The 57,134-nt window shown below is 67.7% G+C and carries 50 protein-coding genes and 1 pseudogene (2 of these 51 only partly in view); 35 read left to right on the forward strand and 16 right to left on the reverse strand.

Annotated features, from left to right (window positions below; translation table 11 throughout):
* The 7 genes and pseudogenes from HWX22_RS00760 to HWX22_RS00790 all read left to right on the forward strand — a co-directional run.
* Positions 1-248 carry the 3' portion of a fumarylacetoacetate hydrolase family protein gene (locus tag HWX22_RS00760; protein WP_175914834.1) on the forward strand. It extends 451 nt beyond the left edge of the window, so the window shows 248 of its 699 coding nt (coding positions 452-699); its start codon lies beyond the left edge, outside the window; its stop codon occupies positions 246-248.
* Positions 249-282: 34 nt separating this feature from the next.
* The gene (gene maiA / locus HWX22_RS00765) at positions 283-924 is read left to right on the forward strand and encodes a maleylacetoacetate isomerase (protein ID WP_175914835.1); all 642 of its coding nucleotides are present in this window, start codon (positions 283-285) and stop codon (positions 922-924) included.
* Positions 925-943: 19 nt separating this feature from the next.
* The gene (locus tag HWX22_RS00770) at positions 944-2,152 is read left to right on the forward strand and encodes a 3-hydroxybenzoate 6-monooxygenase (RefSeq protein WP_175914836.1); all 1,209 of its coding nucleotides are present in this window, start codon (positions 944-946) and stop codon (positions 2,150-2,152) included.
* A 76-nt stretch (positions 2,153-2,228) separates the two neighbouring features.
* Positions 2,229-3,591, forward strand: a pseudogene (locus HWX22_RS00775) (aromatic acid/H+ symport family MFS transporter).
* A 120-nt stretch (positions 3,592-3,711) separates the two neighbouring features.
* Entirely contained in the window at positions 3,712-4,062 is a 351-nt protein-coding gene (locus tag HWX22_RS00780) for a metalloregulator ArsR/SmtB family transcription factor (protein ID WP_175914837.1), read from the forward strand.
* Positions 4,052-4,486, forward strand: a complete 435-nt coding sequence (locus HWX22_RS00785; RefSeq protein ID WP_175914838.1) for a YeeE/YedE family protein — start codon at positions 4,052-4,054, stop codon at positions 4,484-4,486. The genes HWX22_RS00780 and HWX22_RS00785 overlap by 11 nt, the downstream gene beginning before the upstream one ends.
* Position 4,487: 1 nt before the next feature.
* Positions 4,488-4,910 (forward strand): DUF6691 family protein, encoded by a 423-nt coding sequence (locus HWX22_RS00790; protein WP_059818919.1) that lies wholly within the window; start codon positions 4,488-4,490, stop codon positions 4,908-4,910.
* Positions 4,911-5,105: 195 nt separating this feature from the next.
* Here HWX22_RS00790 and HWX22_RS00795 read toward each other — a convergent pair whose 3' ends face one another.
* The 3 genes from HWX22_RS00795 to HWX22_RS00805 all read right to left on the reverse strand — a co-directional run bounded on the left by HWX22_RS00795 (position 5,106) and on the right by HWX22_RS00805 (position 8,442).
* Complete coding sequence (locus HWX22_RS00795) at positions 5,106-5,381, reverse strand: hypothetical protein (RefSeq protein ID WP_057928306.1); 276 nt, start codon at positions 5,379-5,381, stop codon at positions 5,106-5,108.
* A 98-nt stretch (positions 5,382-5,479) separates the two neighbouring features.
* The gene (locus tag HWX22_RS00800; protein ID WP_175914947.1) at positions 5,480-6,808 is read right to left on the reverse strand and encodes a cytochrome c peroxidase; all 1,329 of its coding nucleotides are present in this window, start codon (positions 6,806-6,808) and stop codon (positions 5,480-5,482) included.
* Positions 6,809-6,978: 170 nt separating this feature from the next.
* Positions 6,979-8,442, reverse strand: a complete 1,464-nt coding sequence (locus tag HWX22_RS00805) for a metallophosphoesterase (RefSeq protein ID WP_175914839.1) — start codon at positions 8,440-8,442, stop codon at positions 6,979-6,981.
* Positions 8,443-8,623: 181 nt separating this feature from the next.
* On the opposite strand from HWX22_RS00805, the gene HWX22_RS00810 reads away from it, so the two are divergent.
* Positions 8,624-9,472 carry a class I SAM-dependent methyltransferase gene (locus tag HWX22_RS00810; RefSeq protein WP_175914840.1) on the forward strand — a complete coding sequence of 283 codons (849 nt, stop codon included), beginning with the start codon at positions 8,624-8,626 and terminating at the stop codon, positions 9,470-9,472.
* Between the two features lie 90 nt (positions 9,473-9,562).
* Here the strand turns inward: HWX22_RS00810 and HWX22_RS00815 are convergent, their stop codons facing one another.
* The 5 genes from HWX22_RS00815 to HWX22_RS00835 form a co-directional block, all read right to left on the reverse strand.
* Entirely contained in the window at positions 9,563-9,874 is a 312-nt protein-coding gene (locus HWX22_RS00815; RefSeq protein ID WP_059700134.1) for a hypothetical protein, read from the reverse strand.
* Positions 9,875-9,932: 58 nt separating this feature from the next.
* Positions 9,933-11,954 carry a BCCT family transporter gene (locus HWX22_RS00820; protein WP_175907252.1) on the reverse strand — a complete coding sequence of 674 codons (2,022 nt, stop codon included), beginning with the start codon at positions 11,952-11,954 and terminating at the stop codon, positions 9,933-9,935.
* Between the two features lie 283 nt (positions 11,955-12,237).
* Positions 12,238-13,425, reverse strand: a complete 1,188-nt coding sequence (locus HWX22_RS00825; RefSeq protein ID WP_175914841.1) for a porin — start codon at positions 13,423-13,425, stop codon at positions 12,238-12,240.
* Positions 13,426-13,546: 121 nt separating this feature from the next.
* Positions 13,547-15,967, reverse strand: a complete 2,421-nt coding sequence (locus HWX22_RS00830) for a glycoside hydrolase family 31 protein (protein ID WP_175914842.1) — start codon at positions 15,965-15,967, stop codon at positions 13,547-13,549.
* Between the two features lie 27 nt (positions 15,968-15,994).
* On the reverse strand, positions 15,995-17,266 hold the full coding sequence (locus HWX22_RS00835; protein WP_059525059.1) for an MFS transporter: 1,272 nt from the start codon (positions 17,264-17,266) through the stop codon (positions 15,995-15,997).
* 451 nt (positions 17,267-17,717) lie between these two features.
* On the opposite strand from HWX22_RS00835, the gene HWX22_RS00840 reads away from it, so the two are divergent.
* The 9 genes from HWX22_RS00840 (at position 17,718) to HWX22_RS00880 (ending at position 28,107) form a co-directional block, all read left to right on the forward strand.
* On the forward strand, positions 17,718-18,674 hold the full coding sequence (locus HWX22_RS00840; RefSeq protein WP_059818926.1) for a MurR/RpiR family transcriptional regulator: 957 nt from the start codon (positions 17,718-17,720) through the stop codon (positions 18,672-18,674).
* Positions 18,671-19,657, forward strand: coding sequence for an isoaspartyl peptidase/L-asparaginase (locus HWX22_RS00845; protein ID WP_175914843.1), 987 nt, complete (start codon positions 18,671-18,673; stop codon positions 19,655-19,657). Before HWX22_RS00840 ends, HWX22_RS00845 begins: the two co-directional genes overlap by 4 nt.
* Before the next feature lie 27 nt (positions 19,658-19,684).
* On the forward strand, positions 19,685-21,607 hold the full coding sequence (locus HWX22_RS00850; RefSeq protein WP_175914844.1) for a dipeptide ABC transporter ATP-binding protein: 1,923 nt from the start codon (positions 19,685-19,687) through the stop codon (positions 21,605-21,607).
* 129 nt (positions 21,608-21,736) lie between these two features.
* A complete protein-coding gene (gsiB, locus tag HWX22_RS00855) occupies positions 21,737-23,299 on the forward strand; it encodes a glutathione ABC transporter substrate-binding protein GsiB (protein WP_175907242.1) in 1,563 nt (520 codons plus the stop codon).
* 67 nt (positions 23,300-23,366) lie between these two features.
* Entirely contained in the window at positions 23,367-24,287 is a 921-nt protein-coding gene (gsiC, locus tag HWX22_RS00860) for a glutathione ABC transporter permease GsiC (protein ID WP_059818929.1), read from the forward strand.
* A 13-nt stretch (positions 24,288-24,300) separates the two neighbouring features.
* A complete protein-coding gene (gene gsiD / locus HWX22_RS00865) occupies positions 24,301-25,194 on the forward strand; it encodes a glutathione ABC transporter permease GsiD (protein WP_175914845.1) in 894 nt (297 codons plus the stop codon).
* Positions 25,194-26,276, forward strand: a complete 1,083-nt coding sequence (locus tag HWX22_RS00870; protein ID WP_175914846.1) for a P1 family peptidase — start codon at positions 25,194-25,196, stop codon at positions 26,274-26,276. Before gsiD ends, HWX22_RS00870 begins: the two co-directional genes overlap by 1 nt.
* Complete coding sequence (locus tag HWX22_RS00875; protein ID WP_175914847.1) at positions 26,273-27,100, forward strand: M55 family metallopeptidase; 828 nt, start codon at positions 26,273-26,275, stop codon at positions 27,098-27,100. The genes HWX22_RS00870 and HWX22_RS00875 overlap by 4 nt, the downstream gene beginning before the upstream one ends.
* Positions 27,101-27,327: 227 nt before the next feature.
* On the forward strand, positions 27,328-28,107 hold the full coding sequence (locus tag HWX22_RS00880) for a helix-turn-helix transcriptional regulator (RefSeq protein WP_208456466.1): 780 nt from the start codon (positions 27,328-27,330) through the stop codon (positions 28,105-28,107).
* Between the two features lie 459 nt (positions 28,108-28,566).
* Here the strand turns inward: HWX22_RS00880 and pcaG are convergent, their stop codons facing one another.
* From pcaG to HWX22_RS00895, 3 genes are all read right to left on the reverse strand, one after another.
* Complete coding sequence (gene pcaG, locus HWX22_RS00885; protein ID WP_175907235.1) at positions 28,567-29,160, reverse strand: protocatechuate 3,4-dioxygenase subunit alpha; 594 nt, start codon at positions 29,158-29,160, stop codon at positions 28,567-28,569.
* Between the two features lie 3 nt (positions 29,161-29,163).
* Positions 29,164-29,871 (reverse strand): protocatechuate 3,4-dioxygenase subunit beta, encoded by a 708-nt coding sequence (gene pcaH / locus HWX22_RS00890; RefSeq protein WP_059525082.1) that lies wholly within the window; start codon positions 29,869-29,871, stop codon positions 29,164-29,166.
* Between the two features lie 291 nt (positions 29,872-30,162).
* On the reverse strand, positions 30,163-30,726 hold the full coding sequence (locus HWX22_RS00895; protein WP_175914849.1) for a YiiX/YebB-like N1pC/P60 family cysteine hydrolase: 564 nt from the start codon (positions 30,724-30,726) through the stop codon (positions 30,163-30,165).
* 120 nt (positions 30,727-30,846) lie between these two features.
* On the opposite strand from HWX22_RS00895, the gene HWX22_RS00900 reads away from it, so the two are divergent.
* The 4 genes from HWX22_RS00900 to HWX22_RS00915 all read left to right on the forward strand — a co-directional run bounded on the left by HWX22_RS00900 (position 30,847) and on the right by HWX22_RS00915 (position 33,488).
* Positions 30,847-31,584 (forward strand): helix-turn-helix transcriptional regulator, encoded by a 738-nt coding sequence (locus HWX22_RS00900; protein ID WP_059525085.1) that lies wholly within the window; start codon positions 30,847-30,849, stop codon positions 31,582-31,584.
* Between the two features lie 77 nt (positions 31,585-31,661).
* Complete coding sequence (gene pcaQ / locus HWX22_RS00905; protein WP_175914850.1) at positions 31,662-32,627, forward strand: pca operon transcription factor PcaQ; 966 nt, start codon at positions 31,662-31,664, stop codon at positions 32,625-32,627.
* Positions 32,628-32,761: 134 nt separating this feature from the next.
* A complete protein-coding gene (locus HWX22_RS00910; protein WP_059819640.1) occupies positions 32,762-33,121 on the forward strand; it encodes a type II toxin-antitoxin system RelE/ParE family toxin in 360 nt (119 codons plus the stop codon).
* 70 nt (positions 33,122-33,191) lie between these two features.
* A complete protein-coding gene (locus tag HWX22_RS00915; RefSeq protein WP_059466239.1) occupies positions 33,192-33,488 on the forward strand; it encodes an XRE family transcriptional regulator in 297 nt (98 codons plus the stop codon).
* Positions 33,489-33,569: 81 nt separating this feature from the next.
* On the opposite strand, the gene HWX22_RS00920 is transcribed toward HWX22_RS00915, so the two are convergent.
* The 3 genes from HWX22_RS00920 to HWX22_RS00930 all read right to left on the reverse strand — a co-directional run bounded on the left by HWX22_RS00920 (position 33,570) and on the right by HWX22_RS00930 (position 40,274).
* Positions 33,570-34,844 (reverse strand): amino acid permease, encoded by a 1,275-nt coding sequence (locus HWX22_RS00920; RefSeq protein ID WP_175914851.1) that lies wholly within the window; start codon positions 34,842-34,844, stop codon positions 33,570-33,572.
* A gap of 131 nt (positions 34,845-34,975) precedes the next feature.
* Positions 34,976-39,472 carry a DEAD/DEAH box helicase gene (locus tag HWX22_RS00925; RefSeq protein ID WP_175914852.1) on the reverse strand — a complete coding sequence of 1,499 codons (4,497 nt, stop codon included), beginning with the start codon at positions 39,470-39,472 and terminating at the stop codon, positions 34,976-34,978.
* A 277-nt stretch (positions 39,473-39,749) separates the two neighbouring features.
* Positions 39,750-40,274: a metal-dependent hydrolase gene (locus HWX22_RS00930; RefSeq protein WP_059466236.1), complete on the reverse strand. Its 525-nt coding sequence runs from the start codon at positions 40,272-40,274 to the stop codon at positions 39,750-39,752.
* Between the two features lie 400 nt (positions 40,275-40,674).
* Here HWX22_RS00930 and ggt point away from each other — a divergent pair, with 400 nt between their 5' ends.
* Positions 40,675-42,396 carry a gamma-glutamyltransferase gene (ggt, locus tag HWX22_RS00935; RefSeq protein WP_175914853.1) on the forward strand — a complete coding sequence of 574 codons (1,722 nt, stop codon included), beginning with the start codon at positions 40,675-40,677 and terminating at the stop codon, positions 42,394-42,396.
* A gap of 243 nt (positions 42,397-42,639) precedes the next feature.
* Positions 42,640-43,590, forward strand: coding sequence for a polyphosphate kinase 2 (gene ppk2, locus HWX22_RS00940; protein ID WP_059818940.1), 951 nt, complete (start codon positions 42,640-42,642; stop codon positions 43,588-43,590).
* A 55-nt stretch (positions 43,591-43,645) separates the two neighbouring features.
* On the opposite strand, the gene HWX22_RS00945 is transcribed toward ppk2, so the two are convergent.
* Positions 43,646-43,933 (reverse strand): H-NS histone family protein, encoded by a 288-nt coding sequence (locus HWX22_RS00945; RefSeq protein ID WP_175914854.1) that lies wholly within the window; start codon positions 43,931-43,933, stop codon positions 43,646-43,648.
* A gap of 209 nt (positions 43,934-44,142) precedes the next feature.
* Positions 44,143-44,730 carry a YigZ family protein gene (locus HWX22_RS00950; RefSeq protein WP_059525103.1) on the reverse strand — a complete coding sequence of 196 codons (588 nt, stop codon included), beginning with the start codon at positions 44,728-44,730 and terminating at the stop codon, positions 44,143-44,145.
* Between the two features lie 435 nt (positions 44,731-45,165).
* On the opposite strand from HWX22_RS00950, the gene HWX22_RS00955 reads away from it, so the two are divergent.
* The 12 genes in view from HWX22_RS00955 to HWX22_RS01010 are tightly spaced (at most 2 nt apart) and all read left to right on the forward strand, a layout consistent with a single transcriptional unit that may run on beyond the window.
* Complete coding sequence (locus tag HWX22_RS00955; protein ID WP_175914855.1) at positions 45,166-45,879, forward strand: beta-ketoacyl synthase chain length factor; 714 nt, start codon at positions 45,166-45,168, stop codon at positions 45,877-45,879.
* Positions 45,863-46,657, forward strand: a complete 795-nt coding sequence (locus HWX22_RS00960; RefSeq protein ID WP_059525107.1) for a 1-acyl-sn-glycerol-3-phosphate acyltransferase — start codon at positions 45,863-45,865, stop codon at positions 46,655-46,657. The genes HWX22_RS00955 and HWX22_RS00960 overlap by 17 nt, the downstream gene beginning before the upstream one ends.
* Entirely contained in the window at positions 46,632-46,937 is a 306-nt protein-coding gene (locus HWX22_RS00965; RefSeq protein ID WP_059525678.1) for a phosphopantetheine-binding protein, read from the forward strand. Before HWX22_RS00960 ends, HWX22_RS00965 begins: the two co-directional genes overlap by 26 nt.
* Entirely contained in the window at positions 46,934-47,182 is a 249-nt protein-coding gene (locus HWX22_RS00970; protein WP_059689931.1) for an acyl carrier protein, read from the forward strand. The genes HWX22_RS00965 and HWX22_RS00970 overlap by 4 nt, the downstream gene beginning before the upstream one ends.
* Positions 47,183-47,184: 2 nt before the next feature.
* On the forward strand, positions 47,185-47,820 hold the full coding sequence (locus HWX22_RS00975) for a hypothetical protein (protein ID WP_175914948.1): 636 nt from the start codon (positions 47,185-47,187) through the stop codon (positions 47,818-47,820).
* Positions 47,817-49,508, forward strand: a complete 1,692-nt coding sequence (locus tag HWX22_RS00980; protein WP_175914949.1) for an AMP-binding protein — start codon at positions 47,817-47,819, stop codon at positions 49,506-49,508. Before HWX22_RS00975 ends, HWX22_RS00980 begins: the two co-directional genes overlap by 4 nt.
* Positions 49,505-51,211, forward strand: a complete 1,707-nt coding sequence (locus HWX22_RS00985; protein ID WP_175914856.1) for a glycosyltransferase family 2 protein — start codon at positions 49,505-49,507, stop codon at positions 51,209-51,211. The genes HWX22_RS00980 and HWX22_RS00985 overlap by 4 nt, the downstream gene beginning before the upstream one ends.
* A complete protein-coding gene (locus HWX22_RS00990; RefSeq protein ID WP_175914950.1) occupies positions 51,198-52,808 on the forward strand; it encodes an aromatic amino acid ammonia-lyase in 1,611 nt (536 codons plus the stop codon). The genes HWX22_RS00985 and HWX22_RS00990 overlap by 14 nt, the downstream gene beginning before the upstream one ends.
* Positions 52,805-53,233 carry a thioesterase family protein gene (locus HWX22_RS00995; RefSeq protein WP_059818946.1) on the forward strand — a complete coding sequence of 143 codons (429 nt, stop codon included), beginning with the start codon at positions 52,805-52,807 and terminating at the stop codon, positions 53,231-53,233. The genes HWX22_RS00990 and HWX22_RS00995 overlap by 4 nt, the downstream gene beginning before the upstream one ends.
* Complete coding sequence (locus HWX22_RS01000; RefSeq protein ID WP_175914857.1) at positions 53,224-53,889, forward strand: outer membrane lipoprotein carrier protein LolA; 666 nt, start codon at positions 53,224-53,226, stop codon at positions 53,887-53,889. Before HWX22_RS00995 ends, HWX22_RS01000 begins: the two co-directional genes overlap by 10 nt.
* Positions 53,889-56,300 carry an MMPL family transporter gene (locus HWX22_RS01005; RefSeq protein ID WP_175914858.1) on the forward strand — a complete coding sequence of 804 codons (2,412 nt, stop codon included), beginning with the start codon at positions 53,889-53,891 and terminating at the stop codon, positions 56,298-56,300. Before HWX22_RS01000 ends, HWX22_RS01005 begins: the two co-directional genes overlap by 1 nt.
* Positions 56,297-57,134, forward strand: the 5' portion of a protein-coding gene (locus HWX22_RS01010; RefSeq protein ID WP_175914859.1) for a beta-ketoacyl-[acyl-carrier-protein] synthase family protein. The gene runs 350 nt beyond the window's last position; only the first 838 of its 1,188 coding nucleotides appear in the window; its start codon is at positions 56,297-56,299; its stop codon lies beyond the right edge, outside the window. Before HWX22_RS01005 ends, HWX22_RS01010 begins: the two co-directional genes overlap by 4 nt.

The following is a 57,134-nucleotide window of genomic DNA, read 5'->3' on the forward strand; positions in this document are numbered from 1 at the left end:
AGGTCGGTCATGTCGAGCAGGCCGGCCTGTGGCTGACCGTCAACGGCGCGACGAAGCAGAAGAGCGACGTGTCGCACCTGATCTGGTCGGTCGCGGAAACGGTGGCCGACCTGTCGAAGTTCTTTCGCCTCGAACCGGGCGACGTGATCTTCACCGGCACGCCGGAAGGTGTCGGCGCGGTGGTCAAGGGCGACGTGATGAAGGTCGGCGTCGAGCGTCTCGGCGAACTGGCCGTGCGCGTGGTCTGACGCGCGTTCTTCGATTTCCTCGAAAGGTCACATCGTGCAACTGCATAGCTTCTTCAACAGTTCGACATCCTATCGGGTGCGCATCGCGCTCGCGCTGAAAGGGCTGCCGTACGACACGCTGCCCGTGAACATCCGCACGGGCGAGCACCGCGAGGCCGGCTACGTCGCGCGGGTGAATCCGTCGGCGTCGGTGCCGGCGCTGGTCGATGGCGATTTCCGTCTCGGCCAGTCGCTCGCGATCATCGATTACCTCGACCAGATTCATCCGGCGCCGCGGCTGATTCCGCTGGAACCGCGGCAGCGCGCACGCGTGCTGGAACTCGCGACGCTGATCGCGTGCGATATCCATCCGGTCAACAACCTGCGCGTGCTGCGCTACCTCGACAGCGAACTGCAGGTCACGCCGCAGCAGAAGAGTGCGTGGTACCGGCACTGGATCGCGGAAGGCATGGCCGGCGTCGAGCGCCTGCTCGCGCGCGCGGATACGGGCCCGTGGTGTTTCGGCGAGGCGCCGACGCTCGCCGACGTGTGCCTCGTGCCGCAGGTCGCGAACGCGCTGCGGATGGATTGCGACGTGAGCGCATATCCGCGCAGCCTCGCGGTGCATGAACACGCGCGACGCGAGCCGGCGTTCGAAGCGGCGCAGCCGCAGCGGCAACCGGACTACGTCGCGTAACACGAAGGAGGAGACGGACATGGACGAGACAAACAATACAGGCCGACGCGTACTCGTGATCGGCGGCGGCATCGGCGGGCTCGCGACGGCGCTGGCGCTCGCGCGCCAGGGCATTCGCGTGAAGCTGCTCGAACAGGCCGCGCAAATCGGCGAGATCGGCGCGGGTATCCAGCTCGCCGCGAACGCGTTCAATGCGCTCGACGCGCTGGGCGTCGGCGAGGCCGCGCGCGGCCGCGCGGTGTTCACCGACCGGCTGCAACTGATGGATGCGGTCGATGCGCGGGAAGTCGCGTGCATCGATACGGGCGCCGCGTATCGCGAACGCTTCGGCAACCCGTATGCGGTGATCCATCGCGCGGACATCCATCTGTCGATCTACGAGGCGGTCAAGGATCATCCGCTGATCGAATTCCGGACCAGCACGCAAGTGTGCGGGTTCGAGCAGGACGGCAACGGCGTGACCGTGATCGATCAGCATGGCGAACGTTATCGCGCCGACGCGGTAATCGGCTGCGACGGCGTGAAGTCCGCGATCCGGCAGGCGCTGATCGGCGATGCGCATCGCGTGACGGGGCACGTCGTGTACCGCGCGGTCGTCGACGTCGACAACATGCCGAAGAACCTGCAGATCAATGCGCCGGTCGTGTGGGCCGGCCCGCATTGCCATCTCGTCCACTATCCGCTGCGCGGCGGACGGCAATACAACCTCGTCGTCACGTTTCACAGCCGCGAGCGGGAAACCTGGGGCGTGCGCGACGGCAGCAAGGAGGAAGTGCTGTCGTACTTCGACGGCATCCATCCGCTGCCGAAACAGATGCTCGACCGGCCGACGTCGTGGAAGCGCTGGGCGACCGCCGATCGCGACCCGGTCGAGCGCTGGAGCGCGGGCCGCGCGACGGTGCTCGGCGACGCCGCCCATCCGATGACGCAATACATCGCGCAGGGCGCGTGCCAGGCGCTCGAGGATGCGGTGACGCTCGGCGCGGCCGTCGCGCGGACCGACGGCGACTTCGAAGCCGCGTTCGCGCTGTACGAACGCGTGCGGATTCCGCGCACCGCGCGCGTGCTGTATTCGGCGCGCGAGATGGGACGGATCTATCACGCGAAGGGCGTCGAACGGCAGGTGCGCAACGCGCTGTGGGTCGGACGCACGCAGGCGCAGTTCTACGACGCGCTCGACTGGCTGCACGGCTGGCGCGCGGAGCATTGCCTGAAGACCGTCGACTGACGCGCTTCAACCCGGATCCGGCGGCGCGCGTTCCAACGACATCGCGCGCGACCGCCTTCATGGAGGAGACATCATCATGGCCGATACGCTGTCCATCGACGTCAGCGCATGGATCGACCGGCATCGCGTTGCGCCGTTTCAAGTCGCGATCGTCGTGCTGTGCTTCCTGATCGTCGCGATCGACGGTTTCGACACGGCATCGATCGGATTCATCGCTCCCGTCATTCGCGCGGAATGGGGGGCTGTCGCCCGCGCAGCTCGCGCCGGTCTTCGGCGCGGGGCTCGCCGGGCTGATGGCCGGCGCGCTCGTGTTCGGGCCGTTCGGCGACCGGTTCGGCCGCAAGCGCCTGCTGCTCGCCTGTGTCGCGTGCTTCGGCATCGCGAGTGCGGCGTCGGCGACTGCGGGCGGCTTGACCGAACTGATCGCGTGGCGCTTCGTGACGGGCCTCGGGCTCGGCGGCGCGATGCCGAACGCGATCACGCTGACGTCCGAGTATTGCCCCGCGCGGCGGCGCTCGCTGCTCGTCACGACGATGTTCTGCGGCTTCACGATCGGCTCGGCGCTCGGCGGGCTCGCGGCCGCGTCGCTGATCGAACGCGACGGCTGGCGCGCGGTGCTCGTCGTCGGCGGGGCCGCGCCGCTGCTGCTCCTGCCGGTGCTGGCGTGGCGACTGCCGGAATCGGTGCGCTACCTCGTCAACACCGGCGCGTCGCGCGAGCGGATCGCGGCGATGCTCACGCGCATTGCACCGGACCCGGATCTCGCGCACGCGTCGTTCGTCGCGCCGCGCGGCAAGCCGGCCGGGTCGCCGCTCGGCCGCCTGTTCGCTGCCGACCTGCTGAGCGGCACGCTGCTGCTGTGGCTGACGTTCTTCATGAGCCTGCTCGTCATCTACCTGCTGTCGAGCTGGCTGCCGACGTTGTTGCGCACGACCGGCGCGACGCTGCAGACGGCCGCGCGCGTGACCGCGATGTTCCAGGTCGGCGGCACGCTCGGCGCGATCGTGCTCGGCTGGCTGATGGATCGCTTCGATCCGCATCGCGTGCTCGCGTGCAGCTATGCGGCGGCGGGCGTGTTCGTCGCGGCGATCGGGGTGCTGGCCGCGTCGCCGGCAGGCGCGGCACTGGCCGTGTTCGCGGCCGGCTTCTGCGTGTCCGGCTCGCAGGTCGGCGCGAACGCGCTGTCGGCCGCGTTCTATCCGACCGAATGCCGAACCACGGGTGTGAGCTGGGCGAACGGGATCGGCCGCGGCGGGTCCGTCGTCGGCTCGATGGCGGGCGGCGCGATGCTCGCGATGGGGTTGCCGTTGTCGACCGCGTTCGCATTCGTCGCGGTGCCGTGCGTAATTGCCGGGGGCGCGGTGCTGGTGCTTGGCGCGGTGCGGGCCGGCGCGAAGCGCGCGGTGGCGGCCGAGGCGATTGCCGGCGAGCAGGCGTAGCGGAGGCAGGAGGCGACCATTGCCGATGGCACCGTCTTCCGACGGCACCGAACGAAAGCAGGAATCTACATTATATGAATGTATATAATGTAGATTCCTTAATCGTTTGCGGTCCCCCTCATGAACGCCGACCCTTCCAGCGGGCTGCCCGAGCCCGACCAGATGCGCGCCGCCGCCGAATCGGCATGCGCGCTGCTCAAGGTGCTGTCCAATCCCGACCGGTTGCTGCTGCTGTGCGAGCTGTCGCAGGGCGAACGCTGCGTGAGCGATCTCGAGGCGCGGCTGGATATCCGCCAGCCGACGCTGTCGCAGCAGCTCGGCGTGTTGCGGGACAACGCATTGGTCCGCACGCGCCGTGAAGGCAAGAACATCCACTATTCGCTCGACAGCCCGGCCGTGATCGCGGTGATGGGCGTGCTGTACGAACAGTTCTGCGGCACGGCCGCAAAGGGGACCCGCCATGCAGCTTGATGTGCTTCATTTCACGCCGTGGCTGTCGCTTGCAGGCGGTGTGCTGATCGGGCTGGCGGCTGCGTGGCTCGTTGCGTTCAACGGGCGGATCGCCGGGATCAGCGGCATCGTCGGCGGCTTGTTCACGGCCGGTGCCGCCGAGCGCGACTGGCGTGCCGCATTCGTCGCCGGGCTGATTGCCGCGCCGCTGATGATGCGCATCGCCGGTGTCGCCGCGGCGCCGCAGGTCGATGCGGGCTGGGGCGAGTTGCTGGCGGCCGGCCTGCTGGTCGGGATCGGTACGCGCTATGCGGGCGGATGCACGAGCGGTCACGGCGTCTGCGGGCTGTCGCGTGGCGCGGCGCGATCGATCGTCGCGACGACGGTGTTCATGGTCGCGGGTTTTGCGACCGTATTCGTGCGACGGCACGTGATCGGAGGCTGACATGCAGGCAGGATTCGCGTTTCTTGCGGGGCTGCTGTTCGGCGCCGGCCTCATCGTGTCGGGGATGGCCAACCCGCAGAAGGTGCTCGGCTTTCTCGACCTGGCAGGCCGCTGGGACCCGTCGCTTGCGTTCGTGATGGCCGGCGCGATCGGCGTTGCCGTGTTCGCGTTCGCCTGGGCGAAGCGTCGGACGCGGTCGTTGCTCGGCTTGCCGATCCAGTGGCCGGCCGTGCGGACGATTACCGTGCGCCTCGTCGCAGGGAGCGCCGTATTCGGCATCGGCTGGGGGCTTGCCGGGTTCTGCCCGGGGCCGGCGATCGTGTCGATCGGACTCGGGTCGGCCAAGGGCATCGCGTTCGTCGTCGCGATGCTGATCGGGATGGCGTTGTTCGAGTGGATCGAGCACGCGCGGAAGGGGCGGTAGCTGGGTGACGTTGCTGCGGCCGAAGTTGTCGGCTCGGGCGCGTTCGATCGCCACCTGCACCGGTTTCGCGAGCAACTGCGCGTGCAGCGCGATGTGACGATCGATGCGATCGCGCGCCATTTTCCGGCCGGCACGCCGCGTTCACCCCGGACGGCCGCCGCGCGGCGATGCGCCGACGATACGATTTCGGCGATTTCATCGGCTGACCGCATGCGCGGCGAGATGCTGACGGATCAGCGACAGGTAGCGATCGCCGACCGAGAAGTCGCGTGCGGCACGCGGCCGTTCCGCCTGGCGCAGCGTTGCCGGCGCGCTCATGCCCAGATACCGGCATACCGCCGACGGGAAGGGCTTGCGTGTATGCCCGAGCTGGCGCGCCGCGCGCTCGACGCGGGCGTCGCCGACCTGCGCACGCAGCCATGCCAGCACTTGGCGATCGGTGTCGTTGACGATACGGACCAGATGTTCCATCGCGCACCTCACTGTTCATAAATACAGTACTGTAAATATAACCAGTATATGAGGCGGCCGCAAGCGGGCGCGCATGCGCCTGGCCGTTCGGCCAAGGTTCAGCGCACCGGCGGAGGTGGGCGGGCGGCTGGCGATCCGGTAATCCGGGCGGCAGGCGCGGCGGGCGGGACGATGTTCCCGTAGCGCGCGTCGGTCAGCGTGCCGAGAAACGCGACGATGTCGTCGATTTCCGCGTCGGTCAGTGCGGGCGGCGTGCCCGGCCGGCGGTTCATCGGCGTCGAATTGACGTTGATGTTGCCGCGATAGGCGGCCGGCACGTCGTCGAAGGTCCTGGCGCCGTGATACCAGCGGGCCGGGTCGGTCGAGCGCGTGTTGTAGAACGCGACCGCGTCGCGCAGCGTCGTGAACACGCCGTTGTGCATGAACGTCTGCTTGACCGCGACGTTGCGCAGTCCCGGCGTGCGCAGGTAGCCGCACCATTGCGTCGGCTCGGGCCAGCGCAGCCGTGTGGCCGTGTCGCACAGGCCGTTGTCGAAATGGCGCGGATCGCGGTTCGCGGGCAGCGCGCGGTTGCGCGGCACCGCGATCGCGTCGTAGCCGAAATCGGTGAAGAGCGAGCGCTCCGGCCGGCTCGACGTCTCCGACAGCGTATGGCAACTCATGCAGTTGCCCTTGTCGGGATTGCGGAACAGCGTCAGGCCGCGCATCTCGGCCGCCGCGAGCGGCTTGCGCGTGCGCAGGTACGCGTCGAAGCGCGACGTGAACGGCGCCATGTCGTCGCTCTGCAGATAGGCCTCGACGGCCGAGCCCAGCGCGCGCACCAGTTGCTCGGGGTCGCGCCGCACCGATGCGCCGAAGCGTGCGGCGAGATCGTCCGCCAGTTCGGTGCGGTCGACCTTGCGCAGCAGCGCGGCCGGCGATCGGTTGTTCATCTCGTTCGGATCGAACAACGGCCCGCAGATCTGTTCGGCGAGCGTGTCCGCGCGGCCGTCGCTGAAGAGGCCGCCGAACGGCGACGGCGCGGGGGCGTCGTCGTCCTGATAGAAGTGGCGGCGCGGCACGTAGCGCACGTAGAGCAGCGACGGCGCGTTGCGCAGGCTGAAGCGTCCGTGGCGGCTGCCTTCCGGCACGCCCGGCCCCGCGAGCGAAGCGGCCGACAATGTCGGCGCGAACGCGCGCCCCGGATCGTGGCAGCCCGCGCACGACATGCCGCGCGGCTCGGATAGCCGCGGATCGAAGAAGATCCGGCGGCCCAGCGCGACGAGCGTCGGGTCCGGAGCGAAACGGCTGGCCGCTGCGTCGACCTTGTCGGTCACCTGCGGCGTGCCGTTGCCGATCGTGCCGACGACGCGCGACGGCGGCGCGCCGGGGAGCAGCATCGTCTCGGGCGGCGCGGCATGGGCCGCGAACGCCGTGCCGGCGAGCAGGGCGGCGGCAAGTACGCGTACCGTCCATCCGCTGCCGAGGACCGGAACCGAACCGGACACCCAATGCTCGGCAGCGGTCACCGACGAAACCGTCCGCCTCCGCGAGCCGGCCATCCGTCGCCGGCGGCCGGTCGAATCCATCAAATCGTCACTCAATCGAACTGCGTCACTCACGGCGCGATGAACCCCGTCTTGTCGCATGCGAGCGTATTGCCCGACTGGTCGCACGACGCGAGCAGCTTGCCTGCCGCCGAATATGCACGGAACACCCAGCCCGTCGCCGGCGCCGCGCGTCGCTCCATGATCAGGAAGCCGAAGCTGTTGTTGTGCGACAGCCGCTCGATCACGGCGCCCGGCGCGGGCGTCAGGCCGGCCGGGAATGGATCGGGCAGCGCGACGTCGAGGTTGTCGCCGCCGTTGCCGGACACGATCGTCGCCGGGTGCCCGGACGAGAAGTTGATCGCCTGGAAGTCGTGCACGTGCCCGTGCAGCGCGACGTGGATGCCGGGCGGGTAGTACGCCTGCGCGTTCAGGCTCGCCATCACCGACTGCAGCGCGAGGTTGCCCGGCGCGGGCGTGCTGCCGGCGATCGGCGCGAACGCGAGGATCGGATGGTGGTTCGTGAAGATCGTCGTCGACATGCCGGCTTTCGACGCGAGCGCCGCGACCGTCTGGAACTGCTTCTGATAGATGCGGAACTGCGCGTCGGTCGTCTTCAGCGGATTGCGGCCGACCTTCGCGGTGTCGAACACGATCACTTGCGTGCCGCCGCCGAGCGACACCGCATAGGGATCCGAGTAGTTCGCGTCGTCATCGTTGGCCGGATCGTCGCACGAACGGGCCGCCGAATACGGGTGCGGATCGAGGAAGCGGTACCAGCCCTGGCCGGCCCGCGCGCATTCCTCGTGGTTGCCGCGCACGACGACCCACGGCGCCTTCGCGAACAGCGGCGCGGCCGGGCGGAACAGGTCGGCCTGCCACGCATCCCAGCCGTAGCCCCACGGGCTGTCCTTGCAGCCGGCGATGTCGGGCGGGCACGCGTTTTCGCGGTAGTGATAGTCGCCGACGTGCAGCACGAGGTCTGGCGACAGCTTCGCGACGCTCGCCGCGATCGTGTCGAACGGCCAGACCGTCGCGTCGTTGCACGCTTGCCATGCGTTGTCGGCCTTCTTCATTCGGCAGCCGGTGTCGGCGATGATCGCGATGCGCTGCGGCTGCGCCTTCGGCAGCGGCAGCGCGCGGCCCGCGACGCTCGCCGTCTGGGCATCGGCCGGCAGTGTCGCTTCGCAGACCGACACCGGGAAGCTCGACGGTTTCGAGTCGGCCGGCGCGCTCGCCGTCGGCCGTTGCGCGACGGTCGCGGCGCCGGCGCGCAGCGTCATGCGCGACAGCTTGCCGTCGACGGACAGCTGCGGACACAGTGGATCGCTCGCGGACGCAGGGTCGTAGTTCGTGACCACGCGTGCGATCGCCTGGTTCGCATCGCCGATCTCGACCCACGCGGCCTGAACGTTGATCGCGGCACTGGCCGGGTCGGCGGGCGTATCGATGTGATTCGAACACGCGGACAGCGCCGCGAGGGCAACAAGCGGAGCGCAGCGCACGAACAGCGCGCGGGAGAGGAGTCGTCGCATGGGAGGCACCGTAGGAAAGCCGTCAACGATACGGAACGCGAATGTAAGAAATGTGAAGGCACGGAGGCGACGGCCGAAGCGGCGCGCGAGTCGTGCCGCGTTCGCGGCCTTGACCTCAAGCCGGCTTGAAGCAGCATAGTCCGGATCACGGTCAACGATGCGGACAAAAGGAGAATCGACGATGGAAGGAAACCGGACAAACGAAGCGCAGTCTGCGCTGTGGAACGGCCCGTCGGGGCTGGCATGGGTCGATACGCAGCGCTCGCTCGACCGGATGTTCGAGCCGTTCGAGGCATTGCTCGCGGATGGGGCGGTGGCGGCGTCCGCGAGCAGCGTGCTCGACGTCGGCTGCGGCACCGGCGCGGTGACGCTCGCGATCGCACGGCGCCTTGGCGCGCACGCGCACTGTACGGGCCTGGATATTTCGGCGCAGATGCTTGCCGCCGCACGGGCTCGTGCCGAACGCGAGGGCGTTGACGCCGACTTCGTGCATGCCGATGCGCAGACGCACGCGTTCGCGCCGGGGAGGTTCGACCTGATCGTGTCGCGCTTCGGCGTGATGTTCTTCGACGATCCGGTGCAGGCCTTCGCGAACCTGCGGCACGCGGCGCGCCCGAACGCGCGTTTGCGATTCGTTGCATGGCGCGGCGCCGCCGACAATCCGTTCATGACGACGGCCGAGCGTGTTGCGGCGCCATTGCTGCCGGCCCTGCCGGCGCGGCAGCCGGGGGCGCCGGGACAATTTGCGTTCGGCGACCGGCAACGGATCGCGTCGGTATTGTCGGACAGCGGCTGGGCCGACATCGCGATTGAGCGCATCGATATCGCGTGCGCGTTGCCGGCGTCCGCGCTGGACGACTACATCGCGCGACTCGGACCGGTCGGGCTCGCGCTTCGTCAGGTGGACGACGCGACGCGCCGGCGCGTGATCGATACGGTTCGCGCTGCGTTCGAGCGCTACGTGGAGGGCGCGGACGTGCGCTTCGACGCGGCGTGCTGGCTCGTCACCGCGCGGGCGCCGTCTGCATGATGCATCAGGAAAATGGCGGCAGCCCGTTGTTCGGCATGTGTGCTGCCGTCCATGCGTGACAGGGCTGCGGCGCCGTGCAAAAGGCAGGTATCAGTCGCGCCTCGCCCGCAACATCAGCCAGGCGCAGCCTGCCGCCACGAGCGCGAGCCCCAGCAGCACCGCCTCGACGCCGAGTGCGAAACCGGGCGGCATCTCGCCGCTGTTCGGCATGGGCGACAGGTTGGCGGTGATCGCGATCGCGCCGCCGGCGAGCAGCGCGATGCAGACGATCCAGTAAACCTTGCCGCGCGCGGCGGCGGTGCGGATCCGCCAAAGCGCGAGGCCGACGCCGCCGAGGTAAAGCACCGCGAGCGTCGCGAGCGCGATGAAGTCGCCGGTGCGATCGTTCAGCAGGCCGCTCATGGCACGGCTCCGTCGGGCGCCGCGCGTCGGCTCGACAAGAGGAACGCTGCGGTCGGATTCATTCGGCCTCCGTTGCGTGTCCCGGCGCGCGGCTCAGCAGATGCGTACGCTGGTCGGCCGCGAGCGAGACGTAGCGTTCGTATTGACGCAGGACATCGGCGATCAGTTCGTCGCCGCGCAGATATTCGACGTCGTAGCCGAGCCGGCCGTCCTCGAAGAACGTGACGATGCCGTACACGTGCGGACGCTCGGCTTCCGGCTCGGCCGCTTCGCGTACCAGGAAGGCCGCCGCGGATTTCGCCGTCACGCGCGCGCCGTAGACGAAATCGCGGTGTTCCGCGGTCGGCACGGTCAGCCGCACTGCATCGTCGCTGTCGCGCTGCACGTGTGCGTCGACGCCGCCTGAACGCAGCTCGTCGGCGACTTTGCGCAGCGCGGGCTCGACGGTTTCCGCGACGAACTGGCGCGCGTCGGACTCGGTCGTCTGCCGCAGGATATGCGTCAGGCGATGGCGCCAGTGCTGGCCGGTCCAGAAGCTCGTCGCGGGCGCGACGTCCTGCGAATAGTGCGCGCGATCGGCCGCGAGCCCGCGCCACAGCCCGTAACACAGCGCGAGCATGATCAAGGCGACCGGCAATGCGGCGATCAACGTCATCGCCTGCAGCGCGCCTAGCCCGCCCGCGACCAGCAGCACGGCCGCCGTCACGCCCAGCAGCGCAGCCCAGAACAGCCGCTGCCAGACCGGCGAATGCGCGGTGCCGCGCGTCGCGATCTGGTCGATCACGAATGCGCCGGAATCCGCGGACGTGACGAAGAACACCGCGATCAGCACGATCGCGACGATCGACAGCAACTGCGGCAGCGGCAGGAAATCGAAGAAACGGAACAGCAACGCATCGACGCTGCCGGCCGTCTGCGCGAGCGCGCCGGCCGCGCCGTGCGTGTCGAGCCAGATCGCGCTGTTGCCGAACACGGTCATCCACACGAGATTGAATGCGGTCGGCACGAGCAACACGCCGATCACGAACTGGCGGATCGTACGGCCGCGCGAGATGCGCGCGATGAACATGCCGACGAACGGCGACCACGACACCCACCATGCCCAGTAGAGGATCGTCCAGCCGCCGAACCAGCCTTCCTCGCGCGGCGGCGCGTACGCATAGGTGCGGAACGACAGGTCGACGAGATTCGACAGGTACTGGCCGATGTTGTCGCCGAGCGCGCGCAGCAGGAACGACGTCGGGCCCGCGACGACCACGAACGCGAGCAACAGGAACGCCAGCAGCAGGTTCAGCTCGGACAGCCGCCGCACGCCCTTGTCGAGACCGCTCGCGGCCGATGCGCCGGCCAGGATCACGACGATCACGACGAGCCCGATGCGGAACGCGTTGCCGCTCGTATCCCAGCCGGCGACCGTATGCAGGCCCGCGCTCAACTGCATCACGCCGTAGCCGAGCGTCGTCGCGATGCCCGCGACCGTGCCGACCAGCGCGAACGCGTCGACCGTGTGTCCGATCCAGCCGTTCACGCGTTCGCGCAGCACCGGATACAGCCCGGAGCGCAGCGTCAGCGGCAGGTTGTAGCGGAATCCGAAGTATGCGAGCACGAGCCCCATCAGCCCGTAGATCGCCCACGCATGGAAGCCCCAATGGAAGAAAGTCATCAGCATCGCCTCGCGCGCGGCGGCCGGCGTGCCGGGGTCCACGGTCGGCGGCTTCAGGAAGTGCTGCATCGGCTCGCCGACGCCGAAGTACATGAGGCCGATGCCCATGCCCGCCGCGAACAGCATGGCCGTCCACGACAGGAAGCTGAACTCGGGCTCGGCGTCGTCGGGGCCGAGCCGGATGTTGCCGAAGTCGCTCGCCGCGATCAGCACGAGAAACACGAGGAACGTGGTGACGGCGAGCACGTAGAACCAGTCGAAGCGCGCGACGACCCATTGCTGGCCGGAGGAGAAGAGCGCGCCTGCTTCGGTCGGGAGCAGCGCGCACACGACGAGCAGTGCACCGATGACCGCGAGCGCGGGCAGCACGACCTGCGGCTTGAATGTCGTGCGGGGCGAGGAACGGGAATCTGGCATGGCTGGCATCCAGTTGTGGGCGCAACGAGGCGCGACGCCGCCCGGCGCGCGTGTCGCGCGTCGGACCCTGATACGGCGTGCGTCGAGTGTACCGCGGTGTCAGGACTGCAAGAAGGGATATGCAGCAGGGAAAACCTGACGAATTGTAAGGTATCGGGGCGATCGCGAAAACCCGCACGCTGCGCGCTGCGTGCGAAAGAGGCGGACGACGAACGTCAAACCGGCGCCCCGGACGATGCCGGATCGTCCGGGGCGCAAGCAACGGAGGCACAGCCGTATGGGTTCAGAACGTCACGGCGATCCCGGCCATGCCGACGAACTGGCCGTGCGTCGTCGACGGCGCGAGCTGCTGCGAATCGCCGACGATCGGCGCCGCGTCGACGATATGGCCGGCACCCAGCGCGCCGAGCGTCCGTCCGCTCGAATGCGTGTATGCCTGCAGCGCATACAGCGTCGTGCGCTTCGACAGGCTGTACGACTCCTTCAGCGAATACTGCTGGTAACGGGCCGCGTCCGACACGCCGTTCGCCTTCGACGCGAGCGTGTACGCGAACGCGCCGGCCACCGAGAACGTCGGCGTGAAGCGATATGCGGCGAGCGCGCCGTAGGTGTTGAACACGGCCGTGTCCGTGAACGCGGAGCCGTTGCCGGGCAGATACTTCACGTTCGAGTAGTTGAGGCCCATCGTCAGGTTCCCGAGCGTGTAGTTGCCGGCCGCCGCGACCTGCTCGACGGCCTTCGCGGTCAGGTAGCCCTGGTTCAGCACGGACACCGCGAAGCTGCCCGACGCGGCGGTCGCCGGATTCAGGAAGCCCGCCGACGAACCCGAGCTGTTGATGCGCAGGTAACCGGCCGCGATCCCGATCGGCCCGTTCGCATAGCGCAGCGCGGCGCTGAACGTGTTGCCCTTGCCGGTCGCGCCGGCGATGCCACCGAACGCATACATCGCGCTCGCGGTCAGCCCGGACAAGGTCGGCGACGTATAGGTGACGGAGTTGTTGACGCGGATCGTCGTGTCGAGCCCGTCGATGTCGCCCGGATGCGCGCCCGTCGCGCCGGTCAGCCAGCTGCTCGCCGCGTACGGGCCGACCAGCAGGAAGTACGGCGTGTACTGGCGGCCGGCCGTCACCGTGCCGTAATGATCGTTGCGCAGCCCGACGAAGGCCTGGCGGTTGAAGATCGTGCCGGCGGCGGCCTGCGCGCCGGTGTTCAGGTTGAAGCCGGATTGCAGGTCGAAGATCGCGTGCGTGCCGCCGCCGAGATCCTCGTCGCCGCGCAGCCCGAACTTCGACGCATACAGGTTGCCGTCGCGCATGTACACGTTCGAGTGGCCTTGCTGGTTGTTCACGTACGCGAGCGAATCGTCGACCACGCCGTACAGCGTCACGCTGCTCTGCGCATGGGCGGCGGAAGCGCCGAGCGACGCGGCCGATAAAATCAGGATTGCAGAGTAGTGATGCGATGCTTTCATTGACGATCTCCAAGTCTCTTCAAGGGGGCGGGAGGCTGATCGGCCTCCTCTTTGGTGGAGGGCGGGCCGTGTGCGCGGCCCGCCCGATCTTAGGGTTCGGCGTTTTCCCGCGCTTGCGCGGTCAGTCGTCGAGTGCCACGACGACGCGACGCCATGCGCCATCCCGCGCATCGTGTTCGACGCGCGCACCGCGCACGGCAAGCGCGCCTTGCAGCGATGCCGGCAGCAGGATCTCCACGCGCTCGGCGGGGCGGTTCATGCGGCCATCCCAGCGGACCGACACGCCGAGTTCGCCCGACGCCGTGCGTCCGGTCTCGATGCGCCACAGCCCGTATTCGCCGTCGCGCCACGCTTCCGTTTCGCCGTCGTCCTCGACGCATTCGCCGTACGCAACGCCGTCCTCGATGCGCGGCGCGACGAGGAAGCCGCGCGTGTCCGCGCGTGCGGCGAACCGTTGCTCGGCGACGTTCAGCGGCAGCACGCGGCCTTCGCGCAACAGCATCACCGGCGTGTCGAGCGGCGCGGGCAGCGTCACGTTCGCGCCGCCGTCGAACGACTGCGCGCTCGCACAGCACACCCAGCGCGCGCCGGACGGCAGGTAGACCGTGCGCTCCGTGCGGCCCGGCTCGACGACCGGCGCGACCAGCAGCGCGTCGCCGAGCATCATGTCGTCGCATTCGTCGTAGCAGCGCGGGTCGCCGGGGAAGTCGCCGAAGGTCGGCCGCAGCACGGGCTCGTAGCGCGTGGTCGACAGCCACAGCAGGTGATAGAGGTAAGGCAGCAGCCGGTAGCGCTGCTTGATCAGCGACGCGATCCGCGTGGTGATCTCCGGGTACATCCACGGTTCGTTGACGGTGCCGTCGTCATTCCACGAATGGATGCTGAAGCGCGGCATGAAGATGCCGAACTGCACCCAGCGCAGCAGCAGCTCGGGCGACGGCGCGGGGCCGGAGAAGCCGCCGATGTCGTGACCGATGTTCGACACGCCCGACAACGCGAGCCCGAGGCCCATCTTGAGGTTGTAGCGCAGCGTTTCCCACGACGTGTAGTTGTCGCCGGACCAGGTCTGCACGTAACGCTGCATGCCGGCGCCGCCGGAGCGCGACACGAGGAACGGCCGCTGCGCCGGCGCATGCGCGCGCTGGGCTTCGCGCGACGCGCGCATCATCAGCATCGTCTGCAGCACCTTCGCCTCGCGCGCGGGAAACGGCTGGCCGAAGCCGTGCGCGATCGCGTCGGGCGACCAGATCTCGTATTCGTTGTTGTCGTTCCACGTCGACTCGATTCCGTAGTCGAGCAGCGCCGACGTGACCTGCTCGCGCCACCAGCGGTACGCGTCCGGTTGCGTGAAGTCGAGATACGCGCCGACCTCGTCCCAGAACTGCACCCATGCCGGTTCGCCGGATGCCGAGCGGATCAGCAGCCCGCGCCGCGCGGCGTCGTCGAATGCCGGGTGGTCGCGCAGCAGGCACGGCTTGATGTTCGCGCACAGGCGGATGCCGTGGTCGCGATAGCGCTTCACGAAACCCTTCGCGTCGGGAAATTTTTCGCGGTTCCAGTTGAACACGTAGCGCTTCGCGCCGATCGACGTATAGCCCGACGAAAGGTGGAACGAATCGCACAGGATGTCGTGTGATTCGCACTGCTCGACGAACTGGTTCATCTGCCGCTGCGCGTCCGGCGCGTCGGTGTAGCTCATCGTCGAGCCCGAATAGCCGAGCCCCCATTTCGGCGTGCGCGCCGGGCGTCCGGTGAGCCACGTGAAGCGCCGGGCGGCCGCGAGCGGCGTGTCGGGCGACGCGATGAAGTAGTAGTCGAGATCGCCATGCTCGGCGACGAAGTAGCGGTAGAGCCCGTGGTAGTTGTCGAGTTCGCGGCCCATGTCGAATGCGCAATCCGACAGTGTGTCGTAGAACAGCCCGAAGCCCTGGCACGCGCCGGGCGACCACGTGACGTAGAACGGAATGTGCTTGTAGAGCGGGTCCGTGTGCTTCGCGCTGTAACCCATCGCATCGATGTTGCGCATCTCGAAGCGCGCGCCGGTGCGGTCGAGGTCGCCCGCGCGCTCGCCGAGACCGAACACCTTGTCGCCGCGCTCGCGTGCGACGTAGTGATAGGCGCGATCGTCCCACCAGCCGAAGTTGTAGGCCTGCGTGGCGCGGTCGGCGAGCACGACGCGCCACGCGTCGTCCGCGCCGCGCATCGACCACGTGCAATGGCCGCCCTGCAGTTTCACGTCGAGGCGGATCTGCGCGGTTTCGATGCGCACGCCGCCGTCGTCTTCGACGAAGTCGTAGGCCGGCAGCGCGAAGCCGCTCAGGTCGAGGCGGTCGCGCCCGTCGAGCGGCACGTCGTCGAGGCCCGGTGCGATCGTCCAGGTGCGCGGGGTGCGCGCCGTCGCGTCGGGCAGCACGCGCACGCGCACGATGTCGTCCTCAAGCACGAAGATCTCGAAGGTCGCGCCCGCGTCGGACGCGAGCAGCACACGGTTCGCCTGCCGGTCGGCGACGCGGAACACGGGCGGATGAAGAAGCGAAGTCATGAAGGCGATTCCTGGTGAAGACGGAGGTCAGGCGTGCTGCGCGAGCAGGCGTTCCTGCTTCGACTGCCCGCGGATCAGCACCGCGAGCAGCGTCACGCCGATGATGTCGAACAGGCCGAGGCACGCGAACAGCGGTGCGTAGCCGATCTTGTCGGCGAGCGCGCCGACCAGCAGCGAGAAGCCGAGCCCGCCGATCCACGCGGCCATGCCCGCGAAGCCGCTGGCGGTGCCGACTTCCTCGGGATCGAACACGTCGGCCGACAGCGTGTTGACGAGCGCGGAGATCATCTGGTGCGCGAAGCCGCCGACGCAGAACAGGCCGATGGCCGTGTACGGCGACGACACGAGCCCGATCATCGCCGGCCCCAGCATCAGCACCGCGCCGAGCGCGACGCCGGCGACACGCGACCACACGAGCGGCAGTTTGAACCGGTTCGCGAGGTAGGGCGACAGGTAGCCGCCCGCGATGCCGCCGGCGTCGGCCGCGAGAAACGGCATCCACGCGAACACGGCGATCTGCGTGAGCGGCATGTGGCGTTCAGTGGCGAGGTAAAGCGGAATCCAGAAGCTGAAGGTCTGCCATGCGGGTTCCGCGAAGAAGCGCGGCAGCGCGATCGCCCAGAAGCGCCGCGCGGTGACGACGTCGCGAATCCGGCGCTTCGACGCGGCCGGCATCGTGGCTTGGCCGTCGCGGATCAGCGTGCGCTCCTGCGACGTGATGCGCGGATGATCGGACGGCGACCGGTACTGCGTGTACCAGAGCGCGGCCCACACGAAGCCGAGCGCGCCGGTGACCATGAACGCGGATTGCCAGCCGAACCGCATCGACAGGAACACGACGAGCGGCGGCGCGATCGCGGCGCCGAGCGACGTGCCCGCGTTGAAGTAGCCGACCGCGACGGATTTCTCGCGATCGGGAAACCATTCGGCGACGGCCTTCATCCCCGACGGGATCGCGGCGGCCTCGAACAGCCCGAGCAAGCCGCGCAGGATGCCGAGCGACAGCCAGCCCGACGCGAAGCCGTGCGCGACGCCGACCACCGACCACAGCATCGCGAACAGCGCGAACCCGAGCCGCAGGCCGATCAGGTCGACGATGAACCCGCATACCGGCTGCATGATCGTGTAGCCGATCTGGAACGCCCCGACGATATACGAGTACTGCTGCGTCGAGATCGCGAACACCTGCTTCAGTTCCGGTGCGAGGACCGCGAGGGAATTTCGTGCGAGGTAGTTGAGGATCGTACCGAGACATACCAGCACGATGATCCACCAGCGCAACGCCTTGACTGTTTTCACTGCTGTCTCCTGAGCCATGCAAATCGCCCGGCGGGGCGTCTTTTGCGGGTCATGTTTGTACGATGTCCGATCTTGATGGGCGACCGATTCACCTGATTTTTATCGGAATCACCGCGTTCAATCGAACATTTCGCTGCTGTTGAAGGTCAATGTTATCTGACGACTGATCATTTTCGAGCATCCTATGTTCGAATTCGAATCCGGTCAACGTGAATCTGCATTCGAACGAACATCCTCGGGGTATTCCCGATATGTCCGCGGACAGGGCCCCCCGGTGCATTGCGCGACGAGTGGCGCCGAATGTCTGCTCGACGAGGCCGAACGGCGGTCGCACGACCGACTGCATCAGGCGGGCCCGGCAGGGGGCCGTGACAACCCTGATGAAAATTTATTTTTTTCCTGCCGGCAGATTGTGTAAATTGATTTTCATCCACCTTGCAAAACCATTCGCATGACGCCTCTCGTTCCGCACGATGCCAGTCACGACGAATCCGCGATCGCGGAGCGCATCGCCTCGGCCATGCCGCGAATGACGCCGATCCACCGCCGGATGGGCGAGTTCGTGCTCGCGAATCCGTTTCGCGCGGCGACGATGCGGATCGACGAGCTGGCGCAGGCCGTGAATGCGTCGATCGCCACCGCGAACCGCTTCGCGAAGGCGCTCGGCTTCGACGGCTATCCGGCGATGCGCGCGGCGCTCGTGCGCGGCTTCGAGGCGACGCTCGGCCCGGTCGAGCGGCTGCGTTCCGCGCAGGAGCAGGAACAGGAGCACGAGCAGGGCGTGCGCGGCGCCGCGTGGATCGACGCGGTGTTCGACCAGGCCGTCGCGAACATCGAGAACACGCGTGCGCAACTGGATGCGGCCGACGTCGAGGCGGCCGTCGAGGCGATCGTCGGCGCGCGGCGCGTGCTGATTCTCGGCGCCGGTTCGAGCGCCTTTCTGACCGGGCTGATGGAACACGGATTGTCGGTGTGTCACGACAACGTGCAGTCGCTCGCGCTGCTCGGCGGCCCGTCGCATGCGGCGCGGCGCCTGTACACGGCCGACTCGCGCGATCTCGTGATCGCGCTCGCGTTTCCGCGCTACGTCAAGGACACGATCGAGCTGGCCCGCCGCGCGGCCGCGCGCGGCGCGCGCGTGCTCGGCATCTCCGACGGGCCCGGTTCGCCGCTTGCACCGATCGCGTCGCTGAATCTGTACGTCAAGGCCGAACGGCGTTTCGCGGCCACGTCGGAAGCAGCCGTGCTGACGATGATCGAGGCGCTGATCGACGCGGTCGCGCTGCGCACGCACCGCTCCGCGAAGTCCGCCGCCGAAATGACCGAATTCCTGTTGCCGTGGCTGATCCAACCGCAAGCGACGCCGCCGGCTGCCAACCCTTCTTCCTCCGGTCCGAAAAAATCATGACTTCACCCGCGATCGTCGCGATTCATGGCGGTGCAGGCACGATCCTGCGCGATGCGATGGACACCGACACCGAACGCCAATACCGCGCCGAACTCACCGCGATCCTGCAGGCCGCGCAACACGTGCTCGCCGAGGGCGGCAGCGCGCTCGACGCCGTCACCGTCGCGGTGCGGCTGCTCGAGGACTGTCCGCTGTTCAACGCGGGGCGCGGCGCCGTCTATACGGCCGAAGGCAAGCACGAACTCGACGCAGCGGTGATGGACGGCACGACGCTTGCGGCCGGGGCGATCTGCTGCGCGACCCGCGTGCGCAATCCGGTGCTCGCCGCACGACGCGTGATGGAGGCGAGCGAGCACGTGCTGCTGGCAGGCGCGGGCGCCGACGCGTTCGCGGCCGCACAGGGCCTCGAACTCGCCGAGCCCGGCTACTTCGACACGGAAGCGCGTCATGCACAGTGGGTCAAGGCGCGCGCGGCGGCCGGCATGATGCTCGATCACGATGCCGCGACCTTCGCATTCGGCGCCGGACAGCCGGCCGAGCCGCTCGATCCCGACCGCAAGCACGGCACGGTCGGCGCGGTCGCGTGCGACGTGCACGGCCATATCGCGGCGGCGACGTCGACCGGCGGCATCACGAACAAGCAGCCCGGCCGCGTCGGCGATTCGCCGATCATCGGCGCCGGCTGCTACGCGGACGACGCGACCTGCGCGGTATCCGCGACGGGCACCGGCGAGATGTTCATCCGGCTCGCGACCGCGCATGACGTGGCCGCGCAGATGGCCTATCGCGGCGCATCGCTCGCCGATGCCGCGCACGACGCCGTGATGAACAAGCTGTCGCGCCTGGCCGGGCGCGGCGGGATCGTCGCGGTCGACGCGCACGGCAACGTCGCGATGCCGTTCAACACGGAAGGGATGTATCGCGGCTACGCACGCGTCGGCGAGACGCCCGTGGTCGGCATCTATCGCGACGATGCGGCCTGATTCCGGACCGCACGAGGAGACCTCCGCATGACTTCGAGCCGAACCCCGTCCGCGCTGGTGCTGCCGGAACAGCGCGTCGTCGCCGTCGACGACCTGTCGGTCATGTTTCGCCGCGAAAACGCGACGTTCGATGCGGTGCGCAACGTGTCGTTTCACGTCGATCGCGGCGAGACGCTCGCGATCGTCGGCGAGTCGGGCTCCGGCAAGTCGGTCACGTCGCTTGCGCTGATGCGGCTCGTCGAGCATGGCGGCGGCGAGATCACGAGCGGCCGGATCGTGTTGCGGCGTCGCGGCGGCGCGCTCGTCGACCTCGCGCAGGCGAGCGCGGCGACGATGCGCGGAATCCGCGGCGCGGACATCGCGATGATCTTCCAGGAACCGATGACGTCGCTGAACCCGGTGTTTACGGTCGGCGACCAGATCAGCGAGGCGATCGCGCTGCACCAGTCGAAGAGCGCGACCGAAGCCCGCGCGGAAGCGTTGCGGCTGCTCGATCTCGTGCGCATTCCGGAGGCGCGCCGCGTGTTCGCGCGCTATCCGCATCAGTTGTCCGGCGGGATGCGGCAGCGCGTGATGATCGCGATGGCGCTGTCGTGCCGGCCGGCGCTCCTGATCGCCGACGAACCGACGACCGCGCTCGACGTGACGATCCAGGCGCAGATCCTGCAGCTGATCCGCGGCCTGCAGGACGAAATGAACATGGGCGTGATCTTCATCACGCACGACATGGGCGTGGTCGCCGAAGTGGCCGATCGCGTGCTCGTGATGTATCGCGGCGAGAAGGTCGAGGAGGGCGAGTCCGAACGCATTTTCGCGACGCCCGCGCATCGCTACACGCGTGCGCTGCTCGCGGCCGTGCCGCGGCTCGGCTCGATGCACGGCACCGATAACCCCGAAAAATTCCCGCTGCTGAAGGTGGACGGCGCGAGCGCGGCCACGCCGGCGCCTGCCGCGAACGATGCGGGCAACGCGGCCGCGGCCCCCGCCGCCGGGCAGCCGCACGTCGATCCGGCCGCGCCGCCGATCCTGCGCGTGCGCGATCTCGTCACGCGGTTTCCGGTGAAGAGCGGCGTGTTCGGCCGCGTGTCGCAATACGTGCACGCGGTCGAGCGCGTGAGCTTCGAGCTGCGCGCGGGCGAGACGCTCGCGCTCGTCGGCGAATCCGGCTGCGGCAAGTCGACCACCGGCCGCTCGCTGCTGCGCCTCGTCGAATCGCAGAGCGGCTCGATCGAATTCGACGGCCGCGACATCAGCGCGATGAAGGGTCATGACCTGCAGGCGCTGCGCCGAAACATCCAGTTCATCTTCCAGGATCCATTCGCGTCGCTGAACCCGCGCCTGACGGTCGGTTTCTCGATCATGGAGCCGCTGCTCGTGCACGGCGTCGCGAGCGGCCGCGAAGCGCAGGCGCGTGTCGACTGGCTGCTCGACAAGGTCGGCCTGCCGCCGGATGCCGCGCGCCGCTATCCGCACGAATTCTCGGGCGGCCAGCGTCAGCGGATCGCCATCGCGCGCGCGCTCGCGCTGAATCCGAAGGTCGTGATCGCCGATGAATCGGTGTCGGCGCTCGACGTGTCCGTGCAGGCGCAGATCGTGAACCTGATGCTCGACCTGCAGCGCGAGCTCGGCGTCGCGTATCTGTTCATCTCGCACGACATGGCCGTCGTCGAGCGCGTCAGCCATCGCGTCGCGGTGATGTATCTCGGCCAGATCGTCGAGATCGGCCCGCGCCGCGCGGTGTTCGAGGCGCCGCAGCATCCGTACACGAAGAAGCTGATGAGCGCGGTGCCGGTGGCCGACCCCGCGCGCCGGCATGCGCCGCGCCAGCTCGCGGCGGACGAGATTCCGAGCCCGATCCGCGCGGTCGGCGACGAGCCGCTCGTCGCGCCGCTCATCGCGGTCGGCCCCGATCATTACGTCGCGACGCATCGCGTCGGCGGCGCGTATTGATTGCACGGCGAGTCGCACATGGACCGCAGCTGCGCACGCGCCAGGCAACGGCGCCATTTTCCCGAGCGGATGCAGTCACGCCGCGATTTCCACCACGCGTTACCGAATCATCCACAGGAGCCAGACAAAATGAACAAGTCGCATTCGTTCCCGATGTTCCGTCCGCGCGCGTTGTTCGCCGCGGGGGCAGGCGCGCTCGCGCTGTCGGTCGCCGTGCCCGCGTTCGCGCAGCAGAACGTCGTGGTCGCCGTGTACTCGACGTTCACGACGATGGATCCGTACGACGCGAACGACACGGTGTCGCAAGCTGTCGTCAAGTCGTTCTACGAAGGGCTGTTCGGCTTCGACAAGGACATGAAGCTCGTCAACGTGCTCGCGACGAGCTACCAGGCGTCGCCCGATGCGAAGGTCTACACGGTCAAGCTGCGCCCGGGCGTGAAGTTCCACGACGGCACGGACTTCAACGCCGACGCGGTGAAGGCGAACTTCGACCGCGTGACCGATCCGGCGAACAAGCTGAAGCGTTACGGGCTGTTCCGCGTGATCGAGAAGACCGAGGTGGTCGATCCGATGACGGTGCGCTTCACGCTGCGCGAGCCGTTCTCCGCGTTCATCAACACGCTCGCGCACCCGTCGGCGGTGATGATTTCGCCGGCCGCGCTGAAAAAGTGGGGGCGCGACGTGTCGCTGCATCCGGTCGGCACGGGCCCGTTCGAGTTCGTCGAATGGAAGCAGACCGACGACATGAAGGTGAAGAAGTTCGCCGGCTACTGGAAGAAGGGCTATCCGAAGGTCGATTCGATCGACTGGAAGCCGGTGGTCGACAACAACACGCGCGCCGCGCTGCTCAAGACCGGCGAAGCCGATTTCGCGTTCACGATCCCGTTCGAGCAGGCTGCCGACCTGAAGAGCAATCCGAAGGTCGAGCTGATCGAGCGGCCGTCGATCATCCAGCGCTACATCTCGCTGAATACGCAGAAGAAGCCGTTCGACAATCCGAAGGTGCGTGAAGCGCTGAACTACGCGGTCAATAAGGAAGCACTCGCGAAGGTCGTGTTCGCCGGCTATGCGACCCCGCAGACGGGTGTCGCCCCGGTGGGCGTCGAATACGCGACCAAGCTCGGGCCCTGGCCGTACGATCCGGCGAAGGCGCGCGCGCTGCTGAAGGAGGCCGGTTATCCGAACGGCTTCGAGTCGACGCTCTGGTCCGCGTACAACCATTCGACGGCGCAGAAGCTGATCCAGTTCGTCCAGCAGCAGCTCGCGCAGGTCGGCGTGAAGGTGCAGGTGCAGGCACTCGAGGCCGGCGAGCGGGTCGCGAAGGTCGAGAGCGCGCAGGACCCGGCGACGGCGCCGGTGCGGATGTACTACAGCGGCTGGTCGGCTTCGACGGGCGAGGCGAACTGGGCGCTGTCGCCGCTGCTCGCGTCCGCATCGGCGCCGCCGAAGCTCTACAACACCGCGTACTACAAGAACGGCGCCGTCGACGACGATCTCGCGAAGGCGCTCGAGACGACCGACAACGCGAAGAAGGCCGCGCTGTACGCCGACGCGCAGAAGCAGGTGTGGGCCGACGCGCCGTGGATCTTCCTGGTGCAGGAGAAGATCGTCTATGCGCGCAGCAAGCGCCTGCACGGCATGTACGTGATGCCGGACGGCTCGTTCAACTTCGACGAAATCTCGGTGAAATGACGGCGATTCGCCCGTTGTGCGGCGCCGGCGGCGCAAGCTGCCGGCGCGCTGATTCGATCGGTGCCCCATGCTGAATTTTCTCGTCAAACGCCTGTTCGGCCTGCTGCCCACGCTCGCGATCGTCGCGGTGCTGGTGTTCCTGTTCGTGCACCTGCTGCCGGGCGATCCGGCGAGGCTCGCGGCCGGCCCGGAAGCCGACGACGCGACGGTCGCGCTCGTGCGCGCCGATCTCGGGCTCGACCGGCCGCTTCCGACGCAGTTCGCGAACTTCTTCGTGAAGATCGCGCACGGCGATTTCGGCATGTCGACGCGCAGCAAGCGTCCGGTGTCGACCGAGATCGGCGAGCGCTTCATGCCGACGCTGCTGCTGACGCTCGTCAGCATGGTCTGGGCGACGGCGTTCGGAATGGCGATCGGGATCGCGTCGGCGGTATGGCGCAATCGCTGGCCCGACCGCCTCGGGATGACAATCGCGGTGTCGGGCATCTCGTTTCCGGCATTCGCGCTCGGCATGCTGCTGATGGAGATCTTCTCGGTGAAGCTCGGCTGGCTGCCCGTCGTGCCGGACGGCACGTGGAAGAGCTACGTGCTGCCGTCGCTGACGCTCGGCGCCGCGGTCGCGGCCGTGATGGCGCGCTTCACGCGTGCGTCGTTCGTCGAGGTGCTCAACGAGGACTACGTGCGCACCGCGCGCGCCAAGGGCGTGCACGAGCCGATGGTCGTGCTCAAGCATTGCCTGCGCAACGCGATGATCCCGGTCGTCACGATGATGGGGCTGCAGTTCGGCTTCCTGCTCGGCGGCTCGATCGTCGTCGAGGCCGTGTTCAACTGGCCGGGGCTCGGGCGCCTGCTGGTCGACGCGGTGACGATGCGCGACTACCCGGTGATCCAGGCGATCGTGCTGCTGTTCTCGCTCGAATTCATCCTGATCAACCTGACCGTCGACGTGCTATACGCGGTCATCAACCCGACCATCCGGTTCAAGTGAGAGTGAGGCGCGCATGAACGCGACTGTCCAGCCCGCGGCGTCGGCCGCATCGAGCGCGATCCGCACGCCGTGGCGCGAATTCTGGCGCAAGTTCCGCAAGCAGACCGTCGCGCTGGTCGCCGGCGGTTTCGTGCTGGCGCTCGTCGTGCTCGCATTCGTCGGCCTGCACATCGTGCCGTTCGATCCGGAGAACTATTTCGACTACGACGCGTTGAACGCGGGGCCGTCGGCCGTGCACTGGTTCGGCGTCGACTCGCTCGGCCGCGACATCTTCAGCCGGATCGTCACCGGCACGCGCATCTCGCTCGCCGCCGGCTTCTTCTCGGTCGCGCTCGGCGCGCTCATCGGCACGTTCTTCGGGCTGCTCGCGGGCTACTACGAAGGCTGGTGGGACCGCATCACGATGCGCGTGGCCGACGTGCTGTTCGCGTTCCCGGGGATCCTGCTCGCGATCGGCGTGGTCGCGATCCTCGGCAACGGGATGGTCAACGTGATCTGCGCGGTCGCGATCTTCAGCATTCCGGCGTTCGCGCGGCTCGTGCGCGGCAACACGCTGATGCTCAAGCACATGACCTACGTGGAAGCCGCGCGCAGCATCGGCGCGTCCGACTGGACGATCATCATGCGGCACATCCTGCCGGGCACCGTGTCGTCGGTCGTCGTGTACTTCACGATGCGGATCGGCACGTCGATCATCACGGCCGCGAGCCTGTCGTTCCTCGGGCTCGGCGCGCAGCCGCCGACGCCGGAGTGGGGCGCGATGCTCAACGAGGCGCGTGCGGACATGGTGACCGCGCCGCACGTCGCGATCTTCCCGAGCCTCGCGATCTTCCTGACGGTGCTCGCGTTCAACCTGCTCGGCGACGGGCTGCGCGACGCGCTCGACCCGAAGCTGGAGCGGCGCTGATGCGAGCGGTTCCGATGTGGAGCACGACGCTGCCGGCCGGGCCACGCGGCACGATCGCCGACGTGCCGGGCGTGACGGTCGGCCACGCGACGCTCGATGCCGGTGACGTGCAGACGGGCGTCACCGTCGTCAAGCCGCATCCGGGCGATCTTTACCGCAGCAAGGTGCCGGCTGGCGCGGCCGTGATCAACGGCTTCGGCAAGAGCGTCGGGCTCGTGCAGGTCGACGAGCTCGGCACGCTCGACACGCCGATCGCATTGACCAACACGTTCGGCGTCGGCGCGGTCGCACAGGCGCAGATCCGCGCGGCGATCGCGAAGAATCCGCACATCGGCCGCGACTGGTCGACCGTCAACCCGCTCGTGTTCGAATGCAACGACGGCTATCTGAACGACATCCAGGCGTTCGCGGTGACGGCCGCGCATTACGACGAAGCCTGCAACACCGCGTCGCGAGATTTCGCGCGTGGCGCGGTGGGCGCCGGGCGCGGGATGTCGTGTTTCGACCTGAAGGGCGGGATCGGCTCCGCGTCGCGCGTGGCCGTCGCGGCCGGCAGGCCGTACACGGTCGGCGCGCTGGTGCTCGCGAATTTCGGCCGTCTGCCGATGCTGACGCTCGGCGGCGTGCCGCTCGGGCGCGTCGTCGCGCAGCGGCGTGCCGCCGCGAACGCGCAGGCGGTGGCGCCGGAGCAAGGGTCGATCATCCTGCTGCTGGCGACCGATGCGCCGCTCGACGCGCGGCAACTGTCGCGGCTCGCCCGTCGCGCGGGCGCCGGGCTTGCTCGCACCGGCTCGGTCTACGGGCATGGCAGCGGCGACATCGCGCTCGCTTTTTCGACCGCATACACGATCGCGCACGATGCATCGACCGTCGCGCTGCCGGCCCTCGTGGCCGATGCGGCGCTCGATCCGCTGTTCATGGCCGCGGCCGAGAGCGTCGAACACGCGATCGCCGACGCGCTGCTGCAGGCCGTGACCGTGACCGGGCGTGACGGCCACGTGCGGCAATCGCTGCGCGACGCGGTGCCCGATCTCGATCGGTTATTCAACGAAGACAACGAAGGACGTCCGATCCATTCATGAAGATTCTGATCTCGACCGACATCGAGGGTGTCGCCGGCGTGTTCGCCATCGAGCAGACGCGTGCCGGCAATCCGGAATACGAACGCGCGCGCCGCTGGATGACCGCCGAGGCGAACGCGGCGATCGAAGGCGCGTTCGCCGGCGGCGCGCAGGCCGTCTGGGTCAACGATTCGCATGGCGGCTTCCGCAATCTGCTGCCCGACGGACTCGATGCCCGTGCCCGCGTTGTGCTCGGCAAGCCGCGTACGCTGGGGATGATGGCGGGCCTCGAACAGCAGCCCGACCTCGTGTTCATGATCGGCTTTCACGCGAAATCGCAGACACGCGGCGTGCTTGCGCACACCATCAACGGCTTCGCGTTCACGCAGGTGTGGCTGAATGGCGTCGAGCTCGGCGAAGCCGGGCTGTACGGCGCGCTGGCGCGCGAATACGGTGCGCATGTCGCGCTGGCGTCGGGCGACGACGTGTTCGCCGAGGAAACCCGGCCGCTGTTTCCGGACGCGCGTTTCGAGACGGTCAAGACGGCCGGCGGCGCATCAAGCGGCGACACGCTCACGCCGGCAGCGTCCTGCGCGCGCATCGCGACCGCCGCACGCGAAACGGTCGCGCACGCGCTGTCGTCCGGCTGGCGCGCGGGTGCGCATCGGCCCGCGCCGGCCGCTTGCACGCTGCGCGTGCAGACGGCCGCGCTCGCCGATCTGTTTTGCGTGCTGCCGTCGCTCGAGCGGGTCGATGCGGTGACGCTGCGCTTCGACGGGCCGTCGGTGGAGCACGTGGTGCGCACGCTGAACAGCCTGTCGGCCATGTCGTTCATGCTGCGGTGATGCGTGCCGACCGGATGCCGGACCGCGATCTCATCGCTGAAATCCGTGTCGGCCCACGCACCGCGAGATGAAACGTATTGGACATCTCCGCTCCGATGAAGTCGCTATCCGGCCGTTTCGGCCGTCGGGTCGTGCGGCCGTCCGGTCGCGCAAGCGTGGAGCGGATCGTAGACCGATCGAAGGTGACCCGCCTTCGCTATCGGTTCCTTCATGATGGAATTCGGGCCTTGAGAAACACGCTGCTGGATCCCTACGAACATATTCCGCGTAGCGTCGTGGCGACCGCCAACGACTACGCGGCGGGCACGACGTTTCCGGAACACGCGCACGGACGCGGGAAGTTCGCGTTCGTGTCGCGCGGTACGATCGGCGTGTCGACGCCGCACGGCCGCTGGCTGGTGCCGCCGCAGCGCGCGTGCTGGGTGCCGGCCGGCGTGCGGCACGAAATGACGATGACGGGGCCGGTCACGATGCTCACCGCGTTCGTGTCCGACGACGCGGCCCGGGCCGCGGGGCTGTCGGACCAGTGTGGCGTATACGGCATGTCGCCGCTGTTGCGGCAACTGATCGACGATGCGATCGACCTGCCGGCGATGTACGACGTCGACAGCCGGGCAGGCAAGCTGATGGCACTGCTGATCGCGGAAATCGCGACGATGCCGCGGCTGTCGCTGCACGCGCCGCTGCCGAGCGATGCGCGCCTCGCGAAGATCTGCCGGCATCTGTTCGCGTCGCCGTCGATCGCGGCCGATCTCGACCAGGTGGCGACCGATGCGGGCGTGAGCCGGCGCACGTTTACACGGCTGTTCCGCGCGCAGACCGGCGTGAGTTTTGCCGCGTGGCGTCAGCAGGTCTGCATGCTGGCGGCGATCACACGGCTGAGCGACGGGCAGCCGGTGACGCGCGTCGCGCTCGAGCTCGGATATGCGAGTGCGAGCGCCTTTACGTCGGCGTTTCGCCGCATCCTCGGCGAAACGCCGAGCCGGTATCTGGAGGCGCGCCGCTAGCCGGAACGGATACGCTGGCGGGCGCGGTGCCACGCTTCGGTCACGGACGAAAAAAACGCGCCTGCCAGGTTTCGGTCAGACGCGCTTAAAGGCACTCGGTCAGAAAAAATGCGCGACAGCCAGCGGGACGTGTTCGTGCATCGAATCGTGAAATTGTTGCTTGTTCAGATTTAATTCCCTCGGCGGGCTGCGGATAGCAAAGCATACGCCGCATAACGCGCAAACGATATTGCGCGGCCCCCACGATTTATGTGCAATCGCAGCATGCGTTTTAATCGTGCGTTCGATTTCGGGGTCTGAAGGAGCCAGCGACGGACGTCGGCGATCCCGACCGGACATGCTGCGGCACGGCATCGAATGTCGGCGCGCGAAAACGAAAACCGCCGCGCGACGCGATACCTGTTGGTATCGCGCCACGCGGCGGTTCGGTGTGAGCAGCCGGCCGGCGCCGGCTCCGCGTCACACGTCGAAGAACACGGTTTCGTCCGGCCCCTGCATGCGGATGTCGAAGCGATACACGACGGGCCGGCCCGGTTGCGCGTCGCGCTTTGCGACGAGCGTCGCGCGGCGTTCGGCCGGCACCAGGTTCAGCACCGGATCGGCCGCGTTCGCGGCAGCTTCGTCGTCGAAATACACGCGGGTGAACGCGTGGGTCAGGATCCCGCGCATCATCACGGTCACGTTGACGTGCGGTGCTTCGTCGGCGGCGATGCGGCCCGGCTTCACCGTCGATACGACGAAGCGGTGCTGCGCATCGGTGCCCGTGCCGACGCGGGCGAAGCCCGTGAAACCGGACTTCGCGATGTCGTCACGCGACGCGGGAAAGCGGCCCGCCGCGTCCACCTGCGTGAATTCGAGCACCGCGTCGCTGACGACGTTGCCGTCGCCGTCGAACACCTGTCCGACCAGCAGCACGTGCTCACCGTCGGCGTCCGGCGTGGCGATCGTCGGCGTGAACAGACTCTTCAGATCGTAGTTGTATTGCTGCGGGCACAGGCCGTACGCGAAGTACGGGCCGACCGTCTGCGAAGGGGTTTGCTTCAGCGTCGTCATGGTTCAGCGCTCCATCGGGGTAGCGTCGCGGCCGCGCAGCACGATGTCGAATTCGTAGCCGAGCGCATAGCCTTCTTCGGTGATGTCCATCGAGAAGCGCGAGATCAGGCGGTCGCGCGCCGCTTCCGGCGTGCCCTGGAAGATCGGGTCGTACGCGAGCAGCGGGTCGCCGGGGAAGTACATCTGCGTGACGAGGCGCGAGCCGAAGTAGTCGCCGAACAGCGAGAAGTGGATGTGATTCGGGCGCCACGCGTTCGGATGGTTGCCCCACGGATAGGCGCCGGGCTTGATCGTCAGGAAGCGGTAGCGGCCTTCGGCGTCGGTCATGCAGCGGCCGGCGCCGAGGAAGTTCGGGTCGAGCGGCGCGTCGTGCTGGTCGACCTTGTGCACGTAGCGGCCGGCCGCGTTCGCCTGCCATACCTCGACGAGCGTGTTGCGCACGGGCTTGCCGCCTTCGTCGAGCACGCGGCCGGTGACGACGATGCGCTCGCCGAGCGGCTCGCCGTTCTTCACGGCGTTCTTCGTCAGGTCGTGGTCGAGCGCGCCGAGATCCTCGGCGCCGTAGACGGGGGCGAACTGGTCGCGCAGCTTTTCCTTCAACGGGATCATCGGGCGCGTCGGGCCGCGCTTCACCGACGAACGGTACTCGGGGTGGACATACGCGGGATGCGACGGCCAGTCGCGCGGCGTGAGGATCGTGGGGGAATCCATCGGGCGTCTCCTGATAGGTATTTCGCGAAGTGGATGGCAAGACTTTAGCCAAGCCGGAAAGTTATGAAAAATGACCTTTTTTCGCGAATTGCATAACCATTCGTTATATTTTGCGGCGCCAATGAAAGTCCGCCGGACAGGCGGCCTGTCCGGCGGAAAAAGCGATCGGGCTTCGCGTCGTCGGCGACGACTCCGTGCACGGCCCTCCAGCCAGCCCGTCGCTGCTTTATTGTGTTTCGTTGTTGTTGTTATCCGGTCTCCCCGAGCATGCCCGTCGTTCGTCCTTCGTCGTTACGGTCGGGCGGGATCGAAGACGATCCCGTCGAATTCGAGCGACAGCGTGCCGCTGCGCAGCAGCGCGGCCGGTGTCACGGCGCGGTCGGCGCCGAGCACGTCGGTCACGTAGCTCGCGCAGAACCCGCGCTGCGCCAGCAGCTTGACGCGGCTGCCGAGCAGCGCGTCGATCCGCTGTTCGGCCAGCGCGTGCGCGTTGCGCTGCGCGTTGGCGTTCGGTGCCGCGACGCGGCGGGCCAGCGCGATGCGGCCGCCGTCGGCGCGGGCGACGAAGCGCGACAGCGGCGTGAGCTTCGTCCGCGCAAACGAGGGCTCGGCGATCAGCGGCTCGTCGCCCGACGTATCGACGACGATGCCGAAGCGACCGGCCCACGCGTCCACGCTGCCTGCGGCGGCGCGGGACGCGCCGGCCGGTACGCGGATGAACACGAGATCCCCGACGTGCGCGCCGGCGGCCAGCGTGCGCATCGTGGCGAGCGGCAGCGTGCGATCGGTGTCGCGGGCATCGCGCCGAGCAGCATGCTGCGGATCGAAGGAATGGGTGTCGGTTCGGGTGTTCATCGCGGCTCCGTCGGTGCGTGACAGGACGGAGCGGATTATGCAGACGAGTATCCAAAAGTGCTTGTTCGGATGCGCGAGTAGCCTAATATCCGACCATTAGCATCATTTTTCGATACCAACATGACCGAGACCGCCCAACTCATCGAAACGCTGAAGCGCCAGCTGAAGGCGCAGGGGATGACCTACCGCGACGTCGCGCGTGCGCTCGACGTGTCCGAGACGAGCGTGAAGCGGCTGTTCGCGAGCGGCCGCTTCACGCTGGAGCGTGTCGCGGAAATCGCGCAATTGCTCGGCTACACGCTCGCCGAGCTCGTGCAGGAGGCGTCGGCATCCGCGCCGCGATTGCGCGTGCTGACCGAGCAGCAGGAGGCGCTGCTCGTGTCGGACGAGAAGCTGCTGCTCGTCGCCGTCTGCGCGATCAACTACTGGACCGTGCAGGACATCGTGTCCGCCTATCGCGTGACGCAGGCCGAGTGCGTCAAATACCTGCTGATGCTCGACCGGATGAACGTGATCGCGCTGCTCCCGGGCGACCGGATTCGCGTGCGCGTCGCGCGCGATTTCGACTGGCTGCCGGGCGGGCCGATCCGCCGCTATTTCCATGCGCACGTGCTCGACGACTTTCTCGGCAGCCGCTTCGACGGCCCGGGCGAGACGATGACGTTCTCGCAAGGGATGCTGACGGACGCGGCCGCCGCGGAACTCGAGCAGGAACTGCGGCGGCTCGGCAGCAAGGCGGCGGCGCTGCATGCGGAGTCGTCGTCGGCGCCGCTCGGGCAGAAGCGCGGCACGGCGCTGCTGATCGCGAAACGGATCTGGGAGCCGACCGGATTCCACGCGCTGCGGCGTCATGCATGACACCGCGCCGAATGCTTGGGCCTTTCCGGAAAGTTATGCAAAATGGCAATTCATTGTCACTCGCATAACTGTCCGTTATGAATAACCGTATCGCCGACGGCCGCGTCAAGTTCCGGCATCTGCAGTGTTTTCTCGCGGTCGCGCAACTGGGCGGCGTGCAGAAGGCGGCCGAAAGCCTGTCGATCACGCAGCCGGCCGTGTCGAAGACGATCGCCGAACTGGAGTCGATCCTCGGCGTGAAGTTGTTCGAACGGGGGCGTCACGGCGCGCAGCCGACCCGCGAAGCGCAACTGTTCATCCCGCATGCGAACGCGTGCGTGCTGGCGCTGCGGCAGGGCGTCGGGCTGCTCGCGCGCGAGGGCGGCGCGGCGGCGGCGACGCTCGAAATCGGCATGCTGCCGACGGTTGCGGCATCGCTCGCGCCCGCGCTGATGAAGGCGCTGACCGCACGCTGGCCGCGCATCGTGGTGCGGATCGCGACGGCCGCGAACGCCGAGCTGCTGGAGCGCCTGAAGGCCGGGACGATCGAATGCGCGATCGGGCGCCTGTCGGAGCCGGAGCGGATGATCGGCCTCGCGTTCGAGCAGCTGTACAACGAACCGCTCGTCGCAGTCGTGCGCGCGGGCCATCCGCTGCTGACGAGCGCCACGCCGGCTGTCGAACTCGCGCGCTACCCGGTTGTGCTGCCGCCGTTCGGCACGCTGATCCGCCAGTCGGCCGAGCAACTGCTCGGCGCGTGCGGCGCGCCGCCGCTGGATTCGTTCATCGAGGTGCTGTCGGTGTCGGTCGCGCGTGCGCTTGCGCTCGAGAACGACGCCGTGTGGTTCGTGCCGCTCTATGCGGCCGAATCCGACCTGTCGGCCGGTGCACTCGCGCGGCTCCCGCTGCCGTCCGCGGGCACCGACGAGCCGGTCGGGCTCGTGCTGCGCACCGACGCGCAACCGTCGCCCGTCGCCCGGACGTTGATCGACGCCGTGCGCGAGATCGCGCAGGCGCGGTTCGGCGATGCGCCCACCCGTCGCACGCCCCGCGGCGCGCGTTGAGCCGCCGGGCAGGGCGTGGGCGGGCGGTGTCCGGCCGCCGTTCTTTCACCTCCATTCGTTAGCCGTTCGGTCAGTAGCGAGCCTCGTCATGCTTGGCATATCGTACCGTTTTTGATACGATTGATGACACGACGATGGCGAGACAGCAGATTCAGATCACGCTCGGCGTGCGGTTCTTCCGCACCGCGCGTGGTAACGAGCCGGTGCGCGAATGGCTGCAGGCGCTCGGGCAGGTCGAGCGCAGGGTGATCGGCGAAGAGATCAAGACCGTTCAGCTCGGCTGGCCGCTCGGCATGCCGCTGGTCCGGAAGATGTCTGCGGATCTTTGGGAAATCCGCGTGATGCTGCCGCGGCGAAGCGCGCGCGTGCTGTTCACGATCGTCGGCGACACGATGGTGCTGCTGCATGCGTTCTTCAAGCAGTCGCAGGCCACGCCGTCCGACGATCTCGATGTGACCGTCGCGCGGCTGAAAGCGCTGACGCGCGCCATCTGAATTCCCCCGGCTGCGCCGCCACATGCGATCGGCGATGTGCCGGCCGGCAACGCCATGCACTGGAGTACCCATGACGACCACGAACAATCCGCATATCGGCAGCGACTTCGACACATTCCTCGAGGAGGAAGGGCACCTCGAAGCGGCCACCGCCACCGCGATCAAGCGCGTGATCGCGTGGCAGATCGGGCAGGAAATGAAGGCGCAGCACATCACGAAAACCGCGATGGCCGCGCGGATGAAGACCAGCCGCGCCGCACTCAACCGGCTGCTCGACGAAACCGATACGAGCCTCACGCTCGCGACGCTCGCGAGCGCCGCCACCGCGCTCGGCAAGCGGCTCAGCTTCGAGCTCGTGCCGGCCTGACGCACCGGGCGAAGCAGTGTGTGGCCGGTGCATCGCGGCGAACGGGCGCGCGCTCGTCCGCACACGGGCACCGGCAAGCGATCACGCGCGCTGCCCGGCTATCCGCAGATACAGCAGCGCACCGCCCGCGAGCAGCAGCGGGCACAGGAAATACCATCCGGTCGTCAGGAACAGCCCGGCGACGGCGACCAGCGAAATCCACGCGCAGCGATACGCGATGCCACCGCGCGGCAGCAGTTTCAGCGCGGCGGCCGCGCCGAGGCCGTACACCATCACGAAGCATCCGGACGTGACGAGCACGAGCGGCTTCGGCCCGACGTCCGAGAGCGTCGTCGCGGCCAGCGCGACGGCCGCCAGCATCGCGATCACGCCGAGGCTGCGGCGCGGCACGCCGCCGACCTGGCTGCCTTGCGCGAGCCATGCAGGCAGTGCGCCATCGCGCCCGAGCGCCGCGCCGAGCTTGGCCGCGCCCGCGAAATACGCATTCATCGTGCCGAGCGTGAGCAGCAGCGCGGCCGCGGCCGCCAGCACCTGCGCATGACCGCCGATGCCGCCCGCGATCAGTTCCGCAAGCGGCGCACCGGACGCGCCGGCCGACGGCCCGAGCACCGTCACGCTCGCGGCCGCGACCGACAAATACAGGAAGCCGACGACCACGACAGCGATGCCGGCCGAGCGCGGCATGTCGTGCGCGGGCCGGCGAAATTCGGCCGCGAGGTGCGTGATCGCTTCCCAGCCCGCGAAGCTCCACACGAGCAGTGCGGCAGCCTGGCCGACCGCGAGCCACCCGTGCGGCGCGAACGGATGCAGGTTCGCCGGGCGCGCATGTGGCGCGGAGGCGAGCACGGCGGCCAGCAGCAGCGCGACGAGCAGCGCCGACAGCACGAGCTGCATGCGGCCCGACACCGTGACGCCGAACGCATTCGCGGCCGACACCGTCGCGATCAGCGCGGCAGCCGTGACGATGACCGTCGTATGCCCGCCGCCCGTGACGGCCGCGACGTACGCGCCACCGAACATCGCGGCGGCCGGCGCACCGGCCGGCACCGCGAAATAGAAACACCAGCCGACGATCGCCGCGGCCTTGGGCCCGAACGCGCGTCGCGCGTAGGTCGATACGCCGCCCGCGTCCGGATAGCGCGCGCCGAGTGCGGCGAAGGTGGCCGCAAGCGGCCCCGACAGCACGACGAGCGCGGCCCACGCAAGCAGCGACGCCGGGCCAGCGACCTCGGCGGCGAGCGCGGGCAACGCGATGACGCCGGTGCCGAGCACCGCGCCGATATACAGCGCGGCGCCCTGGAAAATCGTCAGCGAGCCCGCGTGATGAGCGGCGGGCGAATCGGCATGCGAGGACATGAAGGGCAGTCTCCGGAAGGCTTGTTCTGCGCGCGGACGGCCGCGCGGTGAATCGCTCGATGCTACCCGAACGGGCGCGGCGATGCGGCGCGGCGTTCAGTAGTCCGCGACGTGCCGCGTGTCAGCCGATGTCAGTAGCGGCGTGCGAGCCGCAGCCGCGCATCCTCGCGTACAGCGGGCGGCAGCTCGGGCACGTAGTGGAACGTGCCCGATACGAGCGACGCGACCGGCACGCCGTCGCGGAACAGCACGCGATTGCCGGCCAGCGCCGGCACCTTGTCGCCGGGCAACAACGTGCCGGCCAGGTTCAGCGGATCGGCGCCCGTCACGCACACGTACTGGCCGTCGCCGGGTTGGCGACGCAGTTCGCGCAGGATCGGGATGGCTTCCGGCAGCGCGAACTGCTCACCCGCAAGCCCCGCGGCGAAGCGTCCGCCGCGAATCTCGCCGCGCGCTTCGAGACGTTGCAGCACGCGCACGAGTTCGCGCCAGCTCGGCAGCCAGTCGGCCTCGCGTTCGAGCAGCCGCCAGAACACCACGCCATAGCGGCGCAGCAGCGTCCAGACGATATGTTCGAGTGCGTCGGGATCGGTCGCGGCCGGGCCACGCTTTCGTGCGGGTGCATCGTCCGGTGCCGAAGCGCGTTGCACGAGCGCCCAGCGACCGGCGTCGTCCATTCCGCCGATCAGCGCGCCGCCGCGCCGCGTGCGCGGCGCATACGTCGCGCTGCGCTTGACCGCGGGCTTCAGCAGCGCGCGCAGTCCGGCGAAGCTGTCCGCATTCACGAGGCCGGCCGACACGAGTTCGCCGAGCGCCTGTTCGAGTTCGACGGGCAGCATGTGCAGTTCGTCGAGCAACGCGTCGAAGAACATCGCACCATGCGCGGCGAGTGCGTCACGCACCTGGGTCGCGCGTGCGGACAGCGCCGGTTGCGCGTCCGGGTCGCGCAGCGCCTGCCATGCGCCGAGGTGGCGGCGCGGCAGCAGCACGACCGGCGTCGTTTTCACGGGGGTGCCGGCCGCGCGGGCCGGCGCGCCGATGCGGGTCCACACGAGCTTGCCCGAGCGGCACAGCTCGTCGAGGCCGCCTGCCGTGTAGTCGGTCAGGCGCGCGGGCAGCAGCGCGTCTTCCCATGCGCTCGCCGCGGCTTCGTAGCCTTCGAGCTGCTCGACGACGGCCGCGAGCGCGTCGCGGCCCGTGCCGCGCGTGTCGGGCGTCAGGTGCTGCCAGTGGAACAGGAAGCGCATGAAATCGGCGCGCTCGACCGGTTCGATCTCGCGGCGCAGCCGCTTGACCGTGTAGCGATGAATGCGCGCGAGCAGGTGACGTTCGCACCATTCGTCGGTCGTCGCGCCCGGCGTGAAGCGGCCGCGCATCACGTAGCCTTCGCGCTCCAGTGCCGCGAGCGCGGTCGCGATCGTCGCGGACGGCAGGCCGAGCGGCTGCGCGATCGCGTCGAGCGTCAGCGGCCCGAAGCCGGTGAGCCGCGCACGGATCACGTCGACGAGCGCGGCATCGACTTCCCATGGCTGCGCGCAGGCAGCGGGCACCTTCAGCGCGGGCGCGACGCGTGCGTCGGGGTGCAGCGCGCGCATGCAGACCAGCCGTTCGACCGGCACCCACAGCGCGGCGCCGTCCGACGTGACGAGCTTCGTCGCGCGGCGGCGTTCGGCCAGTTCCGCGAGCCGCTCGGGCCAGCCGTCGTGCGCATGCGCTTCGCTGTCGGCGACGCAGGCGAGCGTGAGCAGTGCATCGTGCATTTCGTCGGCATCGCGCACGAGCGGCCATGCCTCGTCGCGCACCGCGTCGATCGCGTCGGCGTCGAGCGCGCCGAGATCGTCGGCCGATTCGGGATCGCTCCAGCGGCGCGACTGCACGGCCTGCGTGCGGCGCTCCTCGAGCGGCGCGTCGTCGAGGAACGCATAGGGCTTCGCGTTCAGGATCTCGGCCGCCAGCGGCGACGGTGCGGGCAGGTCGCGCGCGATCAGCTCGATCGCGCCGCTTTCGATCCGGCGCAGCAGCGCGAGCCAGCCGTCGGTATCCATCGCGTCGTGCAGACAATCGTCGAGCGTCTGGTCGACGAGCGGATGATGTGGGATCTCGCGTTCGCCGACGATGTTCTCGAGGCACGCGACCTGGTCGGGGAACACGGTCGCGAGCAGGTCCTCGCTCTTCATCCGCTGCAACTGCGGCGCGGTGCGCCGGCCGCCGGTGAAGCGCGGCAGCGCGAGCGCGGTCGTCGCGTTCCAGCGCCAGCGCACGCCGAACATCGGCGCGTCGAGCAGTGCCTGGACCAGCACGTGCTCCGCGCTGGCCGAGCGCAGGTAGCGCCACACTTCGTCGAGCGCGAAGCTGTGCGCGAGCGACAGCGACAGAATGATCGCGTCGTCGGTCGCGGCGGCCTGCAGCTCGAAGTTGAAACTGCGGCAGAAACGCTTGCGCAGCGCGAGCCCCCACGCACGGTTGATGCGGCTGCCGAACGGCGAATGGATCACCAGTTGCGTGCCGCCCGATTCGTCGAAGAAGCGCTCCATCACGAGCGTGTCCTGGGTCGGCAGTGCGCCGAGCGCGGCGCGCGTGCGGGCGAGATAGTCTGCGATCTGGCGGGCCGCATCGGGCGACAAATGAAGATCGTCGACGAGCCAGCGCAGCGCCGGCGCGAGGCGGCTTTCGGCCGGGCCGATCGCGGTGCCGACGGCGTCGTCGCGCGAATCGGTGGCGGCACGGGCTTCCGCCGCCTGCCCGGCGTTGCCGCGCGTGCCCGTCTTGCCGGCTGAGGCGCCGCTCGCGTGCTTGCGTCCGCCGGCCTCCGTGTGCCGATCGCCCTCGGCGAACAGCCCGTCGAGCCGCGCGCGCAGTCGGCCGACCGCTGCCGACAGCTCGTCGCTGCGCCCGGGTGCCTCGCCGAGCCAGAACGGAATGTTCGGCGACTGGCCTTGCGCGTCCTCGACACGCACGCGGCCCGTTTCCACGCGAATGATCCGGTACGACTGGTTGCCGAGCTGGAACACGTCGCCCGCGAGGCTCTCGATCGCGAAATCCTCGTTGACGGTGCCGACCTGGATGCCCTGGGGCTCCAGCAGCACCGCGTAATCGGCCATGTCGGGAATGGTGCCGCCCGATGTCGTCGCGGTCATCATCGCGTTGCGGCGCCCGCGCACCGTGCCGCCGACCACGTCGCGATGCAGGTACGCACCGCGCACGCCGCGGCGGCTCGTGAAGCCTTCGGCGAGCATCTTCATCACGTCGTCGAAGCGTTCGCGCGACAGGCTCGCGTACGGCGCCGCGCGCGTGAAGCTCGCGTACAGCGCGTCCTCCTCCCATTCCGCGCAGGCGACTTCGGCGACGATCTGCTGTGCGAGCACGTCGAGCGGCGCTTCGGGAATCCGCAACGCATCGAGCTCGCCGCGTTGCACGCAGTCGAGCAGCGCCGCGCATTCGACCAGCTCGTCGCGCGACAGCGGGAACAGGCGGCCCTTCGGCACGCCGCCGACATGGTGCCCCGAGCGGCCGACGCGCTGCAGGAACGGCGCGATCCCGCGCGGCGAACCGACCTGGCACACGAGATCGACGTCGCCGATGTCGATGCCGAGTTCGAGCGACGCGGTCGCGACGAGCAGTTTCAATTCGCCGCGCTTGAGCCGCTGTTCGGCTTCGAAGCGATGCTCCTTCGCAAGACTGCCGTGATGCGCCGCGATCGCGTCCTTGCCGAGACGGTCGGCGAGATGGCGCGCCATGCGCTCCGCGGTGCGCCGCGTATTCACGAACACGAGCGTCGTGCGGTGCGCGGCGGCGAGCGCGGCGATCCGGTCGTACACCTGCTCCCACACGTCGGTTGCCATCACCGGTTCGAGCGGCACGTTCGGCAGCTCGAGCGCGAGGTCGCGTTCGCGCGTGTGACCCGTGTCGACGATCGTGCAGTCGCGCGGCGCGTCGGCCGGACCGCCGACCAGGAAGCGCGCGACCGCGTCGATCGGTTTCTGCGTGGCCGACAACCCGATGCGCGGCAGCGCACGACCCGTCAACGCGTCGAGGCGTTCGAGCGACAGCGCGAGGTGGCTGCCGCGCTTGGACGATGCCAGTGCGTGGATCTCGTCGACGATCACCGAACGCACGTTGGACAGCATTTGCCGCCCCGACGTGGATGACAGCAGCACGTATAGCGACTCCGGCGTCGTCACGAGAATGTGCGGTGCGCGTTTGCGCAGCGCGGCGCGTTCGGCCTGCGTGGTGTCGCCGGTGCGCACGGCGGTGCGGATCGCCGGCACCGGCAGGCCCAGTTGCGCGAGTGATTCGGCGATGCCGGCGAGCGGCGCGTCGAGGTTCACGTGGATGTCGTTCGACAGCGCCTTCAGCGGCGACACATAGACGACGAGCGTCGCGTCGGGCAGCGCGCCGTCGTGCGCGAGCGCATCGCGCACGAGATCGTCGACCGCGCACAGAAACCCGGTGAGCGTCTTGCCGGAGCCGGTCGGCGCGGCGACGAGCGTCGACCGCCCGGCCTTGATGTGCGGCCACGCGAGCGCCTGCGCGCCGGTCGGCGCGGCAAACGCACGGCGGAACCACGCGGCGACGGCCGGGTGGAACACGTCGAGCGCGTTGGCGGGGCGGGTGGCTGTGACGTCCATCGGAGCGTTGAATTGGGGTGCGAGCGCGTGGGCGGCGCGCGAATCGTCAGTGTGCCAGACGTCGCGTGCGCGTGCCGGACACCGCGGGCGGGAGAACGCGCGCGTCGGAGATTCAGATGAGGTGCGATGCCGGCATTTCAACGGGCGAGCGCGCGGAACGGCACCCGTCGGGTCGCGGGTGCCGGATCGGCGAGAGGAGGACGTCGTGTTCGACGTGCGTCGGGCGGTTGCGCGGCTCGATTCGCGGCCACGCGAAACTGCATGCGATTACGCGCGACTACACGCGATGCAGCCAGCCGAGCCAGTGTTCGAGGAATGGGGCGCGCGTCCACAGCGATTGCGCGAGCCACAGCGTGCCGCCCCATGCGGCGGCCACGACGATCAGGTCGCAATGTCCGCTGTTCCACAGGTTCAGCGAATGGCGCCGCCAGATCCACGGCACGCCGAGCGGATTCGGCCAGTCGGCGAGCAGGTGCATCACGCCGCCGCACGCGAAGCCGAACAGCGGCGCGGCCCACAGCGGATGCGGATGATGCGTGAGCCCGTGCCATCCGAGCGCGAGCAGCGCGATCCAGCCGATGCCCCAGTGCGTGACGGTGCGGTGCGTGATCCACAAGCGGCGCTTGCGGGTCCACCACGCGACTTCGAGCCAGTCGGGCGCGGTGCCGCCCGCGACGCCGGCCGCGAACGCGGCGAGCAGGCCCGCGTGCCAGGGGCCGGTCGCGCCGGTTTGCGCGACGAGGACGGCGGCGGCGACGCCGGCCGCGAAGCCGGACGCGTGATGCGCATTGTGTGATGCCATAGGAAACGAGACGAAAAAGCGTGAAGCAACGGCAGACGAACGGGAACGATCGGCCGCGAAAGCGGGGCGCTATCTTCTCAGATCGGCCCGCGCAGCGGGCGGTCCGATCGCGGTTTTTTTGCATGCACGGCACCGCGCAAGCGCCGCGTGCCGTGATTTTCCGATTGCGCGATGTGCGTCGAATTCGCCGCATGCAATTTCGACCGATCCGCCGGCCCGCTTTTTGCTCCGCCGTGTGGTCGAGCGCACAGGATTCGCGATGATTCGTAGTGATCGGCGGGGCTTTCCGTCCCGGCGCATTTATTTACTACGAAAACGGCATGGGACCGACCGCGTGCCAGCGGCTATAAGCGGATCAGGGGCTTATTCCAGCTCGCCGGAGATCCATGGGGGACATGCAATGACTACGCTGAATCGTTTCAAATCATCCGCGGTCGTGCTCGCGACGGTGGCCGGCATCGGCTTCCTGCCGAATGCGCCGGCCTATGCGAAGGGGCCGCAGCCGGCGGTCCTGACGAGCGCGGCGGTCGCGGTGGCCGACAAGTACAGCGCGGACGCCGCGGAGCAGATCTTCAAGGAAGGCGGCAACGCGATCGACGCGGCCGTCGCGATCGCGTTCACGCTCGCCGTCACGTATCCGGAGGCCGGCAACATCGGCGGCGGCGGCTTCATGACGATCTACAAGGACGGCAAGCCGTACTTCATCGACTATCGCGAGCGCGCGCCGCTCGCCGCGACAAAGGACATGTATCTCGACAAGGACGGCAATGTCGTCAAGGGCATGAGCCTGTACGGGCCGCGCGCGGCCGGCGTGCCGGGCACGGTGTCGGGCATGTGGGAAGCGCAGAAGCGCTTCGGCAAGCTGAAGTGGAAGCAGGTGCTCGCGCCGGCGATCCGCTATGCGCGCGACGGCTTCGTCGTCGACGAGCAGCTTGCGCAGCGCGGCGTCGACGCGTCGAAGGAGTTCGGCGGCAAGACCAACTTCGACAAGTACTTCTCCACGATGAAGGCCGGCACGAACTTCAAGCAACCCGATCTCGCCGACGTGCTCGCGCGGATCGCGAACGACGGCGCGAACGGCTTCTACAAGGGCAAGACGGCCCGGTTGATCGCCGCGTCGATGAAGACCGGCGACGGCGACGGGCTGATCACGACCGAGGATCTCGCGCAATACCGTGCGGTGTGGCGCCAGCCGGTGCAGGCGAAGTGGAACGGCTATGACGTGATCACCGCGCCGCCGCCGAGCTCGGGCGGCATCGGCCTCGTGCAACTGCTGAAGATGAAGGCCGACCTCAAGCAGGACTTCGAGGGCGTGAAGCTTAACTCGCCGCAATATGTCCACCTGGTCGCGGAAATCGAGAAGCGCGTGTTCGCCGATCGCGCGCAGTATCTCGGCGACCCCGACTTCTACAAGGTGCCGGTCGCGCAGTTGACCGACGACGCGTACATCGCGAGGCGCGCGGCCGAAGTGAGCCCGACGCAGATCGCCGACACGAAGAGCGTGCAGCCGGGCCTCGGCACGTCGATGCCGGAGAAGGCGGAAACGACGCACTTCTCGGTCGTCGACAAGTGGGGCAACGCGGTGTCGAACACGTACACGATCAACGGCTACTTCGGCTCGGGCGTGATCGCCGACGGCACCGGCATCGTGCTGAACGACGAGATGGACGACTTCTCCGCGAAGCCGGGCGTCGCGAACATGTTCGGCGTGGTCGGCAGCGATGCGAATGCAATCGAGCCGAAGAAACGACCGCTGTCGTCGATGTCGCCGACGATCATGACGAAGGACGGCAAGGTGTCGCTCGTGATCGGCACGCCGGGCGGCTCGCGGATCTTCACGTCGATCTTCCAGGTGATCAACAACATCTACGATTTCGGGATGCCGTTGAAGGAGGCTGTGGGCGCGATGCGTTTCCACCATCAACTGCTGCCGCCGAACACGATCTTCTGGGAGCCGTACCACCCGATCGAAGGCGAACTCGCGAAGCAGATCGAGGCGCGCGGCTATACGCTGAAGGGACAGGACTTCAGCGGCGACATCCAGGTGATCAAGATCGACGGCAAGACGCCGGAGGCGATGGCCGATCCGCGCGGACGCGGGGTCACGCGGATTATTCAGTGACCGAGGCGGGTGGGGGTACTGCTCGATCACGTGCCCGGCTTTTTCCGTTGCGCACGAGGATCAGGCCCGACGTCAGCCCGCCGAACCGGAGGCTGGCGTCCAATACCTTCGATATTTCCGCGAACCCGGTGCGGCTCGGATTCCGCTTGTGAGGGGCGGATCGGCCCCTTTTTCATCAATTTGACGCGAGACGCTGGGATAATGGTGGAGTTTGGCTGCGTCAATTGAAGGAAGGAGGCCCCCATGGGCGATAACGATTCCCGCACCGAGACCGACAACTTCACCGATTCGGCATCGCTCGAGTCGCGCCAGCGCCGTTTCGAGGAAGACCTCGTCGACGCGTACGACGAAGAACTCGAGATGGAGCTCGACGACCGCCGCTTCGATGACAACGAGGATCTGCTGTTCTCGCCGGAGCGCCGCGAAGCGCGCAAGCAGTATTTCCGCGAGCTGTTCCGGCTGCAGGGCGAGCTCGTGAAGCTGCAGGACTGGGTCGTGAACACGGGGCACCGGCTCGTCGTGATTTTCGAGGGGCGCGACGCGGCGGGCAAGGGCGGCGCGATCAAGCGCATCACGCAGCGCCTGAACCCGCGCGTGTGCCGCGTGGCGGCGCTGCCGGCGCCGAGCAACCGCGAACGCACGCAATGGTACTTCCAGCGCTATGTCGCGCATCTGCCGGCCGGCGGCGAAATCGTGCTGTTCGATCGCAGCTGGTACAACCGCGCGGGTGTCGAGCGCGTGATGAATTTCTGCACCGAAGACGAATACGAGGAGTTTTTCCGCTCGGTGCCCGAGTTCGAGAAAATGCTCGTGCGCAGCGGGATCCAGATCGTCAAATACTGGTTCTCGATCACCGACCACGAGCAGGAGCTGCGCTTCCAGAGCCGGATCGAGGATCCGCTGAAGCAGTGGAAGCTGAGCCCGATGGACCTCGAGAGCCGCCGCCGCTGGGAAGCGTACACGGCCGCGAAGGAAGAGATGATGCAGCGCACGCATATTCCCGAGGCGCCGTGGTGGGTCGTGCAGGCGGTCGACAAGAAACGCGCGCGCCTGAACTGCATCCATCATCTGCTGACCCAGGTGCCGTATCACGACGTGCCGCGCCCGACGATCGATCTGCCGCAGCGTGAGCACCACGAGGACTACATTCGCCGTCCGACGCCGGACAGCATGATCGTCCCGGACGTTTACTGAGCCGCCCGGGCCGGCTGGATCGACCACGGAGGCGCGCCTTGCAACGCGGCGCGCGTTACTCCCGGATCAGGAACGCGCTGCGGTCGCGGCCGGCGATCCACGCGGGCGCACGACCGCGTCCGCTCCAGGTGGCGCCGCTCACCGGATCGTGATATTTCGCCCCGATGGTGAACAGCTTCGCGCGATTGCTGTAACCCTGCCCGAAGACTTCCCGAGCGGTCAGCGCATGGTTCTTCACGAGTTCGCGTACCTGCACCAGCGCCGCGTGGCGTTCGCGGCGGCGCGCCGCCCGGATGCGTCGATCGAGTTCCGTGAGTTGGGCTTGTAATTGCTGCAGTTGCATGCGTCCGATATCCCCGTAGCTGAATTCTGATTGTTGGCTGTCGCGCGATGTGCCGCGTGTCTGTACATTCGGCCAGACGTTTGCAGGGCGCATCGCGAGGAACACGGGAGAGATTAAGTTTCGGCGCGCGGATTTTCTATCGGACGTATCTGAATTTTCACGGGCATCTGTGTGAAACCGTGATGGCGATGCCGGGAAGGCTGCCCGCCTCACAGGTCGGGGAAGCCTGAGCGCCCTTGCGTCAAATCGAACAGCTCGGTCTTGGCTGCCGCCTCGGCCGTTTCCGGCAGCTTGATCACGAGCTTCACCGTCATCCCGTACGCGCTGTCCACCAGCTCATAACCCGCCTGCTCGATCCAGCGGCGCACGCGCGCCTCGTCCGGGTAGCCGATTTCGATCGCGAACCGCGTGTGTCGAATGCGTTCGACGCGCTCAGCGTCGAGCAGCGCCGAGGCGATCGCATCCGTATAGGCGCGCACCAGGCCGCCCGCACCGAGCTTCACGCCGCCGTAGTAGCGGACGACCGCACCGAGCACGCCGTCGAGATCGTGATGACGCAGCACTTCGAGGATCGGCCGGCCGGCGGTGCCCGACGGTTCGCCGTCGTCGGACATGCCGGACTGGCCGCCCGCAAGCAGCGCCCAGCACACGTGGGTGGCCGTCGGGTGCTCGTCGCGCAGGCGCTGCAACGCCTGCATGGCGGCATCGCGGTCCTCGACGGGGATCGCGAACGCGATGAAGCGGCTCTTGCGGATTTCGAGTTCGCGCGTGTAAACAGTAGCGAGTGAATAACTCATTGAACGGAAAGCAGGTCGTGTGGGGGCGGCATCGAGCGCATTATGAGCCATTCCGGTGCAGGATCGACGCAAGGCACGCCGGGTCGTGGATCGGCTCGATAACCGACGATGCGCGATTTTCTCGAGAAATTGATAAATGGTTAAATCTGGAAGGCGCCTCGCGCAGTGGCGTTGATCTTTTGTAACGGCCCTGTTACAGTTCCGGCGCACTGATATGCCGCTCATTCAATCGCAGCGATTGACAATCCGGGTGCCGGCTTCGCAAACATTACGATTTCCGATTTTTCCAGGTAGTACCGGAAGGGGGAGTCGATGGCGCGAGTCCGGTGGTCAATACGCGATGGGCGGCTTTCATCGAAAGCGGAGCGCAACCGCCTGATGCTGGGTGGCGCGATATAAAAACACCCAAGAGAAGCAATCCTAACGAGAACAACAATGGCCGATTTGCATTGGACCATGCCAATCGCCAGATGGACGTCGATTTCGACCGCGGGGGTGCCGGGCGTCGAAGCCCTCGATCCGATGGTGCGACGCCGCTTGAGCCGGCTGTCGCGGCTCGCGCTCCAGGCGGCCTACGATTGCGCCGGAACGGAAAATCCGTTGCGCATGGTGTTCGCATCGCGTCACGGTGAACTGGTGCGCACCACCGGCATTCTTGCCGACATCGGCGCCTCGGAACCTGTCTCGCCGACGGCCTTCAGTCTCTCGGTTCTCAATGCCGTTACGGGTATTTTCGGGATCGCCCGTCGCGACCGAACGGCAGCCACGGCGATCGCCGCCGGCCATGAAACCCTGGGCTACGCACTGCTCGAAGCCTTTTCCCAGTACGCAACGTCGCCGGGCTCGCCGGTGCTGCTCGTCTATGCGCACGAGCCAGCCGATCCCGTCTATGGCGATGTCGATGACGATCCTGAGAGCGTCGGGCTGGCCATTCTGATTGGCGCCGATGAATCGGCCGACTATCTGACCTGTGAGATGGCGTCGGGCGACGCGGGCGACGCGGGCGACGCGGACGACGCGGGCGATGCCGACGATGCGGCCGGTACGCAAAGCGAGGCGGTGCTGCGTTGCCTGTCCGCGCGCACCACGGCGTCGTGGCGCTGTCAGCACGCATCCTGGAGATGGAGCTTGCATGATCGCGCGGCTTGACTACGGCTGGCGTCTGTTCGCGACCGGTGCGAGCCTGGCGTTTTTCGCGCTGTGCGGATCGGCGTTCTCGTTGTTGGCGATCGTCGTCGGCGGATTATGGCCGCATCGGCGCTCGCGCCAGCGCGGGGTGACGCTTGTCATCCATTATTTCTTCCGCGCGCTGGTCGCGATGCTGCAACACATCGGCGTGATGAGGCTCGAGCTGAGCGGCGCGGAGCGCCTCGCAAAGGACGGCCCTGCAATCGTCGTCGCGAACCACCCGACCTGGCTCGACGTCATGGTGCTGCTGTCGCTGACGCCGAAGGCGTGCTGCGTCGTAAAGCGTGGTCATTGGGGCAACCCCTGTTTCTGGGGTATCGTCCGCGCGGCCGAGTACGTGAGCAATGCCGATGCCGTCCATCTCGTCGAGGCCGGCGCGCGACAACTGGCGGCGGGCTACACGATGATCATCTTCCCGGAGGGGACGCGCAGTCCGGGCGGCAATCGCCTGCATTCGTTCTCACGCGGTTTCGCACATATGGCGCTGCAATCCCGCACCCGGATCCAGCCGGTGCTGATCGATTGCGATCCACCGGTATTTACCAAGGCGCTGCGCTGGTATCACGTGCCGGCTCGAGCATTTCGTATGCGCATCGACGTCCTCGAGCCGATGGACCTGAACCGGCTGGCGCCGAACGTGACATCACCGTCGATTGCCGCTCGCAGCATCGCCCGCGAGGTGGAAGTGCACATTACTCAAAGCCTGTTTCAGCATGGATACTTTAAAACTGCAAATTAAGCAGCTTCTGATCGAGATGCTCGATCTCAGCGACATGGCGGTCGACGACATCGACGACGATGCGCCACTGTTCTCGACGGACGGAATCGGACTCGATTCAGTCGATGCGCTCGAAGTCGGCATCATGCTGCGCAAGAAATTTCACCTGACGATCGCGGCGAACGACGAACGCACGAAAGCGCATTTCCGTTCGATCAACACGCTGGCGGCGTTCATTGCCGACCAGCAGTCTCACCAGGCATCGCAAGAAGCCGTGCTGGAAAAAGGGAGTCACTCGTGACCGACGCAGAAATCCTGGAGCGCATCCGCGCCATCTTTCATGAGAATTTCGCGATCGAGCCGGAGCGGGTGACGCCCGATACGCACCTGTTCGAAGAGCTTGATCTGGACAGCATCGACGCGGTCGATCTGGCCATCAAGCTTCAGGAAATGACAGGCAGGCGCATCAAACCGGAAGAGTTCAAATCCGTACGGACCGTCGGTGACGTTATCGCCGCCGTTCACGTGTTGCTCGCTCGCGCTTGACGATGGTGGTGACGGGCATGCGGGCTACTACGGGCACGGTCCTGCCGCGCTGGGCAGGTGTCGCGACCAGGGCTGCACTGGTCCTTGCCTATCCGCTCGTCATCCTGTTTGCGTGGCAGAGCATGTCGCCGCGTTACGTCGGTTGCCTGTTGATCGCATTGCTGTGGCTGCAGCGCACGGTCGGCAAAGGCACGCTGGCGAAGGCGCTCAAACGCCTCACGCTACTCGACTGGGGCGTGGCCGGTGCATTGACCGTGTTGTCGGCCGCGATTGCCGTGACCGATAGCGAACGACTTCTTCATCTCTACCCGGCATGCGTGAGTGTCGGCTTGTTGGTCGCGTTCGGCGCGACGCTGCGGCACGGTCCGACCATGATCGAAAAATTCGCACGACTGACTTATCCCGAGCCGAGTCTGGAAATCGTCCGGTACACGCGGCGCGTCACACAGGTGTGGTGCGCGTTCTTTATCGTAAACGGCAGTTTTTCGGTTTATACGGCGCTGTACTGGAGCCGTGCGGGATGGGCGCTTTACAACGGGCTGATCGCGTATGTGCTGATCGGTGCGTTGATAGCAGGCGAGTGGCTGTGGCGCAGGCGCTTCATCGCCGTCGCGCGAAAGCGAACGGGTGTCGCATGATTGCGCTGCACGAGATCCTGTGTGCCGAAGCGGATAGCGGAGTGGCGGTTTGTCGCGATGGCGCCGAGGTGCTGACGCTGGGTGATCTGCGCACTCGCGCCGGCGCGATTGCGAGGGTGGTGGAAGCGAGCGGCGCGCGACGCGTCGCGATCTGCACGGATGATCCGTACGAGTTCGCGTGTTCATTGTTTGCGGTTGCGGCGGCGCACGGGGAAGTCGTGATTCCAGCCAGCAGCGCACCCGGCTATCTTGATGCACTGGCGCATGCATACGACCTCGTGCTGGATGCGCCGGCACTGGCCGCGTGCGGGCACGACACGGATGCCGGATCTGCACGCTTCACTCGTCCGATCGATGCTGTCGCAGCGGTGACGCTTTACACGTCGGGCAGCAGCGGCACTGCGAAGCCGGTGCGAAAGTCGCTCGCGCAGCTCGATGCCGAAGTGCACACGTTGCAGCGCGAATGGGGCGACCGGACAGGCGCGGCAGTGACACTGTCGAGCGTACCGCATCACCACATCTACGGACTGCTCTTCAGGATCCTTTGGCCGCTGGCGGCCGGCCGTGCGTTTGACCGGATGACGGTGCTTGAACCGCTGCAACTGCAGCAGCGGCTGGCCGAATACGGTGGCGGTGTCGTGGTCTCCACGCCGTCGCAACTGATGCGCTGGCCGGCGTTGCCCGGTTTTCCGATGCGGGCGCCCATGCCGTGCGCGTTCTTCTCGTCGGGCGGCCCGTTGCCGGCCGATGCGGCTACGGCCTATTCGAACGCATTCGGCGCTGCGCCGTTCGAGATATTTGGCAGCACCGAAACCGGTGGCATTGCATGGCGTCGCCAGGACGTCGCACACGCGTGGCAGCCGCTGACCGGCGTCGACGTGCGCTGCGATGACGATGGCGTGCTGTGCGTTCGCTCCGCCCATCTCGGCCACGATCGCTGGCACCGCACTGACGACACCGCACGATTCGACACGAACGGTCGCTTTGCACTCGCAGGACGACGCGATCGCGTCGTCAAGCTGGACGGCAAGCGCGTGTCGCTGCCGGAGCTCGAGGCGCAGATACTCGCGCATGCATACGTCGAGCAAGCGGCGGCCGTGGTGGTCGACGGCACGACGCGCGCGCACGTCGGCATCGTGGCGGTATTGACCGCGGCGGGGCGCGATGCGCTGGCGGCGGATGGACGGGTTGCCGTTGCCACGACCTTGCGGCGCGCGCTCGGTGCATATTTCGACGCGGCCGCATTACCGCGCTACTGGCGGTTCCTGCACGCGATGCCCTTCGATGCACGCGGCAAGTTGCCCGCCGCCGCGCTGGCGGCCGCATTCACGGCTACGCCGGAGGGCTTTGAACTGCTCGCGTCATGGCGCAGCGACGACGCGTTGCATTACGAGTTGCGCGTGCCGCCCACGCTCGCGCATTTCGACGGTCATTTTCCGGGGCTGCCGATCCTGCCCGGAGTCGTGCAAATCGACTGGGCTGCGCGCCTGGCTGGCCGCGAGATGCCGACCGTGCGCGAAATCCGTTCCGTCGAACACCTGAAGTTCAAGGCACCGGTGCCGCCGGGCGCTGTGCTGTCGCTGCGCATCGCGCATGACCGTGTACGCGGATCCACGCGCTTCGCGTTCCGTTGCGGCGACCGCGAATGCACATCGGGCGTTCTGGTCTATGGCACGGCTGCCCGATGAGCGACACCTGCATCGTCATTCCGATCTACAACCATCGCGCCGCGATCGGCGGCACGCTGGCGCGCCTCGCCGTGCACGGCCTGCCGATCCTGGTGATCGACGACGGCAGCGATGAGCCGACGCAACAGGTGCTGGCCACGCTGGCGACGCGCTACGCGGGCCTCGTGACGCTGCTGCGGTTGCCGGTCAACGGCGGAAAGGGTGCGGCGGTCATGGAAGGATTGCGCGCCGCGCGCGCCCGGGGCTATCGGCACGCGATTCAGATCGATGCCGATGGCCAGCACGACGCGGCCGATGTGCCGAAGTTCGTGGCGGCCGCGCAGGCCGAGCCGGACGCCGTGATTCTCGGCCGGCCGCGTTTCGACGACAGCGTCCCGAAGGCGCGCCTGTACGGCCGCTACCTCACCCATGCATGGGTGTGGATCGAAACCCTGTCGCTGGACATTCCCGATGCGATGTGCGGGTTTCGTCTTTATCCGGTCGACGTCGTCTGCGAACTGATCGACGCGGTATCGATGCCGACGCGGATGGCTTTCGACAGCGAAATCCTGGTCCGTCTCCACTGGCGCGGCCTCGCGTTCAGGACGGTTCCGACGCGCGTCATCTACCCGGTCGACGGAGTGTCCCATTTCGATGTCTGGCGCGACAACGTGCGCATCAGCCTGAGCCACACACGGCTCGTCGTGGGGATGCTCGCCCGCGCGCCGATGCTGCTGACACGCCGTCTGGTCGGGCGGCGCGGCGCGGCGCCGACGAGCCGCCCGCGCGCATGGTGGCGTATGCCGGAGCGCGGCAGCCGGATCGGCATGGCGTTGCTGGCGCTCAGCTGCCGCTGGTTCGGCAAGGGCTTCACGTCGTTCTGGCTGCATCCCATCGTCGGCTATTTCGTGCTGACGAATCGTACGGCGCGCACCGCGTCGCATGCGTATATCGCGCGCCTGCGCGATGCGGAGGCGGCGGCCGTGCCGAAGCCGGGATGGCGCAGTGCTTACCGGCACATGCTTGCCTTTGCACAGGCAGGATTCGACAAGTTCGTCGCGTGGTCCGGCCGTCTCGACGAGCTCGACGTGCGTTTCGACGATTCGTCCGCGTTCGATGCGCTCGCGGCGAGCGGGCGCGGCGCACTCGTGATCGGCGCGCATCTGGGCAACCTGGAAATGACACGGGCGCTTGCGCTGCGCGACGCACACACGAAGGTGACGGCGATCGTCTACACCGAGCATGCGAAGCGTTTTACCGGCGTGCTTGCCGGCGCGAACCGGGAATTTGGCAAACAGCTCGTCGAGGTGTCGAACTTCGGACCGGATACGGCAATGATGATGCAGTCGCGCATCGACGCGGGCGAGTTGCTCGTGATCGTCGGCGACCGCGTGCCGCCGCATGATTCCGGTAAAACGGTCGACGCCCGTTTTCTCGACGCGACTGCGCCGTTCGCGCAGGGCCCGTATATCCTCGCCCACGCCCTTGGTTGTCCTGTCTACCTGTTCTTCTGCCTGAAGGAGGCGCACGGCTACCGCCTCTATTTCGAGCCGTTCGCCGACCGGATCGAGCTACCGCGCCGTGAGCGCGCCGAACACGTCGCGGCATGGGCGCAGCGCTACGCCGCGCGGCTCGAACATTACTGCCGCAAGGCTCCCTACCAATGGTTCAACTTCTTCGATTTCTGGGCGCGGCCCGATGGAGGTCCGCGTGGCGGAGCATGACATGAACGACGTCGCGGCATGCACCGCCGCGGATCCGAATCGGCCGGCCGTGGTGGTCGGAGGCCGCCATCTGACGATCGAGGACGTCGTCGCGATCGCCCGCGACGGTGCGCCCGTCGCACTGAACGCGGGACCCGAATGGCGCGCGCGGATCGAGCGCGGTGCGACCTGGCTGCGCGCCTATCTCGCGAATGGCGGCACGCTGTATGGCGTGACCACCGGATATGGCGACGCCTGCGTGGTAGAGGTGCCGCCGTCGCTCGTCGAAGCGCTGCCGCTGCAGCTGACCCGCTATCACGGGTGCGGCATGGGTGACTGGTTCGATGCGACGCAAACGTTGTCCATCATCGTCGCCCGGCTCAACTCGCTCGCCTTCGGCTACTCGGGCGTGCGGTTCACGTTGCTGGAACGGCTGGCCGACATGGTGAATCACCGCATCCTGCCACGTATTCCATCGGAAGGCTCGGTCGGCGCGAGCGGCGACCTGACACCGCTGTCCTACGTAGCCGCGGCGCTGGTCGGCGAGCGCACCGTCGTGTTCGACGGCGCCGAGCGGGACGCGCGGGAGGTATGGCATGCGATCGATCGCATGCCGCTGACGCTCGCGCCGAAGGAAGGACTGGCGTTGATGAACGGCACGGCGGTCATGACCGGGCTGGCCTGTCTCGCGTTTGCGCGCGCCGACTACCTGACACGTGTGGCGGCTCGCCTGACGGCATTGACCACCGTCGCGCTCGACGGCCGGGCCGGGCACTTCGATGCGCGGCTGTTCGACGCGAAACCCCACGCGGGGCAGGCGGAGGCGGCAGCGTGGATCCGCGCCGACCTGGTCGGGCGCGACGAATTGCCCGGACGCCGGTTGCAGGATCGCTATTCGGTACGTTGCGCACCGCACGTGATCGGCGTGGCGCGCGACGCATTGTCGTGGATGCGCCGCGATATCGAGAACGAGCTGAACAGTGCGAACGACAATCCGCTGATCGACCCGGACGAAGGGTGCGTACTGCATGGCGGCAATTTCTACGGCGGTCATATCGCGTTCGCGATGGATGCGCTGAAGACCGCGGTGGCCAACCTCGCGGACCTGATGGACCGCCAGCTTGCGCTGCTGGTCGACGACAAGTTCAGCAACGGACTCCCGCGCAACCTGACAGGCGCCGGGCCGGAACGCGCGGCAATCAACCATGGATTCAAGGCCGTGCAGATCTCGTCTTCCGCGTGGACGGCGGAGGCGCTGAAGCTCACGATGCCGGCGAGCGTGTTCTCCCGCTCGACGGAGTCGCACAATCAGGACAAGGTCAGCATGGGGACGATTGCTGCGCGCGATTGCCTGCGCGTTCTGACCTTGACCGAACAGGTTGCCGCGGCGCATGTGCTCGCGACCGTGCAGGCTACCCGGCTGCGACTTCGCGATAATCAGCAGACGCAACTTTCGGCCGCGCTTCGCGCGTTCGTCGACGATGTGGATCGTCAATCGCCGCTGGTGGTCGAGGACCGGCCGCTCGAAGCCGAGTTGCGCGCGCTGACCGCGCGCCTTGCCGCGTGCGAGGCGATCGGCGGCGCGTACGCCGGAATCCGGCACGGGGAGGCGGCATGAACGCATCTCGTCCGCCGCTGACCGCGACGGCCCGTGTCGAGGTCCTGTTTCACGACGTCGATGCCATGAACGTCTGCTGGCACGGTCATTACCTGAAGTACTTCGAGAGCAGCCGTGCTGCGTTGCTGCGCATGATCGACTACGACTATCCCGCGATGCTGGCGTCGGGCTATATGTGGCCGGTGGTGGAGGCGCATCTGAAGTACGTTCGTCCGGCCCATTACAGTCAGCAGCTCGACGTGCGCGCGACGCTGCTCGAATTCGAGAACCGGCTGAAGATCGGGTACGAAATCGTCGACGCGGCGTCCGGCGAGCGCTTGACGAAGGGGTATACGGTGCAACTGGCGGTCGATGCGGCGACGCGCGAACTGCAGTTCGTGTCGCCGCCGACCCTGATCGAAAAGGTGCACGCACAATGGGCCTGAATTCGCACTACCGACGGTTTGCGGCGGTGACGCTGACCGTATGCATGACGCTCTCCGGCGGCACTGTGCTGGCCGCCCCGGCGCCGGTTGCGGCGTCGCGGCCGTCGAATGCCGCGCTCGTGTCCGACGTTGCGGCGCGGCTCGCGCGCGTTGGCGCGATTCGCACGGATTTTCGGCAAACTCAGACGCTGTCGGCGATGAAGCAGCCGCTCGTCAGCACTGGATCGCTGTTGTTCGATCGCAGGTCGGGCGTCGTCTGGCGAATCGAGACGCCTTACAAGGCTACTTACGTGATCACCGATAGCGGCGTGCGCGAGGTCGGCGCGGACGGGCACCTCGTCGCGCCCGGCGGCGGCCGCGGCGTCGCGCAAGTGTCACGCATGATGCGCGACATGCTCGGGGGTGACCTGTCGGCGCTGTACGCGCAATTCGACGTCGATGCGAGCGGAACGCCGGAACGGTGGCGGATGGTGCTGCGGCCGAATCAGCCGCAGCTCGCCCAGGCGATTCGTGTGCTCGAAATGAGCGGAGGCACCTATCTCGGCCGGCTCGACTTGACTTTTGCGAACGGCAATGTGACATCGCTGGAGTTCACTCGGCCGACGCCGGTCGACGCACCCGCGCCGGTCGAGCGCACGTGGCTGGAGGCCCGGTGATGGATGCGGCGCGTGATGTCGTCGACGCATCGGGCGAACGCGCACGGCGGCGCGGACTGTGTGCTGCATGGCTGCTCGTTGCGCTCGTGGCGGCTGCGTACATTCTATGGCGCTTCTCGAGCGGGGCCGCGCCGCTGCAGACGAACCTGCTCGCGTTGCTGCCGGCTACCGAGGCAAACCCGGTTGCCGAGCGAGCGGTCGACATGCTCGGAGATGCGCTCGGCAACCGCACCGTCTACCTGGTGACCGACCCGGACGCCGCCCGCGCCAAGGCCGCCGCGAAGCAGTTCGGTGCGCGGCTCGACGCCAGCGGAGCGTTTCGTTCGGTGACGGTCGAGGTGCCGCCATTCAATCTGTCGGACATCTCGGCTACCTACATGCCGGCCCGTTTCGGTCTGCTGACGGATGCGGATCGCCGGTCGCTCGAGCAAGGCGGGGCCACGCTCGACGAACGATTGGTCCGGCGTCTCTATGCACCGCCCGTGGACGGCTTGCAGACCGCCGTGGCGGACGACCCGTTCGGCTGGTTACAGCACTGGCTCGGCGAGCTGCCGCTCGCGGCGTCCAATCTGTCTCTCGAGGATGGCATGCTGGTGTCGCATCGCGATGGCGCAACTGGCGTCCTCGTGATGACGTCGTTGCCGGGCTCGGCTTACGAATCGAAGATCCAGCACGCCGTGCGCGTCGCGACGGACGATGCGGAACATGCGCTCGCGGCCGAGTTTCGGGGCGTTCGCATCGACCGCGCCGGCGCGGTCTTTCATGCGGAAGCAGCGCGTGCCAGCGCCGAGCGTGACGTACACGTGATCGGCGCGGTATCGCTGGGCGGCATCGCGCTGCTGCTCATGAGCGTATTCCGTTCGCCGCGCCTGCTGGTGCTCGCGTTCGCGTCGACGGCATTCGGCATCGTGTGCGCGCTGGCGGCAACGCTGCTCGTATTCGGCAAGCTGCACCTGTTGACGCTGGTGTTCGGTGTGAGTCTGATCGGCGAAGCCGTCGATTATTCGATCCAGTACTTCGTCGCGTATCTCTCCGCGGGGCGGCAATGGGACGCGCGTCGCGGTGCGGCGGCGGTCAGGCCGGCACTCATGGTGGCGCTGGCGACCAGTCTGCTGGGTTACGCGATCCTGATGTGGGTGCCGTTCCCCGCGCTCAAGCAGATCGCGTGCTTTGCAATCGTCGGAATCCTCAGCGCGTTCGCGGCCGTCACCGGCTTTTTGCCGCTCATGCTGACGAAGGAGCCACGGCGCGTGCCGTCCGGTGTTTTCGCGTGCGCGGCCCGCCTGCTGCGCGGATGGCAATCGCTGCTGGCCGGTCGGCGCGCCCTGATCGCTGCCATGCTGGTTGCGCTGGTTGCGATCCCGGGTTGGTCCCTCTTGAAGAGCGACGACGACATTCATCTGCTGATCCAGCGCGATGCGGACCTCGCGCGGCAGGAGAACAATATCCGCGCGGCGGTCGGGCTGGCGAACACGGCACAGTTCTTTGTCGTTCAGGGCGCGACGCCGGAGGAGGTGCTCGAGCGTTCCGAGGCACTGATCGGGTCGCTCGATCAGCAGCGGGTCGGCCGTGTCCAGTCGATCACGACGTTCGTGCCGTCGGCCAAGCAGCAGGCGCATGACCGTGCGGTGCTGGACACGCACGTGTTTGCCGATACCGCCGCACTGCGCGGGACGCTGGCGCACGCGGGCTTCCGCGATGAAGCGGTCGACGCGTGGATCAACGCGTATTCCCGCAATGCCCCGGAGACGCTCTCCATCGACACGTGGCTGGCGGCACGCTGGTCGGCGCCGTTCCGCTATTTGTGGCTCGGACGAATCGAGGGCGGCGCCGGTCCCGTCGATGCGGCGCTAGCGATTCCCGAGCGGGTCGATGCGTCGAACGCCGAAACTTTCGCCGCCGTCGCGCGCACGCTGCCGGGCGTATCGTGGGTAGACAAGGCATCGAGTGTGTCGAGCCTGTTCGGTGCCTATCGGGTCGACAGCGGCTTGTGGCTGGCTGGCGCGCTCGTCGTGGTCACCGGACTGCTGATGTGGCGCTACGGCGTGCGCGGCGGCATCGCAACGACGTTGCCGGTCGTGTTCGCCATTGCGTTGACGCTTGCGGCGTTCGGCTATGCACGGGTGCCGCTTACGCTGTTCAATTGGCTCGCGCTGATGCTGGTACTCGGCGTGGGCGCCAACTACGCGGTGTTCCTCCGCGAAGGCTGCATGCGAGACAGTGCCGGCATCGGCGCAGTGTGGACCGGCGTGCTGCTGTCGGCGGCCACGACGTTGCTGTCGTTCGGGATGCTCGGAGCGAGCGCGATGCCCGCGCTGCGCAGCTTCGGCACGACCCTCGCGATGGGCATCGTGTTTTCGGTGCTGTTCGCGCCGCTTGCCACGCCGTCCACGAAGGAGTGTTGCGCATGAATTCGAAACAGGCGCCGGTTTATCTGTCGGCACCCGGCATGATCAACGCGCTTGGCGCAACCACGGACGAAATCGTCGACGCATTGTGCGCCGGCATCGCACCGGGCATGGCGCCGCGCACCGATGTTCCCGCCGGCGGCTGGGTCGGGCGCGTGTGGTCGGCACTCGATGTCGCGCCGCCCGAATCCCTCGCGCATTTCGATTGCAGGAACAATCGCCTGCTGCTTGCGGCGCTGGCGCAGATCGGATCCTGCGTCGACGCGGCGATCGCGCGTTACGGCCCGCGCCGGGTTGGCGTCGTGATCGGCACGAGTACGTCCGGGATCCAGGCCGCAGAGCAGGCACTCGCACAGCGTGCCGCAACGGGCGCGATGCCGGCCGGATTCGATTATCGGCAGATGGAAATCGGCACGGCGGCGCCGTTCGTGCGTGCGGCGCTGGGTGTGGCCGGGCCGGCCTACACGCTGTCGACAGCCTGCACGTCGAGCGCGAAGGCATTTGCGGCCGCGCGCCGCCTGTTGCAGTTGAGGCTGTGCGACGCGGTCGTCGTCGGCGGGGCGGATTCGCTGTGCGAGCTGACGTTGCAGGGCTTCGCCTCGCTCGAATCGGTCAGCCAGGGGCGGACCAATCCGATGAGCCGGAACCGGAACGGCATCAATATCGGCGAAGGTGCCGCGCTGTTCGTGATGTGCCGCGATGAAGCCGCGGTCCGGCTGGCCGGCGTTGGCGAGTCGAGCGATGCGCATCACATCTCGGCGCCGGACCCGGCGGGATATGGCGCGGAGGACGCGCTGCGCGCCGCGCTCGCGGACGCCGGCGTGACTTCGTCCGCGA

Source organism: Burkholderia sp. BCC1638 (genome assembly GCF_902833195.1).
Lineage (GTDB): Bacteria > Pseudomonadota > Gammaproteobacteria > Burkholderiales > Burkholderiaceae > Burkholderia > Burkholderia diffusa.

What these genes read in the sequence shown, in the direction of transcription:
- HWX22_RS00795 (WP_057928306.1), bottom strand. Translation starts at nt 5,381, where the DNA reads ATGGAACATCTGGTCCGTATCGTCAACGACACCGATCGCCAAGTGCTG.
- HWX22_RS00875 (WP_175914847.1), top strand. Translation starts at nt 26,273, where the DNA reads ATGAAGATTCTGATCTCGACCGACATCGAGGGTGTCGCCGGCGTGTTC.
- HWX22_RS00955 (WP_175914855.1), top strand. Translation starts at nt 45,166, where the DNA reads ATGGCCGATTTGCATTGGACCATGCCAATCGCCAGATGGACGTCGATT.
- HWX22_RS00945 (WP_175914854.1), bottom strand. Translation starts at nt 43,933, where the DNA reads ATGCAACTGCAGCAATTACAAGCCCAACTCACGGAACTCGATCGACGC.
- HWX22_RS00975 (WP_175914948.1), top strand. Translation starts at nt 47,185, where the DNA reads ATGGTGGTGACGGGCATGCGGGCTACTACGGGCACGGTCCTGCCGCGC.
- HWX22_RS00815 (WP_059700134.1), bottom strand. Translation starts at nt 9,874, where the DNA reads ATGAGCGGCCTGCTGAACGATCGCACCGGCGACTTCATCGCGCTCGCG.
- HWX22_RS00820 (WP_175907252.1), bottom strand. Translation starts at nt 11,954, where the DNA reads ATGCCAGATTCCCGTTCCTCGCCCCGCACGACATTCAAGCCGCAGGTC.
- HWX22_RS00780 (WP_175914837.1), top strand. Translation starts at nt 3,712, where the DNA reads ATGAACGCCGACCCTTCCAGCGGGCTGCCCGAGCCCGACCAGATGCGC.
- pcaQ (WP_175914850.1), top strand. Translation starts at nt 31,662, where the DNA reads ATGAATAACCGTATCGCCGACGGCCGCGTCAAGTTCCGGCATCTGCAG.
- HWX22_RS00910 (WP_059819640.1), top strand. Translation starts at nt 32,762, where the DNA reads ATGGCGAGACAGCAGATTCAGATCACGCTCGGCGTGCGGTTCTTCCGC.
- HWX22_RS00805 (WP_175914839.1), bottom strand. Translation starts at nt 8,442, where the DNA reads ATGCGACGACTCCTCTCCCGCGCGCTGTTCGTGCGCTGCGCTCCGCTT.
- HWX22_RS00850 (WP_175914844.1), top strand. Translation starts at nt 19,685, where the DNA reads ATGACTTCGAGCCGAACCCCGTCCGCGCTGGTGCTGCCGGAACAGCGC.
- HWX22_RS00915 (WP_059466239.1), top strand. Translation starts at nt 33,192, where the DNA reads ATGACGACCACGAACAATCCGCATATCGGCAGCGACTTCGACACATTC.
- HWX22_RS00830 (WP_175914842.1), bottom strand. Translation starts at nt 15,967, where the DNA reads ATGACTTCGCTTCTTCATCCGCCCGTGTTCCGCGTCGCCGACCGGCAG.
- HWX22_RS01000 (WP_175914857.1), top strand. Translation starts at nt 53,224, where the DNA reads ATGGGCCTGAATTCGCACTACCGACGGTTTGCGGCGGTGACGCTGACC.
- HWX22_RS00770 (WP_175914836.1), top strand. Translation starts at nt 944, where the DNA reads ATGGACGAGACAAACAATACAGGCCGACGCGTACTCGTGATCGGCGGC.
- HWX22_RS00840 (WP_059818926.1), top strand. Translation starts at nt 17,718, where the DNA reads ATGACGCCTCTCGTTCCGCACGATGCCAGTCACGACGAATCCGCGATC.
- HWX22_RS00895 (WP_175914849.1), bottom strand. Translation starts at nt 30,726, where the DNA reads ATGAACACCCGAACCGACACCCATTCCTTCGATCCGCAGCATGCTGCT.
- HWX22_RS00900 (WP_059525085.1), top strand. Translation starts at nt 30,847, where the DNA reads ATGACCGAGACCGCCCAACTCATCGAAACGCTGAAGCGCCAGCTGAAG.
- HWX22_RS00920 (WP_175914851.1), bottom strand. Translation starts at nt 34,844, where the DNA reads ATGTCCTCGCATGCCGATTCGCCCGCCGCTCATCACGCGGGCTCGCTG.
- HWX22_RS00950 (WP_059525103.1), bottom strand. Translation starts at nt 44,730, where the DNA reads ATGAGTTATTCACTCGCTACTGTTTACACGCGCGAACTCGAAATCCGC.
- gsiD (WP_175914845.1), top strand. Translation starts at nt 24,301, where the DNA reads ATGAACGCGACTGTCCAGCCCGCGGCGTCGGCCGCATCGAGCGCGATC.
- pcaG (WP_175907235.1), bottom strand. Translation starts at nt 29,160, where the DNA reads ATGACGACGCTGAAGCAAACCCCTTCGCAGACGGTCGGCCCGTACTTC.
- HWX22_RS00810 (WP_175914840.1), top strand. Translation starts at nt 8,624, where the DNA reads ATGGAAGGAAACCGGACAAACGAAGCGCAGTCTGCGCTGTGGAACGGC.
- HWX22_RS00995 (WP_059818946.1), top strand. Translation starts at nt 52,805, where the DNA reads ATGAACGCATCTCGTCCGCCGCTGACCGCGACGGCCCGTGTCGAGGTC.
- HWX22_RS00825 (WP_175914841.1), bottom strand. Translation starts at nt 13,425, where the DNA reads ATGAAAGCATCGCATCACTACTCTGCAATCCTGATTTTATCGGCCGCG.
- HWX22_RS00930 (WP_059466236.1), bottom strand. Translation starts at nt 40,274, where the DNA reads ATGGCATCACACAATGCGCATCACGCGTCCGGCTTCGCGGCCGGCGTC.
- HWX22_RS01005 (WP_175914858.1), top strand. Translation starts at nt 53,889, where the DNA reads ATGGATGCGGCGCGTGATGTCGTCGACGCATCGGGCGAACGCGCACGG.
- HWX22_RS00845 (WP_175914843.1), top strand. Translation starts at nt 18,671, where the DNA reads ATGACTTCACCCGCGATCGTCGCGATTCATGGCGGTGCAGGCACGATC.
- HWX22_RS00965 (WP_059525678.1), top strand. Translation starts at nt 46,632, where the DNA reads ATGGATACTTTAAAACTGCAAATTAAGCAGCTTCTGATCGAGATGCTC.
- HWX22_RS00870 (WP_175914846.1), top strand. Translation starts at nt 25,194, where the DNA reads ATGCGAGCGGTTCCGATGTGGAGCACGACGCTGCCGGCCGGGCCACGC.
- HWX22_RS00785 (WP_175914838.1), top strand. Translation starts at nt 4,052, where the DNA reads ATGCAGCTTGATGTGCTTCATTTCACGCCGTGGCTGTCGCTTGCAGGC.
- gsiC (WP_059818929.1), top strand. Translation starts at nt 23,367, where the DNA reads ATGCTGAATTTTCTCGTCAAACGCCTGTTCGGCCTGCTGCCCACGCTC.
- HWX22_RS00790 (WP_059818919.1), top strand. Translation starts at nt 4,488, where the DNA reads ATGCAGGCAGGATTCGCGTTTCTTGCGGGGCTGCTGTTCGGCGCCGGC.
- HWX22_RS00925 (WP_175914852.1), bottom strand. Translation starts at nt 39,472, where the DNA reads ATGGACGTCACAGCCACCCGCCCCGCCAACGCGCTCGACGTGTTCCAC.
- gsiB (WP_175907242.1), top strand. Translation starts at nt 21,737, where the DNA reads ATGAACAAGTCGCATTCGTTCCCGATGTTCCGTCCGCGCGCGTTGTTC.
- HWX22_RS00985 (WP_175914856.1), top strand. Translation starts at nt 49,505, where the DNA reads ATGAGCGACACCTGCATCGTCATTCCGATCTACAACCATCGCGCCGCG.
- pcaH (WP_059525082.1), bottom strand. Translation starts at nt 29,871, where the DNA reads ATGGATTCCCCCACGATCCTCACGCCGCGCGACTGGCCGTCGCATCCC.
- HWX22_RS00980 (WP_175914949.1), top strand. Translation starts at nt 47,817, where the DNA reads ATGATTGCGCTGCACGAGATCCTGTGTGCCGAAGCGGATAGCGGAGTG.
- ggt (WP_175914853.1), top strand. Translation starts at nt 40,675, where the DNA reads ATGACTACGCTGAATCGTTTCAAATCATCCGCGGTCGTGCTCGCGACG.
- HWX22_RS00960 (WP_059525107.1), top strand. Translation starts at nt 45,863, where the DNA reads ATGATCGCGCGGCTTGACTACGGCTGGCGTCTGTTCGCGACCGGTGCG.
- ppk2 (WP_059818940.1), top strand. Translation starts at nt 42,640, where the DNA reads ATGGGCGATAACGATTCCCGCACCGAGACCGACAACTTCACCGATTCG.